The sequence below is a fragment of the Reella acinonychis genome, assembly GCF_052384575.1.
Lineage (GTDB): Bacteria > Pseudomonadota > Gammaproteobacteria > Enterobacterales > Pasteurellaceae > JBQSUQ01.
Map to the genome: position 1 here is coordinate 1 of NZ_JBQSUQ010000005.1, position 57,671 is coordinate 57,671.

At 38.1% G+C, this 57,671-nt stretch carries 58 protein-coding genes (1 of these 58 running past the window's edge); 29 read left to right on the forward strand and 29 right to left on the reverse strand.

What is annotated here, in order from left to right; genetic code table 11:
• Nucleotides 1-113: 113 nt before the first annotated feature.
• From ACT2CV_RS03150 to cspD, 5 genes are all read right to left on the reverse strand, one after another.
• A complete protein-coding gene (locus tag ACT2CV_RS03150; protein WP_464972476.1) occupies nt 114-3,185 on the reverse strand; it encodes a type I restriction endonuclease subunit R in 3,072 nt (1,023 codons plus the stop codon).
• A gap of 42 nt (nt 3,186-3,227) precedes the next feature.
• Nucleotides 3,228-3,674, reverse strand: coding sequence for a type II toxin-antitoxin system death-on-curing family toxin (locus tag ACT2CV_RS03155; RefSeq protein WP_464972475.1), 447 nt, complete (start codon nt 3,672-3,674; stop codon nt 3,228-3,230).
• Nucleotides 3,675-4,691: a DNA-binding protein gene (locus ACT2CV_RS03160; RefSeq protein WP_464972474.1), complete on the reverse strand. Its 1,017-nt coding sequence runs from the start codon at nt 4,689-4,691 to the stop codon at nt 3,675-3,677.
• On the reverse strand, nt 4,684-6,243 hold the full coding sequence (locus tag ACT2CV_RS03165) for a type I restriction-modification system subunit M (RefSeq protein WP_464972473.1): 1,560 nt from the start codon (nt 6,241-6,243) through the stop codon (nt 4,684-4,686). The genes ACT2CV_RS03160 and ACT2CV_RS03165 overlap by 8 nt, the downstream gene beginning before the upstream one ends.
• Nucleotides 6,244-6,399: 156 nt before the next feature.
• Entirely contained in the window at nt 6,400-6,609 is a 210-nt protein-coding gene (gene cspD, locus ACT2CV_RS03170) for a cold shock domain-containing protein CspD (protein ID WP_464972472.1), read from the reverse strand.
• A gap of 305 nt (nt 6,610-6,914) precedes the next feature.
• Between cspD and asnS the strand changes: the two genes are divergently transcribed.
• The gene (asnS, locus tag ACT2CV_RS03175) at nt 6,915-8,318 is read left to right on the forward strand and encodes an asparagine--tRNA ligase (RefSeq protein WP_464972471.1); all 1,404 of its coding nucleotides are present in this window, start codon (nt 6,915-6,917) and stop codon (nt 8,316-8,318) included.
• Between the two features lie 50 nt (nt 8,319-8,368).
• Here asnS and cysB read toward each other — a convergent pair whose 3' ends face one another.
• The 5 genes from cysB to rplM all read right to left on the reverse strand — a co-directional run bounded on the left by cysB (nt 8,369) and on the right by rplM (nt 12,049).
• On the reverse strand, nt 8,369-9,340 hold the full coding sequence (cysB, locus tag ACT2CV_RS03180; RefSeq protein ID WP_464972470.1) for an HTH-type transcriptional regulator CysB: 972 nt from the start codon (nt 9,338-9,340) through the stop codon (nt 8,369-8,371).
• Between the two features lie 14 nt (nt 9,341-9,354).
• Entirely contained in the window at nt 9,355-10,374 is a 1,020-nt protein-coding gene (gene rluB / locus ACT2CV_RS03185) for a 23S rRNA pseudouridine(2605) synthase RluB (RefSeq protein WP_464972469.1), read from the reverse strand.
• Nucleotides 10,375-10,413: 39 nt separating this feature from the next.
• On the reverse strand, nt 10,414-11,037 hold the full coding sequence (locus ACT2CV_RS03190; protein WP_464972468.1) for an L-threonylcarbamoyladenylate synthase: 624 nt from the start codon (nt 11,035-11,037) through the stop codon (nt 10,414-10,416).
• A 172-nt stretch (nt 11,038-11,209) separates the two neighbouring features.
• Nucleotides 11,210-11,605, reverse strand: a complete 396-nt coding sequence (gene rpsI, locus ACT2CV_RS03195; protein WP_464972467.1) for a 30S ribosomal protein S9 — start codon at nt 11,603-11,605, stop codon at nt 11,210-11,212.
• A 15-nt stretch (nt 11,606-11,620) separates the two neighbouring features.
• The gene (gene rplM / locus ACT2CV_RS03200; RefSeq protein WP_464972466.1) at nt 11,621-12,049 is read right to left on the reverse strand and encodes a 50S ribosomal protein L13; all 429 of its coding nucleotides are present in this window, start codon (nt 12,047-12,049) and stop codon (nt 11,621-11,623) included.
• A gap of 426 nt (nt 12,050-12,475) precedes the next feature.
• Between rplM and ACT2CV_RS03205 the strand changes: the two genes are divergently transcribed.
• Nucleotides 12,476-12,874, forward strand: coding sequence for a Z-ring associated ZapG family protein (locus ACT2CV_RS03205; RefSeq protein ID WP_464972465.1), 399 nt, complete (start codon nt 12,476-12,478; stop codon nt 12,872-12,874).
• A gap of 70 nt (nt 12,875-12,944) precedes the next feature.
• Here ACT2CV_RS03205 and tyrA read toward each other — a convergent pair whose 3' ends face one another.
• From tyrA to ACT2CV_RS03255, 10 genes are all read right to left on the reverse strand, one after another.
• On the reverse strand, nt 12,945-14,072 hold the full coding sequence (gene tyrA, locus ACT2CV_RS03210; protein ID WP_464972464.1) for a bifunctional chorismate mutase/prephenate dehydrogenase: 1,128 nt from the start codon (nt 14,070-14,072) through the stop codon (nt 12,945-12,947).
• Between the two features lie 57 nt (nt 14,073-14,129).
• The gene (locus ACT2CV_RS03215) at nt 14,130-15,182 is read right to left on the reverse strand and encodes a 3-deoxy-7-phosphoheptulonate synthase (protein ID WP_464972463.1); all 1,053 of its coding nucleotides are present in this window, start codon (nt 15,180-15,182) and stop codon (nt 14,130-14,132) included.
• A 140-nt stretch (nt 15,183-15,322) separates the two neighbouring features.
• Entirely contained in the window at nt 15,323-15,916 is a 594-nt protein-coding gene (locus ACT2CV_RS03220) for an NAD(P)H-dependent oxidoreductase (protein WP_464972462.1), read from the reverse strand.
• Nucleotides 15,913-16,374, reverse strand: a complete 462-nt coding sequence (locus tag ACT2CV_RS03225) for an NfeD family protein (protein ID WP_464972461.1) — start codon at nt 16,372-16,374, stop codon at nt 15,913-15,915. Before ACT2CV_RS03225 ends, ACT2CV_RS03220 begins: the two co-directional genes overlap by 4 nt.
• Nucleotides 16,375-16,383: 9 nt before the next feature.
• The gene (locus ACT2CV_RS03230; protein ID WP_464972460.1) at nt 16,384-17,304 is read right to left on the reverse strand and encodes an SPFH domain-containing protein; all 921 of its coding nucleotides are present in this window, start codon (nt 17,302-17,304) and stop codon (nt 16,384-16,386) included.
• 45 nt (nt 17,305-17,349) lie between these two features.
• Nucleotides 17,350-18,801, reverse strand: coding sequence for a molybdate ABC transporter ATP-binding protein ModF (modF, locus tag ACT2CV_RS03235; protein ID WP_464972459.1), 1,452 nt, complete (start codon nt 18,799-18,801; stop codon nt 17,350-17,352).
• Between the two features lie 122 nt (nt 18,802-18,923).
• Nucleotides 18,924-19,778: an OmpA family protein gene (locus ACT2CV_RS03240; protein ID WP_464972458.1), complete on the reverse strand. Its 855-nt coding sequence runs from the start codon at nt 19,776-19,778 to the stop codon at nt 18,924-18,926.
• Nucleotides 19,779-19,951: 173 nt separating this feature from the next.
• Nucleotides 19,952-21,010: a protease SohB gene (sohB, locus tag ACT2CV_RS03245; protein ID WP_464972457.1), complete on the reverse strand. Its 1,059-nt coding sequence runs from the start codon at nt 21,008-21,010 to the stop codon at nt 19,952-19,954.
• Nucleotides 21,011-21,059: 49 nt separating this feature from the next.
• Nucleotides 21,060-21,827 carry an ABC transporter permease gene (locus ACT2CV_RS03250; protein ID WP_464972456.1) on the reverse strand — a complete coding sequence of 256 codons (768 nt, stop codon included), beginning with the start codon at nt 21,825-21,827 and terminating at the stop codon, nt 21,060-21,062.
• On the reverse strand, nt 21,827-22,753 hold the full coding sequence (locus ACT2CV_RS03255) for an ABC transporter ATP-binding protein (protein ID WP_464972455.1): 927 nt from the start codon (nt 22,751-22,753) through the stop codon (nt 21,827-21,829). The genes ACT2CV_RS03250 and ACT2CV_RS03255 overlap by 1 nt, the downstream gene beginning before the upstream one ends.
• 182 nt (nt 22,754-22,935) lie before the next feature.
• Between ACT2CV_RS03255 and ACT2CV_RS03260 the strand changes: the two genes are divergently transcribed.
• The 4 genes from ACT2CV_RS03260 to trpCF are packed head-to-tail and all read left to right on the forward strand — an operon-like array spanning nt 22,936 to nt 27,549.
• The gene (locus tag ACT2CV_RS03260) at nt 22,936-24,477 is read left to right on the forward strand and encodes an anthranilate synthase component 1 (protein WP_464972454.1); all 1,542 of its coding nucleotides are present in this window, start codon (nt 22,936-22,938) and stop codon (nt 24,475-24,477) included.
• Nucleotides 24,478-24,487: 10 nt separating this feature from the next.
• On the forward strand, nt 24,488-25,078 hold the full coding sequence (locus ACT2CV_RS03265; protein ID WP_464972453.1) for an aminodeoxychorismate/anthranilate synthase component II: 591 nt from the start codon (nt 24,488-24,490) through the stop codon (nt 25,076-25,078).
• Nucleotides 25,079-25,114: 36 nt separating this feature from the next.
• The gene (gene trpD, locus ACT2CV_RS03270) at nt 25,115-26,116 is read left to right on the forward strand and encodes an anthranilate phosphoribosyltransferase (RefSeq protein WP_464972452.1); all 1,002 of its coding nucleotides are present in this window, start codon (nt 25,115-25,117) and stop codon (nt 26,114-26,116) included.
• Nucleotides 26,117-26,136: 20 nt separating this feature from the next.
• Nucleotides 26,137-27,549 carry a bifunctional indole-3-glycerol-phosphate synthase TrpC/phosphoribosylanthranilate isomerase TrpF gene (gene trpCF, locus ACT2CV_RS03275; RefSeq protein WP_464972451.1) on the forward strand — a complete coding sequence of 471 codons (1,413 nt, stop codon included), beginning with the start codon at nt 26,137-26,139 and terminating at the stop codon, nt 27,547-27,549.
• Between the two features lie 177 nt (nt 27,550-27,726).
• Here the strand turns inward: trpCF and modA are convergent, their stop codons facing one another.
• Nucleotides 27,727-28,488 carry a molybdate ABC transporter substrate-binding protein gene (gene modA / locus ACT2CV_RS03280; RefSeq protein ID WP_464974008.1) on the reverse strand — a complete coding sequence of 254 codons (762 nt, stop codon included), beginning with the start codon at nt 28,486-28,488 and terminating at the stop codon, nt 27,727-27,729.
• A 123-nt stretch (nt 28,489-28,611) separates the two neighbouring features.
• Between modA and ACT2CV_RS03285 the strand changes: the two genes are divergently transcribed.
• The 14 genes from ACT2CV_RS03285 (at nt 28,612) to ACT2CV_RS03350 (ending at nt 42,553) form a co-directional block, all read left to right on the forward strand.
• Complete coding sequence (locus ACT2CV_RS03285) at nt 28,612-29,385, forward strand: TOBE domain-containing protein (protein ID WP_464974007.1); 774 nt, start codon at nt 28,612-28,614, stop codon at nt 29,383-29,385.
• A gap of 95 nt (nt 29,386-29,480) precedes the next feature.
• Nucleotides 29,481-31,376, forward strand: a complete 1,896-nt coding sequence (locus tag ACT2CV_RS03290) for an FTR1 family iron permease (protein WP_464972450.1) — start codon at nt 29,481-29,483, stop codon at nt 31,374-31,376.
• A 54-nt stretch (nt 31,377-31,430) separates the two neighbouring features.
• A complete protein-coding gene (locus ACT2CV_RS03295) occupies nt 31,431-31,952 on the forward strand; it encodes an iron transporter (RefSeq protein ID WP_464972449.1) in 522 nt (173 codons plus the stop codon).
• A 50-nt stretch (nt 31,953-32,002) separates the two neighbouring features.
• Complete coding sequence (locus tag ACT2CV_RS03300; protein WP_464972448.1) at nt 32,003-33,391, forward strand: Fe-S-containing protein; 1,389 nt, start codon at nt 32,003-32,005, stop codon at nt 33,389-33,391.
• On the forward strand, nt 33,391-34,695 hold the full coding sequence (locus tag ACT2CV_RS03305; RefSeq protein ID WP_464972447.1) for an ABC transporter permease: 1,305 nt from the start codon (nt 33,391-33,393) through the stop codon (nt 34,693-34,695). The genes ACT2CV_RS03300 and ACT2CV_RS03305 overlap by 1 nt, the downstream gene beginning before the upstream one ends.
• 13 nt (nt 34,696-34,708) lie before the next feature.
• On the forward strand, nt 34,709-35,824 hold the full coding sequence (locus ACT2CV_RS03310; RefSeq protein WP_464972446.1) for an ABC transporter permease: 1,116 nt from the start codon (nt 34,709-34,711) through the stop codon (nt 35,822-35,824).
• Between the two features lies 1 nt (nt 35,825).
• On the forward strand, nt 35,826-36,497 hold the full coding sequence (locus ACT2CV_RS03315; RefSeq protein WP_464972445.1) for an ABC transporter ATP-binding protein: 672 nt from the start codon (nt 35,826-35,828) through the stop codon (nt 36,495-36,497).
• Complete coding sequence (locus ACT2CV_RS03320; RefSeq protein ID WP_464972444.1) at nt 36,487-36,975, forward strand: TlpA family protein disulfide reductase; 489 nt, start codon at nt 36,487-36,489, stop codon at nt 36,973-36,975. Before ACT2CV_RS03315 ends, ACT2CV_RS03320 begins: the two co-directional genes overlap by 11 nt.
• 4 nt (nt 36,976-36,979) lie before the next feature.
• The gene (locus ACT2CV_RS03325) at nt 36,980-37,291 is read left to right on the forward strand and encodes a c-type cytochrome (protein WP_464972443.1); all 312 of its coding nucleotides are present in this window, start codon (nt 36,980-36,982) and stop codon (nt 37,289-37,291) included.
• Nucleotides 37,292-37,462: 171 nt separating this feature from the next.
• Nucleotides 37,463-38,659 carry a tryptophan synthase subunit beta gene (gene trpB / locus ACT2CV_RS03330; RefSeq protein ID WP_464972442.1) on the forward strand — a complete coding sequence of 399 codons (1,197 nt, stop codon included), beginning with the start codon at nt 37,463-37,465 and terminating at the stop codon, nt 38,657-38,659.
• Nucleotides 38,659-39,474: a tryptophan synthase subunit alpha gene (gene trpA, locus ACT2CV_RS03335; protein WP_464972441.1), complete on the forward strand. Its 816-nt coding sequence runs from the start codon at nt 38,659-38,661 to the stop codon at nt 39,472-39,474. Before trpB ends, trpA begins: the two co-directional genes overlap by 1 nt.
• A gap of 132 nt (nt 39,475-39,606) precedes the next feature.
• Nucleotides 39,607-40,104 carry a 5-(carboxyamino)imidazole ribonucleotide mutase gene (gene purE / locus ACT2CV_RS03340; protein WP_464972440.1) on the forward strand — a complete coding sequence of 166 codons (498 nt, stop codon included), beginning with the start codon at nt 39,607-39,609 and terminating at the stop codon, nt 40,102-40,104.
• A 36-nt stretch (nt 40,105-40,140) separates the two neighbouring features.
• Complete coding sequence (purK, locus tag ACT2CV_RS03345) at nt 40,141-41,220, forward strand: 5-(carboxyamino)imidazole ribonucleotide synthase (RefSeq protein ID WP_464972439.1); 1,080 nt, start codon at nt 40,141-40,143, stop codon at nt 41,218-41,220.
• 142 nt (nt 41,221-41,362) lie between these two features.
• A complete protein-coding gene (locus ACT2CV_RS03350; protein ID WP_464972438.1) occupies nt 41,363-42,553 on the forward strand; it encodes an amino acid aminotransferase in 1,191 nt (396 codons plus the stop codon).
• A gap of 27 nt (nt 42,554-42,580) precedes the next feature.
• Here the strand turns inward: ACT2CV_RS03350 and ACT2CV_RS03355 are convergent, their stop codons facing one another.
• Nucleotides 42,581-43,045, reverse strand: a complete 465-nt coding sequence (locus tag ACT2CV_RS03355) for a hypothetical protein (RefSeq protein ID WP_464972437.1) — start codon at nt 43,043-43,045, stop codon at nt 42,581-42,583.
• Between the two features lie 201 nt (nt 43,046-43,246).
• On the opposite strand from ACT2CV_RS03355, the gene smpB reads away from it, so the two are divergent.
• The 4 genes from smpB (at nt 43,247) to ACT2CV_RS03375 (ending at nt 47,307) form a co-directional block, all read left to right on the forward strand.
• Complete coding sequence (smpB, locus tag ACT2CV_RS03360) at nt 43,247-43,729, forward strand: SsrA-binding protein SmpB (protein ID WP_464972436.1); 483 nt, start codon at nt 43,247-43,249, stop codon at nt 43,727-43,729.
• Nucleotides 43,730-43,766: 37 nt separating this feature from the next.
• A complete protein-coding gene (gene hflK / locus ACT2CV_RS03365; protein WP_464972435.1) occupies nt 43,767-45,011 on the forward strand; it encodes an FtsH protease activity modulator HflK in 1,245 nt (414 codons plus the stop codon).
• The gene (gene hflC, locus ACT2CV_RS03370; RefSeq protein WP_464972434.1) at nt 45,011-45,898 is read left to right on the forward strand and encodes a protease modulator HflC; all 888 of its coding nucleotides are present in this window, start codon (nt 45,011-45,013) and stop codon (nt 45,896-45,898) included. Before hflK ends, hflC begins: the two co-directional genes overlap by 1 nt.
• A 110-nt stretch (nt 45,899-46,008) precedes the next feature.
• Nucleotides 46,009-47,307 carry an adenylosuccinate synthase gene (locus tag ACT2CV_RS03375; RefSeq protein WP_464972433.1) on the forward strand — a complete coding sequence of 433 codons (1,299 nt, stop codon included), beginning with the start codon at nt 46,009-46,011 and terminating at the stop codon, nt 47,305-47,307.
• 104 nt (nt 47,308-47,411) lie between these two features.
• Here the strand turns inward: ACT2CV_RS03375 and argG are convergent, their stop codons facing one another.
• The 5 genes from argG to ACT2CV_RS03400 form a co-directional block, all read right to left on the reverse strand.
• Entirely contained in the window at nt 47,412-48,746 is a 1,335-nt protein-coding gene (gene argG, locus ACT2CV_RS03380; RefSeq protein WP_464972432.1) for an argininosuccinate synthase, read from the reverse strand.
• A gap of 78 nt (nt 48,747-48,824) precedes the next feature.
• Nucleotides 48,825-49,625 (reverse strand): Rossmann-fold NAD(P)-binding domain-containing protein, encoded by an 801-nt coding sequence (locus ACT2CV_RS03385; protein ID WP_464972431.1) that lies wholly within the window; start codon nt 49,623-49,625, stop codon nt 48,825-48,827.
• 71 nt (nt 49,626-49,696) lie between these two features.
• Nucleotides 49,697-50,557 carry a phosphoribosylaminoimidazolesuccinocarboxamide synthase gene (locus ACT2CV_RS03390; protein ID WP_464972430.1) on the reverse strand — a complete coding sequence of 287 codons (861 nt, stop codon included), beginning with the start codon at nt 50,555-50,557 and terminating at the stop codon, nt 49,697-49,699.
• 167 nt (nt 50,558-50,724) lie between these two features.
• Nucleotides 50,725-51,012: a 50S ribosomal protein L25 gene (gene rplY, locus ACT2CV_RS03395; RefSeq protein WP_464972429.1), complete on the reverse strand. Its 288-nt coding sequence runs from the start codon at nt 51,010-51,012 to the stop codon at nt 50,725-50,727.
• Nucleotides 51,013-51,201: 189 nt separating this feature from the next.
• Nucleotides 51,202-51,336 (reverse strand): hypothetical protein, encoded by a 135-nt coding sequence (locus tag ACT2CV_RS03400; protein ID WP_464974037.1) that lies wholly within the window; start codon nt 51,334-51,336, stop codon nt 51,202-51,204.
• Between the two features lie 105 nt (nt 51,337-51,441).
• On the opposite strand from ACT2CV_RS03400, the gene ACT2CV_RS03405 reads away from it, so the two are divergent.
• The 5 genes from ACT2CV_RS03405 (at nt 51,442) to can (ending at nt 55,211) form a co-directional block, all read left to right on the forward strand.
• Complete coding sequence (locus ACT2CV_RS03405) at nt 51,442-52,215, forward strand: FNR family transcription factor (protein ID WP_464972428.1); 774 nt, start codon at nt 51,442-51,444, stop codon at nt 52,213-52,215.
• Nucleotides 52,216-52,348: 133 nt separating this feature from the next.
• Nucleotides 52,349-53,275 (forward strand): universal stress protein UspE, encoded by a 927-nt coding sequence (uspE, locus tag ACT2CV_RS03410; protein ID WP_464974006.1) that lies wholly within the window; start codon nt 52,349-52,351, stop codon nt 53,273-53,275.
• 62 nt (nt 53,276-53,337) lie between these two features.
• The gene (locus ACT2CV_RS03415) at nt 53,338-53,661 is read left to right on the forward strand and encodes an HI1450 family dsDNA-mimic protein (protein ID WP_464972427.1); all 324 of its coding nucleotides are present in this window, start codon (nt 53,338-53,340) and stop codon (nt 53,659-53,661) included.
• Nucleotides 53,661-54,500, forward strand: a complete 840-nt coding sequence (gene queF / locus ACT2CV_RS03420) for an NADPH-dependent 7-cyano-7-deazaguanine reductase QueF (RefSeq protein ID WP_464972426.1) — start codon at nt 53,661-53,663, stop codon at nt 54,498-54,500. The genes ACT2CV_RS03415 and queF overlap by 1 nt, the downstream gene beginning before the upstream one ends.
• Nucleotides 54,501-54,521: 21 nt before the next feature.
• On the forward strand, nt 54,522-55,211 hold the full coding sequence (can, locus tag ACT2CV_RS03425) for a carbonate dehydratase (RefSeq protein WP_464972425.1): 690 nt from the start codon (nt 54,522-54,524) through the stop codon (nt 55,209-55,211).
• A 47-nt stretch (nt 55,212-55,258) separates the two neighbouring features.
• Here can and pntB read toward each other — a convergent pair whose 3' ends face one another.
• Entirely contained in the window at nt 55,259-56,710 is a 1,452-nt protein-coding gene (gene pntB / locus ACT2CV_RS03430) for a Re/Si-specific NAD(P)(+) transhydrogenase subunit beta (protein ID WP_464972424.1), read from the reverse strand.
• A gap of 11 nt (nt 56,711-56,721) precedes the next feature.
• Nucleotides 56,722-57,671, reverse strand: the 3' portion of a protein-coding gene (gene pntA, locus ACT2CV_RS03435; RefSeq protein WP_464972423.1) for a Re/Si-specific NAD(P)(+) transhydrogenase subunit alpha. Its footprint extends 583 nt past the window's final position; the window shows 950 of its 1,533 coding nt (coding positions 584-1,533); the start codon falls outside the window, past its right edge; the stop codon is at nt 56,722-56,724.

Genomic DNA, 57,671 nt, shown 5'->3' on the forward strand with positions numbered 1-57,671 from the left:
GGGCTAAAGCCCATCCTACATTCTATCGGTTAATCATTTTCTGATGGGCTGAAGCCCATCCTACTGATGTATTTGCAAAAAATTAGTATTTTTTGACCCGTTGTGTCTGACTGTTAATTTAATTTTCCGCCGATTTGTTTGAATTTTTCGACAAATGCCGACACTTTTTCAAACACCCGTTGTTTTAAGCCAAGGTATTTCGGGCTGAGCGGGCTGATTTTCGGCAGCATTTCGTTTAGCTCTGTGCCGTTTTCGCTGGCGTATTCACGTTTGAGCGAGGTGGTTAAATAGCGTTTGGCGGCGGCATCATTCAGATTTTCATCAAGAATTAAGGCTTCCGCTTCTTTTTGCAATTCGGCTTGGGCGAAGGCAAAAAACGCGTCAATCACATCGGCTTTATGCTCAAACTGGGTTAAATCGGTTTGTTCGATGAAGTCCACAATCAAACTTTCTTTGGCTCGGTTGCCAAGGCTGGCTCGAATGGTGGTGCGAATGTCATCAATCAAGGCTTGCTTGTTATCCGTTTTTTTATTTTTCTCGAAAATCAGTTCTAAGATGTAATCTAAGTTGATTTCTTGGGATTTAAGCAAATCCACTTCAAACACCACATCATTCCAATCAATGCTGCTTTGTGTTGGCTGATCACTTTGGGTTTGGCGGTATAACCAATCACGAATATCGTGATAGGTTGAACGATAATCCTGCTCTTGATGTGCTGAAAGCGGAGCATTTGGCGTTAAATAGCTGCCTTCGGGTTCTTTTAGCACATTTTCAGCGGTGTTTTGTTGTTTAAATTCCACATATTCATCATAATTTTGTAGCACATTATCTAAACGCAGGTATTCGCCAAATAATTTCACAAAGGCTTTTTTATCGTTTTCAGTTGTGATCGCTGCAGGATCAGGGAAACGGGTTTGCAGCTCTTTTACCACGTCTAAATAGCCACGACACTGCTGCCCTTTGGCATCTACATAACCATACATATAGTCTTTATAACTGCGTTCTAACACAATAGTAGGGGCTTTTTCTTCCCCTTGAGCATTGGTTTTACCAAAGAGTGAAATCGCGTCAATCGTCGCTTGCTCTAAATCTCGGAAAGTGACGATATTGCCGAAGGTTTTGGTGGCGTTATAAATGCGGTTGGTGCGTGAATAAGCTTGAATTAAGCCGTGATAACGCAGGTTTTTATCCACAAATAAGGTGTTGAGTGTCGGTGCGTCAAAGCCTGTTAAGAACATGCCCACTACAATCAATAAATCAATCTGCTGATCTTTGACTCGTTTGGCAAGATCGCGGTAATAATTTTGGAAACCTTGGCTATCTAAACGGTAATTGGTTTTAAAATAATCATTGTAGTCGTCCATTGCCGTCTGCAGAAACTCTTTTGACGAGCTATTCATCGCCGTCGGTTCAAAGGTTTCATCACTAATCTCGCCCACGGCATTTTGTTCTTCATTGGCGGCAAAAGAGAAAATGGTGGCGATTTTTAACGGATTTTCTACCGTACTTTGTAGCTCTTTAAAGGTTTGATAATACAGCTTCGCCGCTTCAATACTGCTAACGGCAAACATCGCATTAAACCCTTTGTTGCCCACATTCAAGCGGTGCGTTTTTTGTTTAAAATTGCAAAGGATATATTGAGCAATTTCCCGCAAACGCTCTGGATGCAAAAGGGCTTGGCGGGTTTCAAGTGCGGTTAATTTTTCGAGATTTTGCTCTGTTTCAGCATCTCGGAATTGTGGGCGGACATCGTTGTAATCCACTTTAAATTTAAGCACTTTTTCATCACGAATGGCATCGGTAATCACATAGGAATGTAGCAAATCGCCAAATACTTCGGCAGTGGTGCCGCCGTCCACCGAATTTTCTTCAAAAATTGGCGTGCCAGTGAAACCGAATTGACTGAATTTTTTGAATTTCTTTTTCAGATTTTTTTGTGCTTCACCAAACTGCGAGCGGTGACATTCATCAAAAATAAACACCACATTTTCTTGATAAATCGGCAATTTATCTTCGGATTTCATCAAGTTGTTTAATTTTTGAATGGTGGTGACGATGATTTTGTTGTCGTCTTTTTCGATATTGCGTTTCAGCCCTGCGGTGCTTTCCGAACCATTCACGCTGTCGGGCGAAAATCGCTGATATTCTTTCATCGTTTGGTAGTCCAAATCTTTTCTATCTACCACAAAAAAGACTTTTTCCACAAATGGCAAATCCGTCGCCAAACGGGCGGCTTTAAAACTACTTAAGGTTTTGCCCGATCCTGTGGTGTGCCAAATATAGCCACCGCTGGATAATTCGCTCCATTTTTTATTTTGATAGGCAATATTGATCCGCCATAAAATCCGCTCTGCTGCGGCGATTTGATACGGACGCATAATCAGCAGGGTATCGCTCACGTCAAACACCGAATATTTGAGCAAAACATCCAGCAGCGTGCGTTTTTGGAAGAAGGTGGCGGTGAAGTCTTTTAAGTCTTTAATCAGGCTGTTGTCCGATTTTGCCCAATTCATCGTGAAATCATAGCTGTTTTTATCGCGTTTGGTGGTGTTGGCAAAATAGCGGGTGTCTGTGCCGTTGGAAATCACGAAAATTTGCAGATATTTGAATAAAGAATTGTCGCTGTTAAAGCTTTCTTTGCTGTAACGATGCACTTGGTTAAACGCTTCACGAATGGCGACACCGCGTTTTTTCAGCTCGATTTGCACCATCGGCAAGCCGTTGATCAAAACGGTTACATCATAGCGGTTGGCATAGCTGCCTGTTTGCTCAAATTGGTTGATGACTTGCAATTTGTTTCGGTTGGGATTTTTCTTGTCGAACAAATAGATATTTTGAATCCGCCCGTTATCAAACACGAAATCATAAATATAATCATCGTGGACTTTTCGAGTTTTATCGATCAGATTTTCAGACGGCTTGTCCAAATACTCCGCCACAAACCGCCCCCATTCGGCATCACTGAACTGGGTATTATTCAACATCTGCAACTGCTCACGCACATTGGCAAGCAACGCCGTTTGGCTGCACAAATCCGTGCGATATTCATAACCTTGAGCTTGCAAATCGGCAATAAATTCCCGCTCCAAATCGGCTTCCGTTTGATAATTACGCACCTGCTCGATCGGCGTGTATTTGTCTAGGATGATAAAGTTGTTGGTTTCGGTGATGGGGGTGGTTGTCATAACTTTGGCCTTAATATTTCTCTATTATTAAGTTTTGTGTTCTTAGTTTTGGATTGAGCAAATCAGTTCATATTTTAATTCTTCAGAATAATCATCTTCATTATTAATAATGGAATTGATCAATTTATATAGAAGTTCTTTAGAAATTTTACCTTTAGCCAACCAAACCACAATATTTTCCATTTCTGAAACAAATCTTCTAACACAATAATCATATCCATTTAATTCCAAGAAATAAGCACCTAAAACCAAACTTGAACGCTTATTTCCATCACAAAATGCATGTAATTTGTTAATCGAATACACAATGTGAGTTAACTTATCTTCAAAATGTGGATAATAATCATCATTTCGAATATGCTCTAATACACTTTCTATTTTCCCATAGCCTTCAGGATACACACCAGATAAACCACCAGATTGTTCAATAATCCAATCATGTGTTTGTATGGCGTGTGTAGCATCAAAATATAAAACTTCAATATTCATTTATCTATCCTTCAAGCGTTTTAATACAGCTAAAGTTTCAGGATCAGACAATTGTTCTTGAAGAGAACGACTTTTTTCACCTAGAAACTTGTCAAAATCACCTTGTGGAACAGCTTGAATGTATTGTTCTAATTTATGATGCAGTGCATCTCTAAAACATAGATCTCGGCTGGACATTTTGATTCTTGCATCAAGGATAAAAGGTTGCATAAAAGGGTTTTCTTCGGCTTGGGAAATTAAGTCATCCAATTCTTTTGGAAATAGCTTTCTACCTAATTTTTCAGATAAGTTTTTCATTTGAGCTGCCAAACCGCTTTCAAAACTGGCGATGGCAGTAAGAACCTCTGCATACATGGTATCTCTGGCTTTATCTTTTTCGCTTAATTTGAGAATTTGTTTGTATTCTTTGGCTTTCTCTCGAAAAACAGCTTGGTAAATTTTATCGGTATAAATGCCGTATTTGTGATTACCCATTTCCAGATAATCCCTTAAAGCGTCAGTAAATAGCTTGCGATAGCTCTCTTCTGTATAGGCGGATAAGAGGTAGTTTTCATCTCGTTGATTGATGTATTTGGTTGAGCCACCAGCTTTTTGGTTAATTACATCCATCACCATATCCAGCATTTTGCTGCGGATGAATCGGGCTCGTTCGCTTTCGGTAACCAGCATGGCAAGATTTAAAACTGCACGAAAGCTAAAGATGCCTAAAGAGGGAGCTCTGATGTTGATGTCGACGAAATCTGTTTCGTCGACATAGACTGACTTCAATATTTTCAAGGCTTTGCCTTTGATAATACGATAGCCATTTCTAGCCAATTCTTCTCCGTTTGCTGCTAAATAATTATCAATAGTTCTTTCTGTAACCTCTAAAATTTCAGCAACTTGTGCTTTGGTAAAGACGGTTTCATTTTCAAATTGCAATCCACCTAATTGCAAATGCTCTTCTAGCTTACTGATAGCATAATGATTGTTTAGTACATTATTTCTAGCAACTAAAGATATTGTTAATTCACTCATTTTTATTCCCCTCAATCTCCATCACAATCTCATCAATCTCGCCACGCAAGCAGTCAATTTTGGCGACAGTCTCGCGGATGTCCTGATTTAATACGGCAATATCGATGACTTCGCGAGTGTCTTTGGCTTCCACATAGGAGCTGACCGCCAAATTGTAGTCATTATCGGCAATAGCTTGATAATCCACCGATTTAGCGATGTGTTCCACATCAGTTTTATCAGCAAACAGTTTGAGAATCTCGCCGATATGTTCATCGGTCAGCACATTATTATTGGTTTCTTTTTTGAAAAAGCTACTGGCATCGATAAACTGGGTTTTGCTGTCTGTTTTGGATTTTGAGAGCACCAAAATATTGGTAGCGATACTGGTGCCGAAAAACAGATTGGGAGCAAGGGCAATCACGGTTTCGACATAGTTGTTGTCCACTAGATATTGACGGATTTTATGCTCGGCACCACCACGGTAGAAAATGCCCGGGAAGGTAACAATCGCCGCCCGTCCTTTTGCCGATAAGTAATTTAACGCGTGCAAAATAAAGGCAAAATCGGCTTTGGATTTCGGTGCCAGCACGCCTGCGGGGGCAAAACGGTCGTCATTGATTAAGGTGGGGTCGTCTGAGCCAATCCATTTTATGGAATACGGCGGATTAGACACAATCGCATCAAAAGGTTTGTCGTTTTTGAGTTTCGGGTCGGTTAAGGTGTCGCCCAGCTCGATATCGAATTTATCGTAGTTGATGTTATGCAAAAACATATTCATCCGAGCGAGGTTATAGGTGGTGTGGTTGATTTCCTGTCCGAAAAAGCCTTCTTCGATAATATGGTCGTCAAATTGTTTTTTTGCTTGCAACAACAACGAACCGGAGCCGCAAGCAGGATCGTAGATTTTATTGACGGTGCTTTGTCCGTGTAGGGCAAGCTTGGCAATCAGTTTGGACACATTTTGCGGTGTGAAAAATTCGCCACCCGATTTGCCTGCATTGGCAGCGTAATTGGAAATCAAAAATTCATAAGCATCGCCGAACAAATCGATTTCATTATCCGAAAAATCACCGAAATCCAATTCTGACACGCCTTTTAAAACGGCAGCCAAACGGCGGTTTTTATCGGCAACGGTATTGCCCAAACGATTCGATGTGGTGTCGAAATCGGCAAACAAACCTTTGATATCGTGTTCGGAATCAAAACCTTGTGCAGAATTTTCAATTGATTGGAAGATGATGGCTAAATCGGTGTTTAAACTTTCATTGCTGTGGGCTGTTTTCACCACATTTTCAAATAGTTGGCTAGGATAAATAAAATAGCCTTTTTCTTTAATAATATCGTTTTTTAACTCTAAACTTAAACGAGGATCATTATCGGAAAAACTTGCATAGTTTAGACTGCTATCTCCCCTTTCCATATGAGCGATAAAATGCTCACTAATAAAACGGTAAAACAGTGTGCCTAACACATATTGTTTAAAATCCCAACCGTCTACCGATCCACGTACATCGTTCGCAATCTGCCAAATGCGACGGTGCAGTTCGGCTCGTTGTTGTTGGCTTGTCATATAAACTCCATAGCATTATTTATAATGCTTCAAATAATACAGGTTATTGAAATATCAATGCAACAATATACATGAAATAAAATAGAAACATACAACGGATACTTAGTACAAACAAAAAGTGCGGTGAAATTCACCGCACTTTTTTTAATTCTTTGACTAGCCTAGAATTGGCACAATTTTCGTTGCATGAGAGCCTTTTTCGCCATGAACAACTTCGAAATTCACTTTTTGCCCTGCTTTTAATGAGCGATAGCCTTCCATTTCAATTACGGAAAAATGAGCGAAAATATCAACATCACTTCCCTCCGCATTAATAAATCCGAAACCTTTCGCATTATTAAACCATTTAACAACTCCAACTTCCATAAGATACCTCTAATTATAATTACAATTATTCCATAAGGGAAAGGAATAGGCTTATGCCCAACTTCTCTCATAGTGCCAAGAAAATAATCAAATATTTTTTTCTTCTCTGCAACCATTAAAAACGTAAAATTCGACAGTGATCACAAAATTTCGTTACTTAATTTCTTCCCTAGGATATAACAGCTTGATTTTTTAATGATAAACATCATTTTTTTAACAAAAATACGTTGGATTTTTTGGTAATTCATTGAACTTAAGGTAAACTAAACGCGCCTTTGTAACCTAATTTTATTTTGGAGATAATAATGACAAAAATTGCCTCTATCACTGATGTACTTAACGGAAAAGTAGGCATTGGTGAAACTGTCACTGTGCGCGGTTGGATTCGTACTCGTCGCGATTCTAAAGCAGGACTTTCGTTTTTAGCTGTTTATGACGGTTCTTGTTTTGCCCCAATTCAAGTGATTGCAAATAATGATTTAGCTAACTATAACGAAGAAATTTTACGCTTAACTACGGGCTGTTCTGTTATTGCAACTGGTGTGGTTGTGGAATCGCCAGCCGAAGGTCAAGCTGTGGAACTACAAGCACAATCCGTTGAAGTGGTGGGTTGGGTTGAAGATCCAGATACTTACCCTATGGCAGCGAAACGCCATACTATTGAATATTTGCGTGAAGTAGCTCACTTACGTCCTCGTACCAATATTATTGGTGCGGTTGCGCGTGTACGCCATTGTTTAGCACAAGCTATTCATCGTTTCTTCCATGAGCAAGGATTCTTCTGGGTGGCAACACCTGTTATTACTGCGTCAGATACGGAAGGTGCTGGCGAAATGTTCCGCGTTTCCACATTAGATTTAGAAAACTTACCTCGTGATGACAAAGGTGCGGTGGATTTTTCTCAAGATTTCTTTGGTCGCGAAGCATTTTTAACCGTATCTGGTCAGTTAAATGCTGAAACTTTGGCTTGTGCTATCAGTAAAGTATATACCTTTGGACCAACATTCCGCGCAGAGAACTCCAATACTACTCGTCACTTAGCTGAGTTCTGGATGATGGAACCAGAAATGGCATTTGCTGATTTAAATGATAATGCGAAATTAGCTGAAGATATGTTGAAATACGTGTTCCGCGCAGTATTGGATGAACGTCGTGATGATTTAGAATTCTTTGCGAAACATGTTGATAATGAGGTGATTACGCGTTTAGAAAAATTTGTTGCTTCTGACTTCGCACAAATTGATTATACTGATGCTATCGACATTTTATTAAAATCAGGCAAATCTTTTGAGTTCCCAGTATCTTGGGGTATTGATTTATCTTCTGAACATGAACGTTATTTAGCGGAAGAATATTTTAAATCGCCAGTGGTGGTAAAAAACTATCCGAAAGATATTAAAGCATTCTATATGCGTTTAAATGATGATGGTAAAACTGTTGCCGCAATGGACGTTTTAGCACCTGGAATTGGTGAAATCATCGGTGGTTCACAACGTGAAGAGCGTTTAGATGTGTTAGATAAACGCATGGTTGAAATGGGATTAAATCCTGAAGATTACTGGTGGTATCGTGATTTACGTCGTTATGGTACAGTGCCTCATTCAGGTTTTGGTTTAGGTTTCGAGCGCTTAATTGTGTATGTAACAGGTGTTCAAAACATTCGTGATGTGATTCCATTCCCTCGTGCACCACGCAATGCAAACTTCTAATTAATACTAGAACAAAAAGGAGAACATTATGTTCTCCTTTCTTTTATCATTTATTTCATTTCTAATGTCATGCCATCAAATAGGCGTTTAATCGCATTATTATCTTTCGCTTGCTCCGCTTGTTCTACAACATTTCTAGTTAAGTGCGGTGAAAAATACTGAATAAAATCATACATGTAATTTCTCAGGAAAGTGCTATGCTTAAATGCAATTTGCACCATACTTGAATTAAATAAATCACTTGCATCAATCGCTACCAAATCACTGTCTTCGCTGGTGTATGCCATAGAAGCCACAATTCCTACGCCTAAACCAAGGCGTACATAGGTTTTGATCACATCCGCATCTGTTGCGGTAAAAACTATGTTAGGCAAAATGCCTGCGCTATTAAACGCATGATCTAAGTCCGAAACACCGGTAAAACCAAAGGTATAAGTAATTAGTGGATATTGCCCTAGCTCTTCTATTTTCAATTTTTTCACCTGAGCTAATGGATGATCCTTACGAACAATAACAGAACGATTCCATAAATAACAAGGTAATAAAATCACATCATCAAATAAATAAGGCGCTTCCGTCGTAATGGCTAAATCCACTTCGCCAGATAAAAGCGCATCACATAATTGATTAGGCGAGCCTTGATGAACATGCAAACTCACATGAGGGTATTGTTTAGAAAATCGCTCAATTACCGCTGGTAGCATATAGCGTGCTTGCGTATTTGTGGTAGCAATACGCAACACTCCATGATTAGGTTGGGTATATTCATCCGCAATGGCTTTAATCGCTTGGGTTTTGACTAATAGTTCACGCGCAATCGCAACTATTTTTTTGCCCGCTGGCGTCAACTCTTTAATATGTTTACCATTACGTTCAAAAATTTCTAAACCTAATTCATCTTCTAGCAAACGAACTTGTTTACTGATACCGGGTTGCGAGGTATAAAGTGCTGCAGCCGCTTCGGTAACATTTAAATTTTGATTAACAATTTCAACGATATAGCGTAATTGCTGAATCTTCATAAACTTTCTCTTTTTTAACCGCGGTTATTTTTATAACGTTTGCTTAATTCGCCATAACGTTTTACCGCTTTACGAATTTGGTTTGTTTTAGGACGACGTTTGACTTGCGTTACATCTAATTTTGTCTCTGTTTCAGGTGGTAAACCCACTAATTCACGTAAATAATTCACGCTTTGTAGATCCATTTCTTGCCAGCCTCCGCGTGGTAATGATTTCATTAATTGAATATTACCATAGCGGATACGAATCAAGCGGCTCACTTGGATACCTTGGCTTTCCCATAAACGACGCACTTCGCGGTTACGTCCTTCCATTAAAGTGACATCAAACCATTGGTTTAATCCCGTTCCACCCATCGCTTTAATTTCTTTAAAATTCGCTGGGCCATCTTCTAATTGCACGCCTTTACGTAAACGTGCAATCATCGCATCATCAACTTGACCAAATACACGAACCGAATATTCACGTTCCACTTCTTGACTTGGATGCATTAAACGGTTGGCTAATTCACCATCGGTGGTAAATAATAATAAACCTGATGTATTGATATCCAAACGACCAACAGCAATCCAACGCGCTCCTGTTAAGCGAGGTAAGCGATCAAAAACTGTTGCACGTCCTTCTGGATCATGGCGGGTACAAAGCTCGCCTTCAGGTTTATAATACATCAATACACGACATACTTCTTTTTGTACTGCATTCAAATTAATTAAATGTCCATCAATACGGATTTTAAGCCCTGAATGTACTGTGACGCGGTCACCTAATGTAGCAATTTTACCATCAACACTTACTCTACCTTCAGCAATAATCGTTTCAATTTCACGACGAGAGCCTCTTCCCGCACGAGCAAGGACTTTTTGTAATTTTTCTCCTGATACCGTTGCTTTCTTTTCTACCAGAGTTTCAGGTTTTGGTTTACGCATTGGGAGCGGTTTTCGCTCAAAAGACGCTGCTTTTTCTTTGTTTTTATCTGCAAAGCGCGGTTGTTTTTGGCTGAGTTTTGATGAGGATGATTTTGTTTGAAATTTCATAAAGATTCCTTATATTGTCGCTTTCACAAGCGTCATTTATTAAATAAAGGGTGTAGTTTCACCACTGCCTTCTCGTAAAATACGAGGTGTATCTTCGGTGAGATCCACAACAGTTGTCGGTTGTTGCCCTAAATAGCCACCATGAATAATTAAATCCACTTGGCGTTCTAAATAATCGCGAATTTCTTCAGGATCAGACTGTGTAATATTCTCTTCTTTTGGCAACATTAAAGAACAGGATAAAATCGGTTCACCCAACACTTTCAATAAATCGAGTGCGATTTGATTATCAGGCACGCGCAAGCCAATGGTTTTACGCTTTGACGTCATCAAACGACGAGGCACTTCTTTGGTGGCCGTTAAAATAAAGGTATAACGCCCTGGCGTATTATTCTTAATTAAACGATATGCCACATTATTGACCGTTGCATAATGGGATAATTCCGATAAATCGCTGCAGACTAAGGTGAAATTATGATCCTCAGGTAGCTGACGAATGGCAACAATTCGGTCCATAGCGTGCTTATCACCAATCATACAACCCAAGGCATAGCCTGAATCTGTGGGATACACAATCACACCACCATTGCGTAAGATTTCAACGGCTTGATTAATTAAACGAGCTTGCGGATTTTCGGGATGAATATAAAAAAACTGACTCATAGTCTGTTGCGATATATATAGTACGATTAAAAATTGGTGGAATTATACTCTATATAACAATAAGTTGAAAATAGAATTACCACAAAGTGCGGTGTAAATATTACAAGTTTTAGAGATAAAAAAATTGCAAGCCTTTCGACTTGCAATTGTAAACATAAACGAGAATATAAAATTAACGTTTGCTGTATTGTGGACGACGACGTGCTTTGTGTAAACCCACTTTTTTACGTTCAACACGACGTGCATCGCGAGTTACGAAGCCTGCTGCACGTAATACTGGACGTAAAGATTCGTCGTATTGCATTAATGCACGAGTGATACCATGACGGATTGCACCCGCTTGACCAGAAATACCACCACCAGTTACAGTGATGTAAAGGTCTAATTTATCAGTTAACTCAACTAATTCTAATGGTTGACGTACGATCATACGTGAAGTTTCACGACCGAAATATACGTCTAAAGAACGTTGGTTAATGGTGATGTTACCATTGCCCGGTTTGATAAATACACGAGCTGAAGAGCTTTTGCGGCGACCTGTGCCGTAATTTTGATTTGCTGCTGTCATTTTCTTGCTCCGTGATTAGATATCTAAAACTTGTGGTTGTTGTGCTGCGTGATCATGTTGAGAACCTGCATACACTTTTAACTTACGGAACATTGCACGTCCTAATGGACCTTTTGGCAACATACCTTTTACCGCGATTTCAATCACTGCTTCTGGACGGCGCGCAATCATTTCTTTGAAAGTCGCTTGTTTAATACCACCTACATAGCCAGTGTGCCAGTAGTAAATTTTGTCGTCTTCTTTACGACCAGTTACTGCTACTTTATCTGCATTGATAACGATGATGTAATCACCAGTATCTACGTGCGGAGTGTACTCAGCTTTATGTTTACCACGAAGGCGACGAGCTAATTCAGTCGCTAAACGACCTAAAGTTTTACCTGTCGCATCTACTACATACCAGTCACGTTTAACTGTTTCTGGTTTTGCTACAAAAGTTTTCATTAATTTAATTACCAATATTAAATATTAATACCCAGTGTTCTAGCGATAAATTGATTTGCTGAACACAACCATTGATCTTAATCAGCACCCCTTCGAGTGTGATCTCGACGAACAATGCGTGGCGGGAAAACCACTACATTCACAGGGTCGCGAAATTATACATAAACAGATAACAAAATGCGAGTTTTTTGTGCAACTTTTTCAATATTTTATGTAAATTTAATGAAAAAGAGATGGTTAAATCAGAAAAAAAGAAAAATGCCTTATTTTCACCGCACTTTTTCCATTGCAACTCCCCCATTTTGCATAAAAATTTTTTTATTAATCTTGTGATCCAGTTCAAATAAATCAGGATTGAAACAAGACAAATTCACATTTTCTCGGTATGATAAAACTGTTTTGTAACTTGATAAACAGGAGTGATTTATGCAACCTTGGACAACTGAAATGTGGCAAGCCGCAGGGATTGGGTTAGTCGTTGGTATCGTGATTGGTTATTTATTAATTCGTTTAACCAAAGGATCTGTGAAGAAACAAGCGGCGACGGAAAATGAATTGCAAAAAGCCAAACAAGCACTTGAAGAGCAAAAACAACAATTGGAAAAACATTTTTCTGAAAGTGCCGATTTATTCAAAACCTTAGCGCAAGACTACCAAAAACTCTATCGTCATTTGGCAGCTTCTTCTGAGCAACTGCTACCAGAAACCAATAAAGGCTTGTTTTTACAAAACTTTATGACCTCTACCAAAACAGAGACAGCAGTAAATGAAGAAGATCAACCAAAAGACTATACCGAAGGTTCTTCTGGTATTTTGAAAAATTAAGAAATAACTGTACTATCTAACAAAAATGAGAGCTTAATAAGCTCTCATTTTTTATTTCTATTTTTTAATATCAATCATGTTGCCGATTATCATTGGCCTGTTGCAATAATTGGCGGCTTTCTTTCATAAATTGTTCCGAGTAGTCGCCAAACCATTGTTTTACTTGGTTGAAGGTGTCAACGAAACCTGATTTATCATTTTGCTCAAAAAACGCAAGACTTTGTTCGTAGCTTTGTTTTAAGCTTTCGATGACCGTTAAATTTTCGGGTTTATCCATAATAATGTCGGCATAAAGCTCTGCATCCTGTGCAAATAATCGCCCAATCATTGCCAATTCTAAGCGGTAAATCGGCGAAGATAAGGCCAACAAATTGGCAAGTTTAACAGGTTGCTTGGATAAATGTAATCCGTTGGCAAAGGTAGCAAAATGGCGTAAGGCTTGGATATAAGTCATGCTGTGATCATGTTCTGCCGCCTCAACTTGATAAATTTTTGCCCCCCAAATAGCAATTTGTTGCAATAACCATTCGTAGCGTTCAGGATAGCGTCCATCACAACGCACCACCACTTGTTTTGCCATACTGGCAATATCAGGCCCAAACATTGGGTGTAATCCTAACACCGCGCCTTTATGCACTACTAACATTTTTTCTAATGGTTGACGTTTAACAGAAGTTAAATCTGTTAACAGCATATTTTCAGTTAAATAAGGCGCTAGTTTTTCAATCACTTCGATGGTTTTAGCAATAGGCACACAAACAATAACCACATCGGCATTTGCCAAAATTTTATCCGCACTTTGCCAATCCTGCGATTCCAAACTTTGTACTTCATAGCCTGATAAACGGAGAAAACGGGCAAATAAACTGCCTAACTTTCCTTTTCCACCCACAATCACGATTTTTTTGATCGCTGGATTAACCGTTTTAAAACCGAAATGATTTTCGCTGGTGTAGGATTCTCGCATTAAACGACGCAGTACATCTTCGATTAAATCGGCGGGTACGCCTAATTTTTCCGCCTCTTGACGACGTGCTGCCAGCATTTCCGCTTCACGTTCGGGCACATAAATAGGTAAACCATGTTGATGTTTTATTTCGCCTACTTTTTTGACCAATTCAAGTCGTTTGGCAATCAGTTGCAACAATGTGCGATCCACATGGTCAATTTCCGTCCGAATATCTTTTAATGCTTCCATAAAATTCCTCAATAAATCAGGGCAGATCTGCTCTGCCCTATAAACCGCGGTGTATTTTTAGCGAGTTTTTAATGTTGTCGCTAATCTGCGTAAGAGTTGATCCGTTGTTTGCCAATCAATACAAGCGTCCGTAATAGAAACACCGTATTGCATATTGGCAACTGGCTGATCAGCGCTTTGATTGCCTGCATTAATATGACTTTCAAGCATTAAGCCAATGATGGAACTATTGCCTTCAACAATTTGTTGTAATGCATTTTCTGCCACCAACGGTTGACGGCGATAATCTTTATTTGAATTACCATGGCTGCAATCAATCATAATGGCGCTTGGTAATCCTGCTTTTTCTAATGCCTCTTCGCATTGTTTCACAAATTCGGCTTCATAATTTGGGGTTTTACCACCACGCAAAATCACATGACCGTCAGGATTACCCTCTGTATGTAATAAGTTAACCTGACCTTGTTGGTTAATTCCAATAAAACTGTGCCCAGCTGAAGCTGACTTAAGCGCATTAATCGCAATATCTAAGCTGCCATCTGTACCATTTTTAAAACCAACCGCCATGGACAAACCTGAGGCTAATTCACGATGCGTTTGTGATTCTGTTGTTCTCGCACCAATTGCTGACCAACTAAATAAATCCGCTAAATATTGTGGCGTCATAGGATCAAGCGCTTCCGTTGCCAGTGGTAATCCCATTTCAACCAACTCTAACAATAATTGACGAGCAATATGTAATCCATGTTCAACATCAAAAGACCCATCAATTTTCGGGTCATTGATTAACCCTTTCCAACCCACAGTAGTTCTTGGTTTTTCAAAATAAACACGCATGACGATATACAGCTGATCTTTTAACTCGTCGGATAAGGCTTTTAATCGTTTAGCATAATCCAACGCAGCAATGGGATCATGTACAGAACAAGGGCCGATAACCACTAATAAGCGCGGATCTTTTTTATGAATAATATTTGAAATATCACGACGATGATTTTCAATTTGGCTGCGTAGATTTTGTGGTAATGGCAATTTTTGTTTGAGTTCTGCTGGTGTGATGAGGACTTTTTCACCTACGATATGGACGTTATGGATACTGTCTTTGTTCATATTGCTTCCTTGTAAAAAAATGGAAATTATTTATTACACAATGTAATAAATAAATTACAATACAATATAATAAATAGCAACCTATTTTTCTCATAAAAAACGCAATAACACTAATTTAGTATTATTGCGTCATATATTGATTAAAGTGCGGTAAGATTTTGTAACGTTTTATCACGAACAACTGTTATGATTTCTTTACGTTCTTGTTGGCTAATAATATGCAAATCACCAAATAACTGGTGTTCAATTTCTGTGATACCACAAAAATTAAACAACCCATTAACCAAGCAAACATCCAATGCCTGAGCAAAACCGTTATTTTGATATTCTTCTAAGCTACTGCCCATATTAATAAATTGCTGCATTTTTTTGCCTTGCAATAAACCAACAGAACCTGTTTCATCGGTTTGATAAGCAAATCCATGGGTGAGAACACGATCAAGATAGCCTTTTAAAATAGCCGGAAATCCCATCCACCAAAGAGGATAAACTAAGGTGATAAAATCCGACTCAAGAATAAGTTGTTGTTCGTAACGAATTTCTTCCGGTACGATACCCCGCGCTGCCCCTTGCATTTCCTCATAAGATAAAACAGGATTGAAATTTAATCGGTATAAATTTCTTACAATGGTTTCAACCCCTTGTTTTTCACTCACTTCAACGATATTGTCGACTAAGGCTTGCGTAAAACTTTCTTTGTTAGGCTGAGCTGAAATAATTAAATGCTTTTTCATAAATTCACCTTTTTAACAACTAAGGTAATGCCTTGAACAGATAAGACTTCAATAGTATTCCCTACTTGTAAATGTTCATCTCCAGCTTGCTGAATTCGCCAAGTAGTATCGCCAAAATGCCCTCGACCAATACCATTGCTAGCCATTTCTTGTACTGTTCCTTTCATTCCAATCATGGCATGATCTCGTTGATTCAGAACAGAATGTTTTTCATCTGCTTTATCTCGGTTATGTTGATATTTCCACCAAGCGATACTTAATACTGTTGCCAAAATCGCATAAAGTATTCCCAATGAGGTCAGAGATAAATCAGGAAAAAACTTCATTATACCTGCAACAATAATCGCTGCTAATCCCCACCAAAGTAAGAAAATACCCGGCATAACAATTTCAGCAATTAATAATAGAAAGCCTAAAATAAGCCAATGCCAAACTGTCCAAGTCACTAACCATGCCATAGTCATTCCTTATTTTTTATCGCCTTTTAATAATTCAGCAATACCCGCAACAGAACCGATTAGATTGCCTGCTTCTAATGGCATTAACACCACTTTGCTGTTTTCTGCACCACCAATTTCTTTTAATGCTTCAGTATATTTTTGCGCAATAAAATAGTTGATTGCTTTGGTATCCCCATTTGAAATCGCGTCTGAAACCATTTGTGTTGCTTTTGCTTCAGCTTCCGCCGCACGTTCACGCGCTTCTGCTTGTAAAATCGCTTCTTGTTTTTCCCCTTCCGCTTTCAAAATACGGGATTGTTTTTCCCCTTCTGCACGTAAAATCTGCGCTTGACGAATACCCTCAGCTTCTAAAATTTCCGCACGTTTATTACGCTCCGCTTTCATTTGCGCATTCATAGCTTCACTTAATTCACGAGGTGGACGCACATCACGAATTTCAATACGCGTAACTTTTACACCCCAAGGATTTGTAGCTTCATCCACGATTGCCAATAAACGACCATTAATGCTGTCCCGTTGCGATAACATTTCATCCAGTTCCATACTACCAAGTACTGTACGAATATTGGTCATTACCAAATTCACAATCGCCTGCTCTAAATGATTGACTTCATAAGCCGCACTGCGTGCATCAATCACTTGAACAAAACAAACAGCATCAATAGACACATTGGCATTGTCTTTAGAAATGACTTCTTGTGATGGAATATCTAATACTTGTTCCATCATATTAATTTTGCGTCCAACGCGATCAACAAAAGGCACCACAAAGTTTAAACCTGGTGTTAAGGTTCTTGTATAACGACCAAAACGTTCAATTGTCCAATGATAACCTTGTGGTACGGTTTTTAAGGTTGAGTATAAAATAACAGCAACTAAGATAATAAAAATCAAGGTTGCTGAAGGTAGTCCATCAAAAAATTCCATATTTTTTCCTTTTGAAGTAATAAATTTGTCTAAAACTATAGCATTTTACACCGCACTTTGCACATACTTATAACCCTGATTATCAGGGATAAATTCAAATAGGTGCGTAATGCAATTGGGTGCATCTTGCTCTTGATGGGAAACAAACAGCAATTGGGTCTCGCTATTATTAACCAATTGTTCAATAAAACATTTGACCAGTTGGCGATTTAATCCATCCAATCCTTGTAAAGGTTCATCTAAAATTAAAATTGGCGGATGCTTCACCATGGCTCTGGCGATTAGCAATAATCGTTGTTGACCCCAAGATAAAGAACGGAATGGCTTTTTCACTAAACTTGCCATATTTAAGCGCTGTAACCATTGCATTGCCCTTAGTCGCAACGCATCTGGCACTTGTTGATAAACACCAATGCTATCTAAAAATCCTGAAATAATCACATCTAAAGCCGAACAATTCACTCGATAATCCATGTGTAATTGGCTACTGATATAACCGATTTTCGATTTAATCTCCCAAATGGTTTCGCCACTACCTCGTTGTCGACCAAATAAACGTACATGATTACTATAAGCTTGCGGATGATCGCCTATTAAAATAGATAGCAGAGTTGATTTTCCTGCGCCATTAGGACCTTTGATCCACCAATGTTGTTTTGGTTGTACCGTCCAATTTAAATGATGCAAAATGATTTTATCGCCATATTGAATAACCACATCTTGTAGTTCAAAGTGCGGTGTATTTTGAGGAAGTTTTATTGGGGCGCCATGAGGTTCAGGCAAAGGCACATTTATAGCATCTTCCGCATATTGTAATTGTTGGAAAATACTCTGCTGCTCAACAAAGGCTTTTTCGCCTTGCAATACCAATTCACAATCATGTAAAACGGCAATAAACTCCACCGCAGTTGGAATATGGTTAAATCGATGAGTGATTAACACAATCGCCATGTGTTCGGCAAGTTCTGTTAATAGCTGTTGCCAATCGCGCACAGATTGTTGGTCCAATCCCTCAAAAGGTTCATCTAAAATTAATAAATCGGGATTAGACACGAGTGCTTGTGCCAATAGCACTTTGCGACTTTCTCCCGTTGATAATTTAATAAAAGCGCGATCTAATAAATGGGTAATATTTAATAATTCTGCATATTTCATGCATAAGGTAAGATCGTTTTCACCATTTAAGATGATTTGTTGCGCAGTTTTGCCCAGATAGTCGGGATCTAAAGTGTCATTGTTCAGTTCACGAAAAGTTTGCTCAACAATTTGTTGCTGATTTTCAAAGGAAATTGAACGAATACGATGGAATTGATTTTGATATTCACCACTATATAAAGGTAATTTTCCTTCAAGAGCTAACATCAATGCGGTTTTACCACTGCCATTTCCACCAATGACAAGCCAAATATTGCCTTCTTTGATTTTAAGTTCTGGGATCGTTAAATAGCGATGATGAGAAAGTAAAAATTGTCCCTGCCTAATGTTTAAAGCACACATGAAATATTCCTTTATTTATTAAAAATAAAAGAAATAATAACCTGAATTTGAAAAGAAAAACAACAGATAGCAAAAAGGCTAAACCGAAGTTTAGCCTTTTGAATATCAGAAAAAAATCAAAATTATTTTTGATAAAGTGGTGCTGGACCAGTTGAACCTGCCGCAGGACCTTGACCTTCGATACGTTGTTTTAATACAGTACCTGAAGCTTTGATCTCAACACGACGGTTTGGACGTAAGCAGTCTTTTAATTCTTTTCCATGTGGATATTCAGAACAAGCTTTAACTTGGTGAGCTTTACCTAAACCAACAGCTGTGAAGCTTGCTTGAACGCCTTGTTCAATTAAACGTGCTTTAACACGATTTGCACGACGTTGTGATAAATCTAAGTTATATGCAACTGAACCTAAACGGTCTGTGTGACCTTCGATTAATACATCTTTCGCACCAGAAGATTTTAATTGTGCTGCTACGTTGTCAACAACTTCTTTACCTTTTGGTGTTAATGTATCTTTGTCAAAGTCAAATAAGAAGTCACCGCTTAAGCTGAATGATGAGTTGCCATTACAACCATTTGGATACCAGAAGAAGCTTTGTGCGTTCATGTTTTTGTCAAATAATACTTTGTATTGACAGATTTTGTGAACACCGTTTTCACGATAGTTGAATGCGAAGTCCCATTCACGAACACCGTAAAGACCTTCTGCAAAATGTGGACGACCTAACAAGTTATAAAGTTGGTCTTTGTTCATGCCACGTTCAACCATACGAACGTTGTCCCAGTTTGGCCATGAACCAAATTGTGAACCATCGTGGTTAAATCTTGCTTCGTCGATTTTTGGCCATACTAAATTAGCAACTGCTTGTTCTGGAGTGTCACCTGCTGGTTGACCTTCATCAGTTATTTTACTTAAGTTGCCACAAGCTGCTAATGTAGATGCAGCCACTGCTGATAAGATAAGATGTGATAATTTCATTCCTATTACCTTGTTATTGATTAATAAAAGTAAGTACCCTAAAACCTTTATAGCATAGATTATGAAATAACCATTTGCTATAAAAATACATGGCGTATAGTAAGATCAAATCGCCCCAATGTAAACTAAAATTCTCCTCAAAACCCTATTTTTTACCAATATTTACCAATAATTTACAAAAGGGTACGATTATTTTGATGTAGCCAATTTAATAACAGATTATTTGTACTTGATTCTGCTTGTTTACCTAATTTTTGGATCAATGATTTCTTCTGTTTATATTGTAAACCAATCACTGATTTATCTTGCATTGCTTGTAAAATCACATCATCACTGGTCAGGATTTCATCGACTAATTGTAGTTCAAGTGCTTGTTTGCCAAACCAATGTTCGCCAGTAGCAATTTTCGTTATATCCAACTGCGGTCGATTTTCAGTCACAAATTGTTTGAATAATTCATGGGTTTGTTCTAATTCTTGTTGAAATTTTTGTTTACCTTTTTCCGTATTTTCACCTAATAAAGTGACGGTTCTTTTATATTCACCCGCAGTCATTACATCTACATCCACTTCATGTTTTTTCAATAAACGATGAATATTAGGTACCTGAGCCACCACGCCAACAGAACCCACAATAGCGAAAGGCGCTGATACAATTTTATCAGCCACACATGCCATCATATAACCACCACTTGCCGCAACTTTATCTACTGCAACAGTCAATTTAATCCCTTTTTGTTTTAAACGCGCAAGCTGAGATGCAGCTAAGCCATAACCATGGACAACACCGCCCGGACTTTCTAAACGCAGTAATACTTCATCTTGATTTGGATTTGCGACATTTAAAATCACATTAATTTCTTCTCGTAATGCTGTTGTTTCAGAGGCATGAATATCGCCTTTAAAGTCAATAACATACAAGATCGGCTTTTGCGTTTTTTCAATTTGTTCGCCTTTCTTTTTCGCTAATTTATCTGCTTTAGCCTTCGCTTTATCCGCTTTTTTCTGTGCTTTTTCTGCCTCTTTCAATTCATCTTCTGTTAAATGAAAATCACGCAGATGCTTTGTATTTTCTTCATATTCTTTACTTAAATCAGTAATTTGCAGTTCGCCTTGATGTTGATCTTTTTTCTTTAAGGCAATAATCATAAATGCAATACCGGCAATGACTAATAAAATAGTTAAAATTTCTAAAATAAAAATGCCATAACCAACAATAATGTCAGACCACATAGTTTCTCTTTCTCCTAAAAAATCATAAAAAATGCACCGCACTTTTTCATTAATGGCGTAATCCTACACCACGACTAATCAAATAATAAGCAAAACAATATAAGCATAGAATGAATAAGCCCAATACAACAAAGGTATAAACCAAAGGCACATCAGAAATGCCTAAAAAACCATAACGAAATCCATTAATCATATAAACAATGGGATTTAATTTGGACACTGCCTGCCAGAATTCCGGTAATAATTTAATGGAATAGAATACACCGCCCAAGTAAGTTAAGGGCGTTAACACAAAAGTCGGAATGATACTAATGTCGTCAAAAGAACGGGCATAAACCGCATTGATTAATCCACCTAAAGCAAAGGCTGCGGTTGTCAGCAATAATGTCAATCCGATGGCGAACCAAGAATAAATATCAAAGGAAACGAAGAATAAAGAAACTATGGTGACTAAAATACCTACACATAATCCCCTCGCCATGCCGCCAGCCATATATCCCAAAATAATAATATGTGGTGAAGTTGGTGAAATTAAAAGTTCTTCCACATTTTTGGCAAATTTTGTGCTGTAAAAAGATGAAGCAACATTGGCAAAGGAATTGGTCAATGAAGACATCATAATCAAACCTGGCACAATAAATTGCATATAACTAAATCCGCCCATTTCGCCAATACGGCTGCCAATAAGCTGACCAAAAATCACAAAATATAATGTCATCGTAATTACTGGTGGAACTAAGGTTTGTACCCAAATTCGCGTAAAGCGACGAATTTCTTTGTGTAAAATTGTATTGAAAGCAACCCAAGCAAGTGGCATTATTTCTCTCCTCCATTCGCTTGATTAAAAGACATATTGACGAATAATTCCTCTAAACGGTTGGCTTTATTACGCATACTTAACACCTGAATTCCCTGTCCACTCAATTGAGTAAATAAAGCATTTAAACCTTGCTGGCGTTTCACTTCCACTTCAATCGAATTATCATCTAATGGCGTGACATTGTAACCTTCGACTTTAGGTAATGAAGAAGATTTATCTAAATCCAACACAAAGGTTTCCGTTTCCAATTGCGCCAATAAATCTTTCATTGACATCGTCAATAACAATTTACCTTGTTGAATAATGCCGATATGGCGACATAACATTTCAGCTTCTTCTAAATAATGGGTAGTGAGAATAATAGTTGTGCCTTGTTGATTTAATTCACGCAAAAATAACCATAAACTGCGGCGGAGTTCAATATCCAGTCCAGCTGTTGGCTCATCTAAAATTAATAATTTTGGCTCATGCATTAAGGCTCTTGCGATCATTAAACGTCGCTTCATCCCACCAGATAATCGCATAGCTTGCTGATCGCGCTTTTGCCATAAATCTAACTTTTTCAACCAAATTTCCGCACGTTGTAATGCTTCTTTTCTAGCAATACCGTAATAACCTGCTTGATTGACTAAAATATCAATCACTTTTTCAAATTGGTTAAAATTAAATTCCTGTGGCACCAAACCAATTTGTTGTTTAACTTGGTTTAATTCCGTATCCAAATCATAATCAAAAACTTTCACTTGTCCGCTTGTTTTATTTACTAACGAACTGATAATACCAATGGTCGTTGATTTTCCCGCGCCATTATGTCCAAGCAACGCATAAAAATCGCCTTGATTAACCACAAGATCAATGCCTTGCAATGCTTGAACGCCATTTTTATAGCATTTAGTCAAACCAATTATTTCTAATGCAAACATAAAATTCTGATATTCCTCTATTTTGGCTCGCCATGATACAGATTTTTATGCCTGCAAGCAAAAAACAATCTTAAATTCCACAAAATAAATTGTTGCTTAATTCATCACTTAAACATTCCCACACTTGACAATATTTTATTGTACTAGTTTAATAGTTCTAAATTACAAATTTAGGACGTATTATGTTTCAACCTTATATCCAAGTTTCGCAACAAAAGATTTCATATCATGCAGATTTAGTTTCTGTTTTTCACACATTATGTGCTAACCAACCTCATAGTCTATTATTAGAAAGTGCTGAAATAACCAGCAAGAACAGTTTACAAAGTTTATTGTTAATTAATGCTGCGGTAAAAGTACGCTGTGTTGGTCAGCAAGTCACTTTCACTGCGTTAAGCGCAAATGGGCGCACCGTATTAAATCATTTAAGATTAGGCTTGCAAGGCATTGCGACGCATAAACAACTTAACGAAAATTGTTTACAAGCCACTTTTGCGGCATTAAATCCTCAGTTAGATGAAGATTCTCAATTACAAGCCACGTCTATTTTTGATGGTTTACGCCAACTAAATCAACTGTACTCTCACAGCCAAACGCCTATTTTTCTCGGTGGATTGTTTGCCTATGATTTAGTTGCCAACTTTATTCCAATGGAACAGATCACCTTAAAAGAAGACAATCTGGATTGCCCTGATTATGTTTTTTATTTGGCAGAGCAATTGTTACGTTTTGATCACCAAACACAACAAGCTACATTACAAACCTTCTGTTTTAATGCTAATGAAGCAGAAACATTGCAACAAAGTGCGGTGAAAATTCAGCAAGATTTACAACAATTAAATCCTTTACCTCAAGCACAACAATCCAGCTTAACTGATATTAATGTGAACTTTGATGATGATAAATTTAAGCAAATTATCACCGCACTTAAACAACATATTTATCGTGGTGATGTGTTTCAAATTGTGCCTTCAAGACGTTTTTCATTGGCTTGTCCAAATCCGTTAGCAGCCTATCAACAATTAAAACAAAGCAATCCAAGTCCTTATATGTTCTTTATGCAAGATCAAGATTTCACCCTATTTGGTGCATCGCCTGAAAGCGCGTTGAAGTATTCACAACATAATCGACAATTGGAAATTTATCCAATTGCAGGTTCTCGACCTAGGGGTTTTAACGCAGAAGGACAAATAGATCCTGAATTAGATGCTCGTCTTGAATTAGAACTGCGTTTAGATAAAAAAGAAGTCGCAGAACACATTATGTTGGTGGATTTAGCAAGAAATGATATTGCACGAGTCTGCGAAAGTGGTACACGCTATGTTAAGGACTTAATGCAAGTGGATCGCTACTCTCACATTATGCACTTAGTGTCCCGAGTAGTCGGAAAACTTCGTCCTGAATTAGACGCATTACACGCTTATCAAGCCTGTATGAATATGGGCACCTTAACTGGTGCACCAAAAATTAAAGCCATGCAACTGATTTATCAATTTGAACAACAAAAACGCCACAGCTACGGGGGTGCTGTGGGTTACTTATCTTCTGACGGTAATTTTGACACCTGTATCGTCATACGTTCTGCCTTTGTACAAGATGGTATTGCTTATGTACAAGCGGGTTGTGGTGAAGTCCTTGATTCCGATCCGCAAATGGAGGCGGATGAAACCCGACATAAAGCACAAGCTGTGCTGAACGCAATTGTTAAATCAAACCAAATGTAAGGAGAAGAATATGGCTAACATCGTTTTTTTAGATAACTTCGACTCCTTTACCTATAACTTAGTCGATCAATTTCGCACATTAGGTCATCAAGTGAAAATCTATCGTAATAATGTAGATTTAGATTTACTCGAACAAAAATGTTTAGAGAAAGAAACTATTTTGGCATTATCGCCAGGGCCAGGGACACCTGCAGAAGCGGGCAATATGTTGCCATTGATTGAACGCGTGAAAAGTGCGGTGCCAATTATTGGTATTTGTTTAGGACATCAAGCCATCATTGAAGCTTTTGGTGGAAAAGTGGTTTCAGCAGGCGAAATTTTGCATGGCAAAGTGTCACAAATTCAACATAACGAGCAAGCCATGTTTGCTGGTTTACCTAATCCAATGCCTGTTGCGCGTTACCATTCTTTAATGGGCAGTGAATTGCCTGAGGAATTGGTGGTAAATGCCCAATATCAAAACATCATTATGGCGGTACATCATCGTAGTTTACCCATTTGTAGTTTTCAATTTCACCCCGAAAGCACTTTAACTGTGCAAGGATCAACGTTATTAGCACAGTCTGTGAGTTGGCTTTTGCAACACAATAAAAGCAAATAAGAAAAAATAGCCACTCAACAAATAAGGAATGAAAAAATGGAACTTGAACAAATTCTTAATACATTATTTGAAAATAAAGCGCTCACAGAACAACAATCTTCAATTTTTTTCACCGCGGTTGTGAAAGGCGAAGTGGCGTCGGAACAACTTGCAGCTGCTTTAATCGCATTAAAAGTACGAGGCGAAACCATTGATGAAATTACGGGAGCGGTTACCGCACTTTTAACCATGGCTCAGCCCTTCCCCACGCCTGATTACCCAATTGCCGATATTGTAGGCACAGGTGGAGACGGTGCCAATACTATTAATATTTCCACTGCATCAGCTATTGTCGCTGCGAGTATGGGACTGAAAATAGCAAAGCATGGCAACCGTAGTGTTTCCAGTTTAACTGGTGCCAGCGATGTATTAACTCATTTAGGCGTGAATGTTGCAATGAGTACAGAAAATGCACGTCGTAGTTTAGATGAAAACGGTTTGGCCTTTATTTTTGCCCCTCAGTATCATACAGGCTTTAAACATGCAGCACCTGTACGCCAAGCCTTAAAAACCCGCACTATTTTTAATATTCTAGGGCCACTGATTAATCCTGCTTCACCTAAAAGACAATTATTGGGCGTATATAGTCCGCAATTATTAAAGCCCTATGTAGAAACTAGCGCCCGTTTAAAGCATGAGCACAGTATTATTGTGCATGGCAATGGCTTAGATGAAGTCGCCGTTCATGGCAACACACAGGTGGCAGAATTGCAACATGGTCAAATTAAATTCTATGATCTGTCACCAAAAGATTTTGGTTTCAAAACCCAAGCGTTATCTGAACTGCAAGGTGGTGAGCCACAAAAAAATGCAGAAATTATCACCGCACTTTTACAAGGCAATGGTAAAGAGACGCAAAATCAAGCTATAGCAATGAATACAGCGCTATTAATGAAACTCTTTGGTTATCAAAATATTAAACAAAATGCAGAGCAAGTATTAGCACATTTATCAACTGGCAAAGCCTTTGACACCTTACAACGCTTAACTATGTATTAATGGGTATGAATGGAATAAATATGAATACACAACCGACTATCTTACAAAAAATCATTAAGGATAAACTTGTTTGGTTAGAACATAAAAAGCAACAGGTTCCGTTACAACAATTTCAACAAAACATTACAAAATCTGACCGCAGTTTTTATCAAGCTTTACAGCAAGGTCGCCACAGTAAATCCGCATTTATTTTGGAATGTAAAAAAGCCTCGCCGTCCAAAGGATTGATACGTGCAGATTTTAATCTAACCGAGATTGCACAAGTTTATAAAAATTATGCCAATGTCATTTCTGTATTAACAGATGAGCAATATTTTCAAGGTGATTTTGCTTATATAAAACAAGTTCGTGACATTGTCACTCAACCGGTATTATGTAAAGATTTCATTATTGATGAATATCAGGTTTATTTAGCACGTTATCATCAAGCCGATGCGATTTTATTAATGCTTTCTGTGATTGATGATAAAACTTATCAAAATTTATCCGCACTTGCGCATCAATTAGGTATGGGCGTATTAACCGAAACCAGCAATGAAGCTGAATTTGAACGCGCATTAGCATTAGGGGCCAAAATGATTGGTGTAAATAATCGAGATTTACATGATTTAACTGTTGATCTTAATCGTGTTGTTCATTTAACAGAAAAATTTGCCCAACATATCCCCGATGATGTGAGAATTATTAGTGAATCTGGCATTTATACCAATCAGCAAGTTAAACAATTAAGCCAAGTAGCTCATGGCTTTTTAATTGGCAGCAGCCTGATGGGAAGTATCGATTTAAATAACGCAGTCAGAGCTATTATATTTGGCGAAAATAAAGTTTGTGGCTTAACCAGAACACAAGATGTGAAACTAGCCTATGATTGTGGCGCTTTATATGGCGGGCTCATTTTTGCCGATAAATCACCAAGGCAGCTTTCCTTACGTCAAGCACAAGAATTGGTGACCGCTGCCCCATTACGCTTTGTAGGCGTGTTCCAAAATCAACCCATTGATTTTATCGTTACAATTGCCAAGCAGCTCAATTTATTTGCGGTGCAATTACATGGTGAAGAAAATACGCAATTTATCACCGCACTTCGCCAACAATTACCAGAGCATATTCAAATTTGGAAAGCGATTTCAATTGATGTAAATCAGCAAAGTGCGGTGCAAATTTCCTCAATTTTAGCGATTGATCGCTACGTGTTAGACAGCAAAACGACTACTCAACAAGGAGGTACTGGGCTAAGTTTTGATTGGTCCTTAATTCCTAATGAACAAAAAGAAAAGATTTTGTTAGCAGGTGGAATTGGTCCACAAAATATTGAACTTGCTTTAGCACAAGGCTGTGTTGGGGTTGATCTCAATTCAGGCGTGGAAAGTCGTAAAGGAATTAAAGATAGTGAAAAACTCCGCCAAGTTTTCGAAAAGATAGGAGCCTATTAAAATAATAAAAAAAGTGCCTCATACTGAGGCACTACTCGGAAAGCAAAATATATCTGGCTATTTGTTATAGCACTTATTCTAAGTGCGGTAAGAATACATAATCACTTAGGCTATATCAAACACCAATATTTAATTTTGTGACATAGCTCACGCAAATTATTTTATTTTGCTTAAATTTTATTTAGCTAAGAAACCATATTGTACAAAAATGTCTTTTGCTTCTTTAGATTTTAAATAATCTAAGAAACCTTGTACTTCTGCATTTTTGTGATCTTTTACAATCGCCACAGGGTATTGCACTGGTGGATGAGAACCTTCAGGGAACATCGCAACCACTTTCACTTTTTGGCTCGCTTTCGCATCTGTACTATATACGATACCTAATGGACTTTCGCCTTGTTCAACTAAAGCTAAAGCAGCACGTACGTTATTCGCGCGAGCTAATTTATTCTCTACATTAGCCCATTGTCCTAAATTGGTTAACGCAGTTTTTGCATAAATACCCGCAGGTACATGATCAGGATCGCCCACTGCTAAATACGTATTATCTAAATGTTTTTGCCATTTATCTTTTGTTAAATCTACTTCTGACACTTTGCTGTCTTTTGGTGCAATCATCACCAAACGGTTATTAACTAATACTGCTTTACTGCCTTCATCAATAGCTTGTTTTTCAGAAAGGTAGTTCATCCATTTTAAATCAGCAGATAAGAAAATATCCGCAGGTGCACCTTGCTCAATTTGTTTTGCTAATACTGAAGATGAAGCAAATGAAAATTCAATTTCTTCTTTTGGTTTTTGTTTTTTATATTCATCAGCGACTTGCTGTAACGCATTTGTCATTGAAGCTGCAGCAAAAACAACCACTTTTGCCATTGCGCCTTGTGCCATAAATAAACTTGCCATTAAAATTAAGGCTGCCTTTTTGTGTTTACGAATCATACATTTCTCCTTGTTTGTATTTGTTTATTCGCTGTATGAATAATTATATAACAATCAATAAAATAAAAGCTACTGCAAAGTCAAGATTTCTTATAGAATATAAAAGGAAATAAGGAGCAAATAATGAGTACTGAAATTCTGCTAAGCATAAAATTGCAACAACAACTCTTTGTTGATCCAAAACGTATTCGATTATTAAAAGAAATTCAAAAATGTGGCTCAATTAACCAAGCGGCTAAACGAGCTAACGTCAGCTATAAAAGTGCATGGGATCATTTGGCTGCAATGAATGAAATTAGCCCTCGCCCTTTGTTAGAACGTAATATTGGCGGAAAAAATGGTGGCGGAACAGAACTCACCACATATGCCGAACGTTTATTACAACTCTACGAATTACTTGCACAAACGCAGCAAAAAGCCTTCCAAATTTTGCAAGACGAAGACATTCCGCTAAATAGTTTATTAACGGCTACAGCACGCTTTTCGTTGCAAAGTAGCGCAAGAAATCAATTTTTCGGCAAAGTGAAACAATGCATCATTCAACAACTTAATGCCCTTGTTGAAATTGAGCTGCCTGAATTAGACAAGCCAATTTATGCTGCAATTACCCAAAAAAGTGCGGAGCGTTTACAGTTAGTTTGGGGTAAAGAAGTGATGCTCATGGTTAAAGCCCCTTGGGTAAATATTTTGCTTCATCCAAGCGAAGAGCAAAATGTATTTAGTGCCCAAGTTCAATCTATTGTGGATAAAGGGAATAATCAGGAAATTTTGCTTTCCATTAATTCTCATCTTGAAGTCTGTGCCAATGCACATCAAGAACAACAATTAACAATTGGGCAACAAGTTTGGTTAAAAATTGACCCAGAACAAATTATCTTAGCGACGCTTTATTGATATTCATCACAAAAATCAAATTTTCAACTTGATTTCAATAAAAAATAACGCATAATTTATCTAGATGATAATTGATATTATTTAGATTACTAATTATGCGTTTTATTTTTCATATTTTGTGGATCAGTTTTCTTTTTATTAGCAACCTCGTCCATGCCTCTGACTTCCAAGCCTTATCCGAAGATATAAAAACACGTTTAGATAAAACCGCCCAACTCTACCAACAAAATCAAATTGATGATGCGCGCACTGAAGTGCAGATGGCGTATTTTGAAGTATTCGAAAACCTAGAAGGTCCAATTCGTATTAATTTTTCTGCCCAAAAGAGCTACCAAATGGAAGCTACTTTTGGTGAAATCCGCAAAATGATCGGTGAAGGAAAATCACAACAAGAAATTCAAGATAAAATTCAATGGCTGAAAAATGAACTCGATGCTGTGGTACCCTCTTTATCTGATGGTCATCAACTCAATGCAGAAGGTCAGCATAACACCTACGAAAATCAACAAATTTCTGCTTATTGGCAGCAAAGTTTTAAAATGTTAGATGATCTTTTAGCTGATGCCATTGCCGCTTATCAAGACAACCAACTCACAGATGCTAAAAAGCTCATTCAACAAGCGCAATATGACGGCTTTAAAAATTCTGAAATGGAAATGTCGATTCGCAATAATCGCGGTGCAGATATTGCGGCCAATATTAATCAACAATTCTATGATTTAATCAAGCTCAGCGATCAACCTGAGCAAATTACCGTTTTAGGCTATCAAATCACCCAATTGCTACAAACTATTGAAGAACAATTGCCAAATCTGCCAACCACACGAGATGAGCAAAATGCGCAAGCCAACGAAAGTGCGGTGCAAAATGAACAAGATTTGGATTGGCATAATATCAGCCAACAGGTAAATCAAGGTATTCAACAAGCTATTCAAGCTTACCAAACGGGCAATGGGAAAAAAGCTATGTTGATGGTGCAAGATACCTATTTTGATATTTTTGAAGCCAGTGGCATGGAAAATAAAGTGGGTTCGCGTGACGCGAATTTTAAAACCCAAATTGAAGGTTATTTCACGCGAATTGTAAGTCAAATCAAAGCCAATGCACCTGTGGATACGTTACAACAGCAAGCGCAAGGCTTAAGTGAGGATTTAGCCAAAGCGGTTACGATGTTACAAGGTGAAACTCAATCTGATTGGTCAATGTTCTTATACAGCTTGCTGATTATTCTGCGTGAAGGCTTAGAAGCACTATTAATTGTCGCAGCAATTGTCGCCTACTTAGTGAAAAATAATCATCAAGATAAATTACCAACTATTCGCAATTCGATTTACGTTGCCCTCGTTGCTAGCTTAATCACTGCGGTGATTTTCCAATTAATTTTTGAGAATTCAGGACAAAATCGTGAATTATTAGAAGGTATTACCATGGCAATTGCGGTGGTAATGCTGTTTATGATGAGTTATTGGCTACTGTCTAAAGTGGAAGCACAAAACTGGAAACGCTACCTTGAAGGCAAACTAGATATGGCATTAAGCACTGGTTCCCTAATTAGCTTATGGATCACCAGTTTCCTTGCTGTTTATCGCGAAGGGGCAGAAACCGTTCTGTTCTACTATGCGTTAGCAAGTGATGTACATACTTTCGCCGGTTATATTTATTTATTGGCGGGCTTTGTAGTCGGCGTGATTATCCTCGCTATTTGTTACGTTATTATGCGTTATAGCGTGGTCAGATTACCACTTAAACCTTTCTTTATGTTCACTGGCAGTTTCTTGTACTTAATGGCATTTATTTTTGCTGGCAAAAGTGTCCTTGAACTTATTGAAGGAAAATTATTTGAGCCAACCCTACTGAGCAATTTCCCTGAAATTAGCTTGTTAGGCATTTATCCTTATGTGGAAACCTTAATTCCACAAGGCATACTGATTATTGCTGCTATCTTTGCTTTCTTTTATATGCGTAGAGAAAGAAAGTTAGCAGAAATATAAAATACCCAAACGAAACTTACTACATTAATTAACCTAACCCAAAAGGAAATTAAGATGAAAAAAACCTTACTTTTAACCGCACTTACTGGTATTTTTGCAGTGTCCTCTGCTCAAGCGTTTAAAGAGTACCCAATTGGCGAAGCGCAAACAATGAACGAAATGGAAATTGCTGCGGTTTATTTACAACCGATTGATATGGAACCTCGTGGTATGGGTTTATCAGCTGCAAAATCTGACATTCACTTAGAAGCAGATATTCATGCAACTAAAGGTAACAAAAATGGTTTCGGTGAAGGTGAATGGATGCCGTATTTAACCATCAGCTACACGCTTGTGAACACCGATACTAACCAAAAACAAGAAGGTACATTTATGCCAATGGTGGCTGGCGATGGTCCTCACTATGGCGCAAACGTGAAAATGATGGGCGTAGGTAACTACAAATTAACCTATCATATCGAACCACCTTCAAAAGCAGGGTTACACCGTCACACAGATAACGAAACAGGTGTAGGTCGTTGGTGGAAACCATTTGATGTGAATTATGAATTCAAATTCACAGGTTTAGAAAAATAATCCTAACATAAATTATTGGTGGGGCATTGTCCCCACCCTTCTGCTTTATTATGTCATACTTTTTTACTACGCTACTCCAATCCTTACTTCCCACAGCACTTTTACTCGCCTGTGCGTGGTCTGCTTTTAACAAAATAAATATCAAAGCGCTTATTTGGACAAGCCTTATCGCAATTGCAGTGGGTATTTCCATTGCCTCAATGCTTTCCTTTAATCAAATTACCTTATTAAGTCTAAATAGCACTGCAAGCATTGTTCTTGTTTTATTTTTATTTAGTCAATGTCGCCCTATAAAATGGCTAAACAACATTTGGCATTTTTTACTCTGCACACTTGCAGCAATGCAATGGGCCAAAAATCCCAATATTAATGCCATAACGGCGACTGATGTCATCAATACTGATTTTATTTTACATCTAAGTGCGGTCATTTTTGGCTTACTTTTCTGCCTATTTTTAGCCGCATGGCTCTACATTTTGCTCAAACAAGTGAAAACAGAACAAAAACTCACCGCACTTCGTTGGAGCTTATTATTGATATTAAGCGCAATACTCCTCTCTCCGTTATTTGGTGATATATTGCTCGGTTTAATGAAATTACAGGTGATTGAACTCACTAAAACTCGCCTCAGCCTTGTTGCCAAAACTGGCAATATTATTAATTATATCAACTATATTTCAGCTGGATTAGGATTACTCATTATCAGTTTATACGCTATCAAATTCCTATTTCCGCGTAAAAAAGCCATTCAGCTTAGCGAAAATCCTATTGAGAAACGCCAAAAAACAGCAAAATATATCCAATCTCGTCGCATTGTTATGTGGGGATTATTCAGTTTTCTCTTTATTTTAATGAGCCAACTTTATTGGGATAAATTCGCTTCTCAGCCATTACAATTATCAGAAGCAACACCAGTAAAATTAGATCAAAATCAGCAAGTGAGAATTCCTATTGAGCAAGTGAAAGATGGTAACTTGCACCGTTTTGTTTGGGTGGCAGATGATGGCAAAGCAGTGCGATTTTTCATTATTAATCGTCTTGAAGATCGCTTAAGTTTAGGCGTGGTTTTTGACGCTTGTCTATTATGTGGCGATCAAGGTTATGTCATGCAAGATGGCCAAGTTGTTTGCGTCGGCTGTGAAGTGCGAATGTTTAAACCATCCATTGGCAAACCGGGTGGTTGCAACCCTGTTCCTATTGAAAATTGGCAGCAAACAGAAAACGAAGTCATTATTGACCGCACTTCTTTGGAAATGGGGCTGAATTTATTTTCTACAGTGCTAGAAATTGAAGTGATTGACCCTGTAGATCAAACAAAACTCATCAATACGAAAACGGAATTTAAATATAATTTCAACAATAAAACCTATTTCTTTGCCAATGAAAAGAACTTGGAATTATTCAGAGATAAACCGGAAAACTATGTGAAGGAGGAATAATGTTAGGGAGAATGTTATTTCAATCTTGGAAACATGGTTTAAAACGTAAATTATTAGCGATTATTACGATTTTCTTAGCATCGGGTTTAGTGTCTGCGCTACTTGCCGTTTCCATTGATATTGGCGATAAAATGGCAAAGGAACTTAAATCCTATGGTGCCAATATTTTAATTGAGCCTGCCAGTAGCGCTATTCTGCCTGAAATGGCTGAAAATAAAACCTCTTTGGCAACGCAAGATTTTATTGATGAAAAAGAATTACCTAATATTAAAGATATTTTCTGGCGCAACAATATTGTCGGCTTTGCTCCCTTGCTGACAGCAGAAGTCACCGCAAATGGCAAAGATAAAATTCCTATTTTAGGCACCTTTTTTGATCATAATATTGCTGTTCCTGATGAAGAAGATTATCACACAGGGCAAAAAATTATCAGCCCTTATTGGCAAGTAACAGGCGAATGGGTTGATGATCACAATGGTGACTTTACTGATAACGTGCCTACCTTAATTGGTACACAGCTCGCAAAAAGTAAACAATGGCAAATTGGCGATAAAATTTCCTTAAGTTATCAAGATCAAGAAGTGCAAACGCAGCTAAATGTTGTAATTAAAGGTATCGTGGCGACTGGCGGAACAGAAGAAAATCAATTGATTATGCCATTAAGTGCGGTGCAAAATTTATTAGTTTTGCCAGGCAAAGTGCAAGCAGTTAAGGTATCCGCTTTAACAGTGCCTGAAAATGAGCTTTCTCGCAAAGCACGTTCTAATGTAGATGCGTTGGCTCAAGAAGAATATGATCTTTGGTATTGCACCGCCTATGTTTCCTCAATTGCACATCAACTGGAAGAAGCCATTTCTGGTGCGGTTGTACGCCCAATTTGGCAAGTCGCTGCTTCAGAAGGCGTGGTAATTGAAAAAATCCAATTATTGCTTGGCGTAGTCACAGTTGCAGCCTTAATTGCAGCCGCTATGGGCATTGCTTCATTAATGACAACATCCATTATTGAACGCAGTAAAGAAATTGGCTTAATGAAAGCCTTAGGCGCTTACCAATGGCAAATTACACTCTTATTTTATTGTGAAGCCGCAATCAGCGCCATTATTGGCGGATTAGTTGGTTGTATTGCAGGTTGGGCATTAGCAAAATTTATAGGAGCGACCTTATTTGGTGCACCATTAGATTTTGCTTGGATCGTAGTACCTTGCGTACTCGTGCTAGCCATCCTAATTGCACTTATTGGCACTTGGTTCCCTGCTCACCGTATTGCAAAACTCTATCCTGTGGAAGTACTTTATGGGCGTTAAGAAAAACTCTTCAATGTTTTGGCGATTAGTTTTCCAAGCGCTTCGCCTACGCTTACAACGTGTATTTATTATTTTTGCTGCGTTAACAGTAGGAGCTAGTATCGTTACAGCTATGTCCGCGGTTTATTTTGATATTAATACCAAAATGTCCCAAGAATTGCGTACTTTTGGTGCTAATTTCTACATTGGCGCCAATGATGCCGGCTTAATTCAAACGGATATTGTTGAAGAAATTATCAATCAAGCACCGCCAAATCTCATTACTGCTAGCAGTGCCTATTTATATGGGGTTACGCGCAGTGAATTGGAAAAGATTGTATTAATGGGTGTACAATTTGAAACCTTAAAGCCACTTTCACCCTATTGGCAAGTTGAAGGCTCAATGATTGGAGTGAGCTTTGATGATCGCAATGCGATGATTGGTAAAACCTTGGCTGAACGGCTTAATCTTAAAGTGGGTGATAAAATCACCTTAAGCAAAACCGCGGTGGAAAAACAGAGTTTTAAAATTAAAGGCATTGTAGAAGCTGGCGACGCAACAGACAGTATGCTCATTGTTAATTTGTCTTTTGCACAAGATTGGTTAGAAAAAGATGGCTTAGCCAGTAATGCCCTTTTCATCGTCAAAAATGATCAGGGTCAAGTAGAACAATTTGCCCAACAATTGCAAAAAGATTATCCCCAATTAGATATTCGCCCAATACGTAAAGTGTCTTCTTCTGAAGGGCAAATTTTGGATAAAATTAAAGGATTAATGGGGCTAATTTCTGTGGTTATCCTTATTCTTGCCACTTTATGTGTTAATACGACCCTCATTGCTATCGTCGGTGAACGGGCGAAAGAATTTGCCCTACAAAAAGCATTAGGGGCAAAACGAAAAGATATTATTACGCAAATTGGTACAGAAACCCTTATTATTGCCATTGCAGCCATTATTACAGGTCTCATTTTAGGCTATATCTTGGCACAAGTGCTGGGATTAACCGTTTTTAAAGCGAATATTGATATGCGTTTGCCTGTCATCCCGATAACCTTTATTTTGTTACTTATAGTGGCATTTATTGCAGTTATCGTACCGACAAAGCGCGCCTTAAATGTGGAAATGGCAAGCGTATTAAAAGGAGAATAGAATGGCAAATATTGTCATTGAAACACAGCATTTATATAAACGATTTGGGCAAGTTACCGCGCTTGATGACATTAATATTCAAATTCATCAAGGCGAATTTGTGGCAATTATGGGCGCCTCAGGCTCTGGAAAAACCACATTAATGAATATTCTCACAGGGCTTGATACCGCTTCTGAAGGTAAAGTAATACTGGATGGCGTTGACGCAGCGCAACTTGATGAAGTGGGTCGTCAACGCTTTCGTGCAGAAAAAATTGGTCTCGTTTTCCAACAATTCCATTTAATTCCCTATTTAACTGCCTTGGAAAACGTTATGCTTGCTCAGCACTACCATAGCGTCATTGATGAGGAAGCGGCTAAAGCTGTATTGGAACAAGTAGGATTAGAACATCGGATACATCATCGACCAAATCAACTTTCTGGTGGCGAACAACAACGAGTTTGTATCGCAAGGGCATTAGTCAATCAGCCGCCCGTTATTTTTGCCGATGAACCAACCGGTAATCTTGATGAAAAAAACGAACAGCTTGCCTTACAACTGTTACAAGATCTCAATAAACAAGGGCGTACAATCGTGATGGTAACCCATAATCCAGAATTAGGTAAACTAACCCATCGCACCATTTATTTACAACATGGTAAATTTTTACGAGAAGAACATAATGAAATTTAACTTTTTACTCAAGTCTATCTTATTAAGTGCGGTGCTTTTGGGCGTAGTTTCTTGCAAGGAACAGGTCGCGGAAATTGGACAAACCGCACCTGATATTGCCGCTTTTGATTTGCAAGGGAATAAAGTTGAACTAAAACAATGGCAAGGAAAACCTATTTTACTCAGTTTTTGGTCTGAAAGCTGCGGAGTTTGCTTAGCGGAATTAAAAGAATTTGAAAAATTATCAGCCCAGTATCCGGATCAACTACAAGTTGTAGCAATTAATACGGATGGCAATAAAGGCAATACGCAAGCCACTGTACAAAAACGCCAAATTCAGCTCACTGTCATTAAAGATCAAATGCAAATTACAGGTGAACGCTATCAAATTGTTGGCACACCAACCACATTTTTTATTGATTCAGAAGGAAAAATTCGCTATAAATTCGAGGGGCTTATCCCGAAAAATAAATTAGAACAACTTTTTACTCAAAGCTAACATTATGAAAAAATTGATTTTATTAACCGCACTTTGTGCTGTTATTTCTACTACTCAAGCACATACTCCCGACATGAAACAAGGCGAACGTACCTTCCGCCAAATGTGCTCAACTTGCCATGGAAGACAAGGTGAACGCTCTGCATTAGGCCAATCTGCTATTATTAATAAATTGCCAGCAGATGAAATTGTTACTGCTTTACAAGCACGCAAAAAAGGCGAAATTATGGGGGCAGGCAATAGCGCCAAAGCTCGCCTCAGCGATCAAGATATGCAAAATATTGCAACTTATTTAGAAAGTTTAGCGCAAAAATAATTATGCTTTTATTCAAAAATCCTTGTTATTTCATATACAAGGATTTTTTATTTCCTTTTTCTCAGAATTCACTTCTTTTCTTCTCTAAAAATTTTTTAAAACGCCACTTTACTTTTATATACTAGTTTAATAGTATATTAATCAAATTCAAACTTATCCATAGGTAATAATATGTCTGAAACGATTTTAGATCCTTATTTTGGCGAATTTGGTGGTATGTATGTACCAGAAATTCTCGTCCCTGTATTAAAACAACTAGAAAAAGCCTTTGTCGAGGCGCAACAAGATCCTGAATTTCAACAAGAATTACAAGATTTATTAAAGAATTACGCGGGTCGTCCCACAGCTTTAACTCTCTGCAAAAATTTAACGAAAGCAACCAAAACAAAACTCTATTTAAAACGCGAAGATTTGTTACATGGTGGCGCACATAAAACCAACCAAGTATTAGGGCAAGCTTTATTAGCTAAACGCATGGGAAAAACTCGAATTATTGCCGAAACAGGTGCGGGACAACATGGCGTTGCCACTGCCCTTGCCTGTGCGATGTTAGATTTGCCTTGCCGAATTTATATGGGCGCAAAAGATGTGGAACGCCAATCACCCAATGTATTCCGTATGCGTTTAATGGGGGCAGAAGTCATTGCTGTACAAAAAGGTTCTTGTTCACTTAAAGACGCTTGTTGCGAGGCTATGCGTGATTGGGCTGCAAATTATGAAGATACCCATTATTTAATTGGTACAGCAGCAGGTCCTCATCCATTTCCAACAATGGTAAGAGAATTTCAAAAAATGATTGGCGAAGAAACCAAACAACAAATCTTGGCAAGGGAAAATCGTTTACCTGATGCGGTGATTGCTTGCGTAGGTGGCGGCTCGAATGCAATTGGCATGTTTGCTGATTTTATCGATGAGCCATCAGTGAAATTAATCGGCGTGGAACCCGCTGGCAAAGGCATTGAAACAGGACGGCATGGTGCCCCATTAGGCCATGGAAAAACTGGCATTTATTTTGGAATGAAGTCACCAATTATGCAAACAGAAGACGGACAAATTGAAGAATCTTACAGTATCTCTGCAGGTTTAGACTTCCCTTCTATTGGCCCTCAACACGCCCATCTGCAATCCATTGGACGAGCGGAATATCCAAGCATTACAGATGATGAAGCCTTATTTGCTTTTAAAGAATTAGCACAACATGAAGGCATTATTCCTGCTTTAGAAAGTTCTCACGCCCTTGCCTATGCGTTAAAAATGGCAAAAGAAAACCCAGAAAAAGAGCAACTTTTAGTAGTTAATTTATCTGGACGAGGCGATAAAGATATTTTTACTGTTGATAAAATTTTTACTGAAAGAGGAATTCTCTAATGGACCGTTTTGCACAATTATTTTCAAAATTAAATGCTAAACAACAAGGTGCTTTTGTTCCTTTTGTTACCCTTTGCGATCCTGATTTAGAACGTTCATTTGACATTATTTGTACATTAGTTGACAACGGTGCCGATGCATTAGAATTAGGTTTCCCATTTTCTGATCCTCTGCTCGATGGTCCTGTAATTCAAGCTGCCAATAATCGCGCATTACATTCAGGATGTAGCACAAAAGAAAGCTTTGAATTATTAGCAAAAGTGCGGTCAAAATATCCTGAGATTCCAATTAGCCTATTACTCTGTGCAAATTTGGTCTATGCTCAAACTTTAGACGGATTCTATCAACGCTGTGCTGATGTTGGCATTGATGCCGTATTGGTTGCCGATATTCCTTTACTTGCCGCTCAGCCTTATATTGAAGCCGCACAGAAATATGGTATTCAGCCCGTATTTATTTGCCCTCCGAATGCGGATGAAAATACCATAAAAAACATCGCGCAATATTCTCGGGGTTACACTTATCTGGTATCTAGATCTGGCGTAACCAGTGCCGAAAATCAGCAGCAAGCCAACAATTTAGATAACCTTGTTGAGCAATTAAAAAAATACAATGCACCACCGATTCTGCAAGGTTTCGGCATATCAGAACCTCAGCAAGTCAAAAATGCCTTATCCATGGGCGTTGCAGGCGCGATTTCTGGCTCCGCAACAGTGAAGATTATTGAAGATAATTTAACTAATCATCGCCAATGTTTAATTGAACTTGCTCAATTTGTGCAACAAATGAAAGCGGCAACCTCATTGTTAACATAAAAATAAAACGTCCCATTGAGGACGTTTTTTATTTGTATAAATTCCCTTCTTTCTTATCGCAATCGTTTGCCTAAAATGCGCCTATTATGCTATTCTACGCAAGTTTTTTATCCCTATTCATGGATTCCAAATATGTCTAATACTCAACCAAAAATTGCCATTGTGATGGGCTCAAAAAGTGATTGGGCAACCATGCAAGAAGCCACTCAAATTTTAGATCAATTACAAGTTCCTTATCATGTTGAAGTTGTATCTGCACATCGTACGCCTGATAAACTCTTCACCTTTGCTGAACAAGCAGAACAAAATGGATATAAAGTCATTATTGCTGGCGCTGGCGGTGCCGCTCACCTCCCAGGTATGATTGCAGCGAAAACCTTAGTCCCTGTATTAGGCGTGCCAGTCAAAAGTTCTATGTTAAGCGGTGTTGACAGCCTTTATTCTATTGTTCAAATGCCAAAAGGTATTCCCGTTGGTACGTTAGCTATTGGTCCAGCAGGCGCAGCAAATGCAGGTCTTTTAGCTGCACAAATTTTGGCCGCGTGGGACAATAATCTCTTATCTCGTTTAAAAACGTTTAGAGAAACTCAAACAAATTCTGTGCTAGATAATCCCGATCCGCGTGATTAATTTCCTATCTTTCATACAGCAGGAATAATAAATTTTATGCAAAAAAGTGCTTTATATCCAACCGTTTACGTTCTTGGTAATGGTCAATTAGGTCGTATGTTACGCTATGCGGGGGCGCCACTTGATATTGACGTAGTACCATTAGCATTTGATGACCCAATGTTTGATTTAGCGCCCAATAGCATTATTACGGCAGAAATTGAACGTTGGGCAGTGACACCATTAACAGAAATGCTCGGCAATCATGATAAATTTGTTAATAAGAATGTGTTTGCAACCACAGCAGATCGTTTTAGCCAAAAATCATTATTAGATGAACTAAATTTACCGACTTCACCTTGGTGTTTACTTGAAAGTGCGGTGCATTTTGAACAAGTTTTCAATGAAATTGGCGATAAAGTTGTAGTTAAACGTCGTACTGGTGGCTATGACGGGCGCGGTCAATGGATTGTAACGAACGAAAATAAAGACGTGATTACAGATGATCTCTTTGGCGAAGTTATTGCTGAGAAATTTATTCCCTTTGATGGCGAAGTATCCATTGTTGGTGCTCGTTTTAAAAATGGCGAAACACGTTTCTATCCTGTAACACATAACTTACAGCAAAATGGTATTTTACGTTACAGCGTAGCAGACAGTTCAAACCAGCATTTACAAGCTCAAGCGGAAGAAATGCTGGGTAAAGTAATGCACAAACTCAATTATATTGGTGTAATGGCAATGGAATGTTTTGTTGTCGGCAACAAATTATTAATTAATGAGCTTGCCCCTCGTGTGCATAATAGTGGACATTGGACGCAATTAGGTTGTTCCATTAGCCAATTTGAATTACATCTGCGTGCGTTATTAGATTTGCCTACTCCTGAATTACAGGTTTTTGCCCCAAGCGTGATGGTCAATTTAATTGGTACGGAGCATAATCCTCAATGGTTAAATACGCCATTTAGTCAGCTACATTGGTATGGCAAAGAGGTTCGTCCTGGGCGTAAAGTAGGTCATATTAACCTGACACATATTGATAAAAATGTATTAATTGCGCAGCTGAATAAACTAAGCAAAGAATTACCTGAGGATTATCAATCGGGGATTAATTGGGCAATCGCAAAATTAAAATAATATTAATAAATTCATACATTCTTTGTTTTATGTATAACAATAAAGAGAAATTGTAATATTTTTTCAAAAAATAGTTGCAATTTCCCTTTCTTTTACAGTATAACCATAATCACAAATACAACATTCTATAAGGACTATTACTATGTTTGAAAATATTACGCCTGCGCCAGCAGATCCTATTCTAGGTTTAGGTGAAGCTTTTAAAGCAGATTCTCGTCAAGAGAAAGTCAATTTAGGTATTGGTGTTTACAAAGATGCCAAAGGCAACACACCAATTATGAAAGCGGTTAAAGATGCCGAAGCACGTTTGTTTGAACAAGAAACAACCAAAAACTACTTATCAATTGACGGTGTAGCAGAGTTCAATGCTCACACTCAAGAATTGTTATTTGGCAAAGATTCTAACATTGTGAAAAGCAAACGCGCTAAAACTGTTCAAAGCTTAGGTGGTACAGGCGCATTACGAATTGCGGCTGAATTTGTTAAACGCCAGACAAAAGCACAGAATGTATGGATCAGTTCACCGACTTGGCCAAATCACAATGCTATTTTCAATGCGGTAGGTATCACCATTCGTGAATATCGTTGGTATGATGCGGAACGTAAAGTCTTAGACTGGGATAACCTGATTGCAGACTTAAGCAATGCAGGAGAAGGTGATGTGGTGTTATTACATGGTTGCTGCCATAACCCAACAGGTATCGACCCAACTCCAGAGCAATGGAAAGTGCTAGCTGATATGTCAGCGAAAAATGGTTGGTTACCACTATTTGACTTTGCTTATCAAGGTCTTGCAAACGGCTTAGAAGAAGATGCGGTTGGTTTACGTACTTTCGCAGCAAACCATAAAGAATTATTAGTAGCAAGTTCATACTCTAAAAACTTCGGTTTATATAATGAACGCGTTGGTGCATTCACGCTCGTAGCAGAAAATGAAACTGTGGCAGCAACAGCATTAACACAGGTTAAAACCATTATTCGTACACTTTACTCAAACCCTGCTGCACATGGTGCTTCAGCAGTTTCTGTGGTATTAAAAGATCCTGCACTACGTGCTGAATGGGAAGCGGAATTAGCAGAAATGCGTACGCGTATCAAAGCAATGCGTTTCAAATTCGTTGAATTACTTAAAGAATTTGGTGCAGAACAAGATTTCAGCTTTATTACTGAACAAAATGGTATGTTCTCTTTCAGTGGCTTAACTGCTGAACAAGTTGATCGCTTAAAAGAAGAATTCGCAATTTATGCAGTTCGCTCAGGTCGTATAAATGTCGCAGGAATTACTGAAGATAATATTCGTTATCTGTGTGAAAGCATTGTAAAAGTGCTTTAATACTCATCATAAAAATACCGCATTTCATCAAAGTGCGGTATTTTTTATCTTAATTTCACCCTCAATAATATTCTCATTTAATGCATTAAACATACTTTGTATAGTTTCAGCATTAACCTTATGCTGATTTTCAAAGAAATTCATCATTCGATACACTTCTCTTTCTAATCCTAAATGCGCTGCTTTTGTTAAAGTGCGGTGGATTTCTTGCACATTTACGCCAACATTACTAATCACGATCAAAACATGCTTTTCAGGAAAACGATCACAATAGCGAAAAGCATATTGTAAATATTGATAAGCTTTTTTCTTCGCTTGCTGGAAACGTTGCTCTGTCCAAATATATTGCCCTTTTTCACTTAAATAACGATCATTTTCAACATGAAAAATCTTAGCCTCTGGATAATCTCTTTTAAACTCGACCATTTTTTGTTTTGCGAAAGTCGTTTTACCAGACCCTGAATGACCGCGGATAATAATCAGTTTTTTCATAAATAAACCTATGACATATTGTTTTAGCAAGTTTACATAGAGTATTTCTACAATATTCAATTTTTAGCTTATTAAATTTTATATTATCATTAACCTTTGCAACATATTAAATTGTTCTCCCCCATTTAAATTCCCCTTGTTCATTTGTACTCTGCCCTTATATTAGGTACAATCCCTCATTATTTTTGCATTGGAAAAATTATGACAAAGAAAAAAATAAAACCAGGCTCGAATACAATTGCATTGAATAAACGTGCTAGACATGATTATTTTATAGAAGAAGAAATTGAAGCAGGATTGTCTTTACAAGGTTGGGAAGTAAAATCCATGCGTGCAGGCAAAGCCAATATCAGCGATAGCTATGTGATTTTCAATAACGGTGAAGCCTATTTATTCGGCGCGACTATTCAACCGCTTAGTGTAGCTTCTACTCATATCGTTTGCGATCCGACAAGAACGCGTAAATTGTTGTTAAATCAAAAAGAATTAGCCTCGTTATTTGGTAAAGCCAATCGTGATGGCTATACTATTGTTGCCCTTTCGCTTTATTGGAAACAGGCTTGGGCAAAACTTAAAATTGGTTTAGCAAAAGGAAAAAAATTACATGATAAGCGGGAAGATATTAAAGATCGGGAATGGAAACTACAGAAAGATCGCATTATGAAGAATGCAAATCGTGGATAATCTGTTACAATCCTTATGTAAAATTTTTGTAAACTAAATGGAGAATATAATGGCACAGGATCAAGATCCTTGGGCAGCACCCGGAACGAATAATTCGTCTGGACAAAAGCCTGATAATCAACGTGATGAATCACAACAAGGTTCATCAGGTTCTCATCGACATGAGCAATCCCCGCCTGATTTAGAAGAAGCCTTCACTAATTTATTAAAGAAATTAGGTGGCAATAAAAACAAAGGCTCAAATTCAAATCAAAGCAATAATTTGCCTGAAATGAAAATAGGTAAATTACTGCCACTTGCTGTTGGTATTGGTGCAGTAATTTGGGGATTAAGCGGGTTTTATACCGTAAAAGAAGCGGAACGTGGTGTGGTAACACGTTTTGGACAATTACATTCGATTGTACAGCCTGGTTTAAACTGGAAACCGACTTTTATCGATCAAGTGTTGCCAGTTAATGTTGAGCAAGTAAAAGAGCTGAAAACCCAAGGTTCTATGTTGACGCAAGATGAGAATATGGTGAAAGTGGAAATGACGGTGCAATACCGCGTACAAGATCCTGCAAAATTCTTATTTAGTGTAACCAATGCCGAAGACAGCTTAGGGCAAGCCACAGACAGTGCTCTACGTTATGTGATTGGTCACATGACAATGGATAACATTCTGACAACAGGTCGTGCTGTTGTGCGTGAAAATACGTGGAAAGCACTAAATGATATTATCAAACCTTATGATATGGGTTTAGAAGTCATTGATGTGAACTTCCAATCTGCTCGTCCACCTGAAGAAGTGAAAGATGCATTTGACGATGCGATTAAAGCACAAGAAGACGAACAACGTTATATTCGTGAAGCTGAAGCTTACGCGCGTGAACGTGAGCCAATTGCTCGTGGTAATGCACAACGAATTTTAGAAGAAGCAACTGCTTATAAAGATCAAATTGTGCTTGATGCTAAAGGGGAAATTGAACGTTTCCAACGTTTATTGCCTGAATTTAAACTTTCTCCTGAAGTATTAAAACAGCGCCTATACATTCAATCCATGGAAAAAGTGATGGCTAAAACGCCGAAAGTGATGATGGATTCAGGTAATAATATTACTGTATTACCATTAGACCAAATGTTGCGTGGTAAATCAGAAAATGTACAAGAAAACACACCAAAAGCCATTGAAAGAAGCGCTCCAGTACGTTCTGAGCCACAAAGTGCGGTGAATTCTCAGCCAGTTTCTGAATCTTACAAAGGGGCAAATACAGAACAAGAACGTAGAGGGAGATTTAACTAATGCGTAAATTTTTAACGCCAATTATCATTGTTTTAGGTTTAGTCATCTACTCTAGTGTTGTTATCGTACAAGAAGGTTCACGCGGTATTATGTTGCGTTTTAGCAAAGTACATCGTGATGCAGATAATAAAGTGGTCGTGTATAACCCAGGTTTACATTTTAAAGTGCCATTTATTGATAACATCAAAATTTTAGATGCACGCATTAAAACTCTTGATGGTCAGCCAGACCGTTTCGTTACTGTAGAGAAAAAAGACTTATTAGTAGATTCCTATGTAAAATGGCGAATCAGCGATTTTGGTCGTTTTTATACAGCAACAAGTGGCGGTGACTATAACCGCGCTTCTAGCCTATTACGCCGTAAAGTCAACGACAGATTACGTTCAGAAATTGGTTCTCGTACCATTAAAGATATTGTCTCTGGCACCCGAGGCGAATTAATGGAAGGAGCGAAAAAAGCATTGAATTCAGGGCAAGATAGCACCGCTGAATTAGGTATTGAAGTAGTTGATGTTCGTATTAAACAAATCAACTTACCTGATGAAGTGTCTTCATCAATTTACCAACGTATGCGTGCTGAACGTGACGCGGTAGCGCGTGAACATCGTTCACAAGGTAAAGAAAAAGCCGCTTTTATTCAGGCTGATGTAGATCGTAAAGTCACCTTAATTTTAGCCAATGCCAATAAAACAGCACAGCAATTACGCGGTGAAGGCGATGCCTTAGCAGCTAAACTCTACTCTGATGCTTTTAGTCAGGAAGCTGAATTCTATGGTTTCTTGCGTAGTTTAAAAGCATATGAAAACAGCTTTACCGGTTCTGAAAACATGATGATCTTAAAACCGGGTAGTGAGTTTTTCCGCTTTATGCAATCACCAACAAAATAAATAAAAATACCAGCCTAATCGTCCAATGATTAGGCTTTTTTCATTGAGATTTTAGCTAAAAAATAGTAAAGTAACGGCTGTCATTTTTTGAAATACAACAGGAAAAGATTATGGGAAAAAGTGTTGTTATCCTTGGCGCTCAATGGGGCGATGAAGGAAAAGGTAAAATCGTTGATTTATTAACAGATCGCGTTAAATATGTTGTTCGTTATCAAGGCGGACATAATGCTGGTCATACATTAATTATAAACGGTGAAAAAACCGTATTACGTTTAATCCCAAGCGGTATTTTACGTGATAACGTGACCTGCTTAATTGGTAACGGTGTTGTACTCTCCCCTGCTGCATTAATGCAAGAAATGGGCGAATTAGAAAGCCGCGGTATTAAAGTGCGCGAACGTCTGTTAATTTCTGAAGCTTGCCCATTAATCTTACCTTACCATATCGCAATGGATCACGCGCGTGAAGCGGCATTAGGTAATAATAAAATCGGTACAACGGGACGTGGTATCGGTCCAGCTTATGAAGATAAAGTGGCACGTCGTGGTTTACGCGTTAGCGACTTATTCAATCGTGAAAAATTCGCAGAAAAATTAAAAAATATCTTAGAATACTACAACTTCCAATTAGTGAATTACTACAAAGTAGAACCTGTTGACTACCAAAAAACCTTAGATGAAGTCATGGCAGTAGCAGATACATTAATTGGCATGGTAGCTGATATCAGCACTATCTTAGATAAAGCACGCAAAAATGGCGACAATATTTTATTTGAAGGTGCTCAAGGCACTATGTTAGATATCGACCATGGTACTTATCCATTCGTAACGAGCTCTAATACTACTGCTGGCGGTGTGGCAACTGGTGCAGGTTTCGGTCCTCGTAATATCGACTATGTATTAGGTATTATCAAAGCTTACTGTACTCGTGTTGGTGGCGGTCCATTCACCACTGAATTATTTGATGATGTAGGCGCAGAAATTGCACGCAAAGGCAATGAATTTGGTGCGGTAACAGGTCGTCCTCGTCGTTGTGGTTGGTTTGATGCAGTAGCAATGCGTCGTGCAATTCAAGTCAACAGCATTTCTGGTTTCTGTATGACTAAATTAGACGTATTAGACGGTTTTGATGAAGTGAAAATCTGTGTAGGCTACAAACTACCAAACGGTGAAGTGGTTGACTTTGCCCCACTTTCAGCAAAAGACTGGGAAGGTGTGGAACCAATTTACGAAACTATGCCAGGTTGGAAAGAAAATACCTTCGGTGTCACTGATGTAAACCAATTACCAGAAAATACCCGTAAATATGTCAAACGTATTGAAGAAGTAACCGGTGTTCCTGTAGCTATTCTTTCAACAGGTCCAGATCGTGTTGAAACAATGATTCTACAAGATCCATTTGCCGCTTAATCTTTCTATAAAAATCTCCTTTCAATTGAAAGGAGATTTTTTATGCTCAGAAAATAACATAAAAAAATACCGCACTTTTGTGCGGTATTTTTAGTTGGATAATCTTATTTTTTACCTAGCTGTGGTAAAACTGATTCTTTACCAGAAATTAATAACCCAGCATTTGCATAAATACCTAATTTATCGCGTGTATCCACGATATCTAAATTACGCATTGTTAATTGACCGATACGATCGATTGGATCAAATGGTGCATTTTCCACTTTTTCCATACTCAAGCGTTCTGCTGCATAGGTTAAGTTTGGTGAAACCGTATCTAAAATTGAGTAGTCATTACCACGACGTAGTTCTAAGGTCACTTCACCTGTAATTGCACGCGCGACCCAACGTTGTGCAGTTTCACGTAACATTAATGCTTGCGGATCGAACCAACGACCTTGATACAATAAACGACCTAAACGTAAACCATTGATACGATATTGTTCGATGGTATCTTCATTGTGAATACCGGTGACTAAACGCTCATAAGCAATATGTAATAATGCCATTCCCGGCGCTTCATAAATACCACGAGATTTTGCTTCAATGATACGGTTTTCAATTTGGTCTGACATACCTAAACCATGGCGACCACCAATACGGTTTGCTTCTAAGAACAGTTCTACTGCATCACTAAATGTTTTGCCATTTAATGCGACAGGCACACCTTCTTCGAAACGAACGGTAACAGTTTCCGCTTTCACTTCAACGTTTTCATCCCAGAATGCGACACCCATAATTGGTTTCACGATTTTAATGCCTGTGCTTAAGAATTCTAAGTCTTTTGCTTCGTGAGTCGCACCAAGCATATTTGAGTCAGTTGAATATGCTTTTTCTACTGACATTTTATAGTCAAATCCATTCGCAATTAAGAATTCAGACATTTCAAAGCGTCCGCCTAATTCGTGGATAAATTGATCATCTAACCAAGGTTTGTAAATTTTTAAATTAGGATTGGTTAATAAACCGTAACGATAGAAACGTTCAATATCATTACCTTTGAAAGTGGAACCATCACCCCAAATATTTACATCATCTTCTTTCATCGCAGAAACAAGCATTGTACCCGTAACTGCACGACCTAAAGGCGTGGTGTTAAAATAAGTAATACCACCAGTAGAAACATGAAAAGCACCTGATTGAATTGCCGCAATACCTTCATGAGCAAGTTGTGCTCGGCAATCAATTAAACGTGCTTTTTCCGCACCATATTCCATTGCTTTTCTTGGAATCGCTTCATAGTCTTCTTCATCTGGTTGACCTAAATTCGCGGTATAAGCATAAGGTACCGCACCTTTTTGGCGCATCCACAATAAAGCGGCACTCGTATCTAAACCACCAGAAAAAGCGATACCGACTTTCTGACCAACGGGAAGATTTTGTAAAATAGTGTTTGACATACATTATCCTATTGTTGCTGATTACTTGTTAAAAAATCATTTTATTATCGGTTAAAAATTTCGAATTTTCAACCGCACTTACATGGAAAATGGATCTGGATATTGATAAACAAAATCCAGTTCCTGACAAATTTTATTCGCTAAAATAATACGTTTTGGATCTTGCTCAGAGCACTTAAAGCGCGCTGGTTTTATGCCAAATTTCTGCGCCATTGCTTCGTAATATTCCGCTCTCGTTGGATGTTTCGGTGCAACCAAATGATATAATCGATGACCACTACGAGTTTCAAGCAAACTTTGTATTGCTCTTGAGCAATCCTCTAAATGAACAAGATTCACCGGCATATTGCCTAAGCTCACGTCCTTATCTGCCATTGAATATACGGGATGACGATCTTCACCTATTAAGCCACCAAAGCGCACAATATCCACATCAATATCTTGTAATTGAAACAACATTTGTTCCACTTTATATAAAGCTGAGTCTGTGTTTGGCTGCGATTTTTCATCAAACTCCCCTGCTTCCATATTAAATACGGACGTGGAGCTAATGAAAATAATATGATGTACACCGCACAACAAGGCTTCATGAACTAAATTTTCAATGCCTTTGATGTAACTGTCTGCATCAAAAAAATACTCACTAGGTGGAATATTTATCACTAAACTATCCACCGAAAGCAATGCTGCCAGATCATCGGGATCGGCATTAATTTCAGGATCTAACTGCAGTTGATAGGTTTCCAAACGCCACAAACGCATTTCATCAACGCCGTCATGGGTGCGTTTACTGCCTTTCACATCCCAACCAAGATTGCGTAAATCGCGCGCTAAAGGCAATCCAAACCAACCTAAACCAACAATAGCGACAGATCGCATACTACTCCTTAATTCAATGAAAAAGTGCGGTGATTTTTCAAAAAGTTTTGAAAAACACACCGCACTTTTGTTTATTTAGTTAATAAATCTAGCGCTTCTCGATATTTTGCAACCGTTTTTTCGATCACATCTGCTGGCACTTTTGGTGCTGGAGGCTGTTTATTCCATCCGCTATTGTTTAACCAATCACGCACGAATTGTTTATCAAAAGATGGTGGATTTGTGCCTTCTTTATAAGTCTCAATCGACCAAAAACGGCTTGAATCTGGTGTTAATACTTCATCCATTAACGTTAATACACCGTTTTCATCTAAACCAAATTCAAACTTAGTATCACAAATAATAATACCTTTTGTTAATGCATAAGCCGCAGCTTCTTTATATAACTTAATCGCAGATTCTTTCACTTGCGCTGCTAATTCAGCACCAATTTGGCGCTCACATTCCGCATAACTGATATTAATATCATGATCGCCCACTTCTTCTTTGCTTGAAGGGGTAAAAATAGGTTCCGGCAATTTACTTGCTTCCACTAAGCCTTTTGGTAATTCTAAGCCACAAATTGTGCCTGTTTGCTGATAATCTTTTAAACCTGATCCCGTTAAATAACCACGCACAATACTTTCAATTTTAATTGGCGTTAATCGTTTACATACAACTGCGCGATCTTTTACTAAATCTGCTTCTTCTTTTGGTAAGACATCATAAACTGTGTCACCAGTAAAGTGATTAGGCATAATATGTGCTAATTTGTTAAACCAAAAATTAGAAATTTGCGTGAGAATTTCCCCTTTACGTGGAATAGGATCATCCAAAATCACATCAAACGCAGATAAACGGTCTGTTGCCACCATTAACATGCGTTTATCATCAATTTCATAAAGATCACGCACTTTACCTGAATAAATTTTTTTAAGACTTAATTCCTTCATTATGTTGCCCTTATCATATTGTTATGAAAATTTCCGCAAATTATACCGCACTTTTCATTAAAGATAAGCAAACGATTGCATTTTTCTTAAGAAAATTTTTTAAGGAAAAAACGGAACAACAAAAAAGCCCTTTGTATTAACAAAGGGCTTTTATCTTTCAAAACAAATTACGCACGTTTGAAATCAATGTGAACTAATTTTGGTTTGAATGGGTGACGTTGCATTGCTTGTACTTTTACAGCAACTTCTTTACCATTGATAACCAATGTGATCACTTCTGAATAGAAGCTATCATGAGCTTGCGCGTTGTTTAATTCATCGTGGTTTAATACGATTGAAACTGGCTCTTCACTACCACCGTAAACGATAGCAGGGATTTGACCATTGTGACGCAGGCGGCGGCTCGCACCCTTACCTTGCGCTGTACGAACTTCAGCGTTAAATTTAAATGCCATTTTATGTTCTCTTTAAATAAAAAGTTAAATTCAGAAATTGCAGGCGACCCAGCAATTCCCCAGTGTTTAGCTCAAAGATAAACTTTGAGAGGGCGTAATTATAATCAAATTTCATGAAAAAGCAAATTTTATGTGCTTCTTTTAGCTGTTAAATTCAAAAATTACGCCATTTTACACCGCACTTTTAAGCTATTGTTTTTCTACAATCGTTTCTTTTTCTGCTTCATAATGCTGATAAGTTTTATAAAAAAATGCAGATAATAAGATACCAAGCATAACAATGAGTTGAATAAGGCGTTTTTTTGTTAATTTTTCAGCTGGCATAGGCTTTCTTTCACTATTTATTACTTCTTTATTTACTATTTTAATGCTATCATTTATTGAGTTAGATCAATTTTATCACATTTTATTATAAATATTGGGAACATAATGAGTATTTTATCTTCAGAACATCGCATCGGACGCCGAATTCAGTCAGGTGGTTGTGCTATTCACTGCCAAGACTGCTGTATTAGTCAATTATGCATTCCATTTACTTTAAACAAACACGAACTCGACCAACTTGATAATATTATTGAACGTAAAAAGCCGATTCAAAAATCACAAGTTATGTTTAAAGCTGGAGATGAATTAACCTCTCTTTATGCTATTCGTTCTGGCACCATAAAAACCTACACCATTAGCGAAACAGGCGAAGAACAAATTACCGCTTTCCACTTACCAGGTGATTTGGTGGGTTTTGATGCTATCACAAATATGCGCCACCCAAGCTTTGCGCAGGCATTAGAAACTGCCATGGTGTGTGAAATTCCTTTTGACATTTTAGATGATCTTTCAGGAAAAATGCCGAAATTACGCCAACAAATTATGCGTTTAATGAGTAGTGAGATTAAGAGCGATCAAGAAATGATTTTGTTACTATCAAAAATGAATGCAGAAGAACGTTTGGCAGCTTTCATTTACAATCTATCTAATCGTTATTCTAACCGCGGTTTTTCTGCTCGTGAATTCCGTTTAACCATGACACGTGGTGATATTGGTAATTACCTCGGTTTAACCGTAGAAACCATCAGCCGCTTATTAGGACGTTTTCAAAAAATGGGAATTCTATCGGTGCAAGGGAAATACATTACGATCAACGATTTGCCACAATTAACTGAAATCGCTGGTATTAACCGCACTAAAATTCAATTTGTTGATTAATAGATTCAGGCTGATATTTCAGCCTGTTTTTTTTATTGAGGCATATCACATTTTGACATACTCTAACTTGTTATTTATTTCAATCTACTCTATGATGAACTAGAGTCGTGACTATAACGTAATGGAGGTTATGATGAAATTCAATAATATTTTAGTGGTACTCAACCCTGAAAATGAAAAACAATATGGACTTGCACGTGCAGTACGCTTAGTTAAAGAACAAAAAAGCGAAAATCCTGTTAACATTACCGTATTTTTACCCATCTATGATCTTTCTTACGAAATGTCAGCGTTACTTTCTTCTGAAGAAAGACAGGAAATGCATCAAACGGTTATTACACAACGCCAAAAAGAGTTACAGCCCTATTTGGATAAATATGCCGATCCGATGATCAATTTCCGACCTGTTGTTGTATGGAACAGCAACGAAGCCGAAGCGATTGCGGCAGAAATTGAAAATCAAAATTACGATCTTGTCGTTAAATACACCAAAGAAGAAGAAAGCCTCACTTCCCTTTTCATTACTCCAATGGATTGGCAATTATTACGCAAATGCCCGACTCCATTATTAATGGTTCGTGATGGAGATTGGAAGCACCAGCGTCGCATTTTAGTTGCGGTCAACGTATCTGGTGATGAAGAATATCACGAGCAATTTAATAAAGAATTAGTTTCCTTAAGTATGGACTTAGCGGATCAATTAGAACGTGGTAATATTCACTTAGTCAGCGCGTATCCGCCGACACCAATGAATATTGCCATTGACTTACCAGAATTCCACACTGCTGAGTACATTAATAGTTTACGTGGTCAACATTTATTAAATATGAAAGCACTACGTCAACATTTCGGTATTTCTGAAGATCATACACATGTACGAGAAGGTTTCCCTGAAGAAATCATTCCTGAAGTAGCGAAAGAATTGGAAGCCGAATTGGTTGTATTAGGCACCGTTGGGCGCACAGGACTCTCCGCCGCCCTGCTCGGCAATACAGCAGAACATGTGATTAGTAAATTAAAATGCAATTTACTTGCCATTAAACCGTCGAAAAAATCCTAATGAATTGAACAAAAAAGTGCGGTTAATTTCACCGCACTTTTTGTTTTTATAGAGAAAAGCAAATGAATGAAACAACAAACAAACTAACTCCTGATGAAGCAATTGATATCGCCTATGATATTTTCTTAGAAATGGCAGCAGAAAATCTCGATCCTGCTGATGTTTTGTTATTTAACCTACAATTTGAAGAACGTGGCGCAGTCGAATTTGTTGATACTGCTGATGATTGGGACCAAGAAATTGGCGTATTAATTGATCCTGAAGCCTATGCTGAAGTTTGGATTGGCCTGGTCAACGAACAAGATGAAATGGACGATATTTTTGCTAAATTCTTAATTTCTCATCGTGAAGAAGATCGCGAATATCATGTAATTTGGAAGCAATAATGTACGAAAATAATCAAAGTTTAAAAGAATTAAAACTCGGTCAAAAAACGGAATATCAATCAATTTATGACCGCACTTTATTACAACCTGTTCCTCGTGCACTTAACCGCGATAGCTTAGCTATCACAGAGGTCCAACCTTTTCATATTGGTGCAGATATTTGGACAGCTTATGAAATTTCATGGTTAAATAACAAAGGTGTACCACAGGTTGCCATTGCTGATGTTGAAATTGATTTTCGCTCAGAAAATCTTATCGAATCAAAGAGTTTTAAACTTTATCTCAATAGCTTTAACCAAACAAAATTTGATTCTTGGCAGCAAGTGGAACAAACCATGCAACAAGATTTGAGCGATTGTGCCAAAGGTGATGTCAAAGTGCGGTTAAATTCTTTAGCTTTTTATCAAAACCAAGCCATTGCAACCTTAGCTGGCGATTGCATTGATGATCAAGATATTGAAATAACAAGCTATGATTTTAACGCTGATTTACTACAAGGTTGCACACAGGATCAACAAGTTGAAGAATATTTAGTTAGCCACTTATTAAAATCTAATTGTTTGATTACTAGTCAACCCGATTGGGGAACAGTGCAAATTCATTATGTTGGTAAACAAATTGATCGTGAGAAATTATTACGTTATTTCATTTCTTTCCGTCAACACAATGAATTCCATGAACAATGTGTAGAGCGCATTTTCTGTGATTTAATGCGTTTTGCACAACCAGAAAAATTAACTGTCTATGCGCGTTATACAAGACGAGGTGGGTTAGATATTAATCCATTCCGCTCTAATTTTGAGTCAGTTCCTGAAAATCAGCGCTTGGCAAGACAATAAAAACACATAAAAGGATGTACTATGAAACGAATTGAACAGCTTTTTGCCAACAATCACAGTTGGGCATTGCGCATGAAAGAAGAAAACTCGCTTTATTTCAAAGAGTTAGCAGAACATCAAACGCCACATTATTTGTGGATTGGTTGTTCTGATAGTCGTGTACCTGCTGAAAAGCTGACAAATTTAGAACCGGGCGAATTATTTGTTCATCGTAACGTGGCAAACCAAGTTATTCATACCGACCTAAATTGTCTTTCTGTTGTGCAATATGCTGTCGATGTGCTGAATATTGAACATATTATCATTTGTGGTCACACTAACTGTGGTGGTATTAAAGCAGCAATGAGCAGACAAGATCTTGGGTTAATCAATAACTGGCTATTACATATTCGTGATATTTGGTTTAAACACAGCCATTTGTTAGGTAATTTAAGTCCTGAAAAACGCGCAGATATGTTAACCAGAATTAATGTTGCAGAACAAGTTTATAACCTTGGGCGCTCCTCTATTGTACAATCAGCTTGGGCGCGTGGTGCAAAACTCTCTTTACATGGCTGGGTATATGATGTCAACGATGGTTTTTTAGTGGATCAAGGGGTATTAGCAACCAGCAGAGAAACACTTGAAATTTCATATCGCAATGCTATTGCACATTTGCTTACCCTAAGTGAAGAAGATGATATTATAAAGAAACCATTAGAAGAAAAGTAAACGAAAAAATACCGCACTTTAAAGTGCGGTATTTTTTTACTTCGTTTTTATAATGCTTTAAGAATGTCATCAACGCGTTCTTTGGCATCACCAAACAACATTTGAGTATTTTCTTTAAAGAATAATGGGTTTTGTACGCCCGCATAGCCAACAGCCATTGAACGTTTAAATACCACAACATTCGCTGCTTTCCATACTTCTAATACAGGCATACCTGCGATTGGGCTATTTGGATCTTCCATTGCCGCAGGGTTAACCGTATCGTTCGCACCAATAACCAATACCACATCGGTATCAGCGAAATCGTCATTGATTTCATCCATTTCTAATACCACATCATAAGGTACTTTTGCTTCCGCTAATAATACGTTCATATGACCAGGTAATCGGCCTGCAACTGGGTGAATACCAAAACGCACATTAATACCACGATCACGTAGTTTTTGCGTAATTTCAGCCACTGGATACTGTGCCTGTGCAACAGCCATACCATATCCCGGAGTGATGATAACAGAGCTTGCATTTTTCAACATCTCTGCCACTTCTTCAGCTGTGGTTTCACGATGTTCACCTTGTTCTTCATCGCTTGATACTTGAACGTCGTTACCGAAGCCACCAGCAATTACGCTGATAAATGAGCGGTTCATCGCTTTACACATGATGTAAGAAAGAATCGCACCTGAAGAACCCACTAATGCACCTGTTACGATTAATAAATCGTTGCTTAACATGAAACCGGCTGCCGCTGCTGCCCAACCTGAGTAAGAGTTAAGCATTGACACGACTACTGGCATATCCGCACCACCGATAGATGCCACTAAATGCCAACCGAATGCAAGCGCAATTGCGGTCATTAATAATACAGGGAAGATATTATGTGGATTGTTTAAAAATGCCACCATTAATAATGCAGAGAACACTAACGCAGCTAAATTTAATTTATGGCGATGAGGTAGCATTAAAGCTTTAGAATTGATAATGCCACGTAATTTACCAAATGCAACCACAGAACCTGTGAAGGTTACCGCACCGATAAAGATACCTAAGAACACTTCAACATTGTGGATATTCGCTAATACTTCTTGTTTCGCTTCGAAAGCTGCTTTTGCTTTTTCTAATGCTTCTTCGCTAATAAATGCGGTGCCTTCTGGCGCAACAAAATCAGGCGTGATATGTAAACCAAAGCTATTGAAACCTACTAAAACAGCCGCTAAACCAACGAAGCTATGTAAAATAGCCACTAATTCAGGCATTTCAGTCATTTCAACTTTAAGTGCACGTTGAATACCTAGCACACCACCTACAGCCATTGCGATCAGGATCCAAAATTCACCATTTGTTGCAGGACCGAAAATAGTCGCAACTAACGCAATCGCCATACCGATAATGCCATACCAACAACCAGCTTTAGCGGTTTCATGTTTAGAAAGACCGGCTAAGCTCATAATAAACAGTAATGCCGACACAATATAAGCGGCTTGTACAAGACCTACTGACATTTACTTTCTCCTTAACCTTTTCTAAACATAGCAAGCATACGTTGGGTAACTTTGAAACCACCAAAAATATTGATACTTGCCACTAAAATTGCAATAAATGCTAATATGCTGACAAAGAAGCTGCCTTGCGCAATTTGCAATACCGCACCAACGATAATAATACCTGAAATAGCATTGGTTACCGCCATTAATGGTGTATGCAGTGCATGGCTTACGTTCCATACAACATAGTATCCGACTACGCAAGATAAAACGAATACGGTGAAATGAGAAAGGAACTCAGGTGGTGTGACTGAAGATAAACCAAGGAACAATAACGCAATTACTGCCATCACACCAAATTTAATGCGAGGATCTGCTGGTTTTTCTTCTTTTTTCGCCACAGGTGCAGCTGCCGCTTTTTGTTGCGGTTGAGCAGAAACCTGAATTGGCGGTGCTGGCCATGTGACTTCACCATCACGAACCACTGTTACACCACGTAATACCACATCGTCAAAATTAATATCAATTTGACCATCTTTATTTGGCGCTAATAGTTTCAATAAATTCACTAAGTTTGTGCCGTAAAGTTGGGAAGATTGAGTAGGTAAACGTGCAGGGAAATCAGTATAACCAATCACTTTCACTTGGTTATCTGTAACGAAAATTTCATTTGGTTTGGTGTATTCACAGTTACCACCTGTTAATGCAGCTAAATCCACAATCACAGAACCTGGTTTCATTGAATCAACCATTTCTTTAGTAATAAGGCGAGGCGCTGGTTTACCCGGAATCGCAGCGGTGGTAATGATAATATCCACTTCTTTCGCTTGTTCCGCATAAAGTGCCATTGCACGACGGTTAAATTCTTCAGACATCACTTTTGCATAGCCATCGCCTGAACCGCCTTCTTCTTCGAAATCAATTTCTAAGAAGTCTGCACCCATTGATTTTACTTGTTCTTTTACTTCTGGACGTGAGT

Bases quoted from the DNA above. Each gene is read 5' to 3' on its own strand.
- ACT2CV_RS03240 (WP_464972458.1), bottom strand. From the start codon at position 19,778: ATGAAATTATCACATCTTATCTTATCAGCAGTGGCTGCATCTACATTA.
- cspD (WP_464972472.1), bottom strand. From the start codon at position 6,609: ATGGAAGTTGGAGTTGTTAAATGGTTTAATAATGCGAAAGGTTTCGGA.
- ACT2CV_RS03150 (WP_464972476.1), bottom strand. From the start codon at position 3,185: ATGACAACCACCCCCATCACCGAAACCAACAACTTTATCATCCTAGAC.
- ACT2CV_RS03415 (WP_464972427.1), top strand. From the start codon at position 53,338: ATGAATGAAACAACAAACAAACTAACTCCTGATGAAGCAATTGATATC.
- ACT2CV_RS03230 (WP_464972460.1), bottom strand. From the start codon at position 17,304: ATGGAATTTTTTGATGGACTACCTTCAGCAACCTTGATTTTTATTATC.
- ACT2CV_RS03325 (WP_464972443.1), top strand. From the start codon at position 36,980: ATGAAAAAATTGATTTTATTAACCGCACTTTGTGCTGTTATTTCTACT.
- trpD (WP_464972452.1), top strand. From the start codon at position 25,115: ATGGAACTTGAACAAATTCTTAATACATTATTTGAAAATAAAGCGCTC.
- trpB (WP_464972442.1), top strand. From the start codon at position 37,463: ATGTCTGAAACGATTTTAGATCCTTATTTTGGCGAATTTGGTGGTATG.
- rplM (WP_464972466.1), bottom strand. From the start codon at position 12,049: ATGAAAACTTTTGTAGCAAAACCAGAAACAGTTAAACGTGACTGGTAT.
- ACT2CV_RS03305 (WP_464972447.1), top strand. From the start codon at position 33,391: ATGTTAGGGAGAATGTTATTTCAATCTTGGAAACATGGTTTAAAACGT.
- ACT2CV_RS03255 (WP_464972455.1), bottom strand. From the start codon at position 22,753: ATGTTTGCATTAGAAATAATTGGTTTGACTAAATGCTATAAAAATGGC.
- ACT2CV_RS03385 (WP_464972431.1), bottom strand. From the start codon at position 49,625: ATGCGATCTGTCGCTATTGTTGGTTTAGGTTGGTTTGGATTGCCTTTA.
- ACT2CV_RS03165 (WP_464972473.1), bottom strand. From the start codon at position 6,243: ATGACAAGCCAACAACAACGAGCCGAACTGCACCGTCGCATTTGGCAG.
- ACT2CV_RS03315 (WP_464972445.1), top strand. From the start codon at position 35,826: ATGGCAAATATTGTCATTGAAACACAGCATTTATATAAACGATTTGGG.
- ACT2CV_RS03155 (WP_464972475.1), bottom strand. From the start codon at position 3,674: ATGAATATTGAAGTTTTATATTTTGATGCTACACACGCCATACAAACA.
- ACT2CV_RS03205 (WP_464972465.1), top strand. From the start codon at position 12,476: ATGCAACCTTGGACAACTGAAATGTGGCAAGCCGCAGGGATTGGGTTA.
- uspE (WP_464974006.1), top strand. From the start codon at position 52,349: ATGAAATTCAATAATATTTTAGTGGTACTCAACCCTGAAAATGAAAAA.
- ACT2CV_RS03190 (WP_464972468.1), bottom strand. From the start codon at position 11,037: ATGAGTCAGTTTTTTTATATTCATCCCGAAAATCCGCAAGCTCGTTTA.
- ACT2CV_RS03355 (WP_464972437.1), bottom strand. From the start codon at position 43,045: ATGAAAAAACTGATTATTATCCGCGGTCATTCAGGGTCTGGTAAAACG.
- ACT2CV_RS03390 (WP_464972430.1), bottom strand. From the start codon at position 50,557: ATGAAGGAATTAAGTCTTAAAAAAATTTATTCAGGTAAAGTGCGTGAT.
- ACT2CV_RS03300 (WP_464972448.1), top strand. From the start codon at position 32,003: ATGTCATACTTTTTTACTACGCTACTCCAATCCTTACTTCCCACAGCA.
- ACT2CV_RS03160 (WP_464972474.1), bottom strand. From the start codon at position 4,691: ATGAGTGAATTAACAATATCTTTAGTTGCTAGAAATAATGTACTAAAC.
- ACT2CV_RS03320 (WP_464972444.1), top strand. From the start codon at position 36,487: ATGAAATTTAACTTTTTACTCAAGTCTATCTTATTAAGTGCGGTGCTT.
- ACT2CV_RS03290 (WP_464972450.1), top strand. From the start codon at position 29,481: ATGCGTTTTATTTTTCATATTTTGTGGATCAGTTTTCTTTTTATTAGC.
- asnS (WP_464972471.1), top strand. From the start codon at position 6,915: ATGACAAAAATTGCCTCTATCACTGATGTACTTAACGGAAAAGTAGGC.
- ACT2CV_RS03250 (WP_464972456.1), bottom strand. From the start codon at position 21,827: ATGCCACTTGCTTGGGTTGCTTTCAATACAATTTTACACAAAGAAATT.
- trpCF (WP_464972451.1), top strand. From the start codon at position 26,137: ATGAATACACAACCGACTATCTTACAAAAAATCATTAAGGATAAACTT.
- ACT2CV_RS03295 (WP_464972449.1), top strand. From the start codon at position 31,431: ATGAAAAAAACCTTACTTTTAACCGCACTTACTGGTATTTTTGCAGTG.
- queF (WP_464972426.1), top strand. From the start codon at position 53,661: ATGTACGAAAATAATCAAAGTTTAAAAGAATTAAAACTCGGTCAAAAA.
- ACT2CV_RS03405 (WP_464972428.1), top strand. From the start codon at position 51,442: ATGAGTATTTTATCTTCAGAACATCGCATCGGACGCCGAATTCAGTCA.
- pntB (WP_464972424.1), bottom strand. From the start codon at position 56,710: ATGTCAGTAGGTCTTGTACAAGCCGCTTATATTGTGTCGGCATTACTG.
- ACT2CV_RS03400 (WP_464974037.1), bottom strand. From the start codon at position 51,336: ATGCCAGCTGAAAAATTAACAAAAAAACGCCTTATTCAACTCATTGTT.
- purK (WP_464972439.1), top strand. From the start codon at position 40,141: ATGCAAAAAAGTGCTTTATATCCAACCGTTTACGTTCTTGGTAATGGT.
- purE (WP_464972440.1), top strand. From the start codon at position 39,607: ATGTCTAATACTCAACCAAAAATTGCCATTGTGATGGGCTCAAAAAGT.
- rpsI (WP_464972467.1), bottom strand. From the start codon at position 11,605: ATGACAGCAGCAAATCAAAATTACGGCACAGGTCGCCGCAAAAGCTCT.
- can (WP_464972425.1), top strand. From the start codon at position 54,522: ATGAAACGAATTGAACAGCTTTTTGCCAACAATCACAGTTGGGCATTG.
- ACT2CV_RS03260 (WP_464972454.1), top strand. From the start codon at position 22,936: ATGTTTCAACCTTATATCCAAGTTTCGCAACAAAAGATTTCATATCAT.
- ACT2CV_RS03220 (WP_464972462.1), bottom strand. From the start codon at position 15,916: ATGAAAAAGCATTTAATTATTTCAGCTCAGCCTAACAAAGAAAGTTTT.
- trpA (WP_464972441.1), top strand. From the start codon at position 38,659: ATGGACCGTTTTGCACAATTATTTTCAAAATTAAATGCTAAACAACAA.
- hflC (WP_464972434.1), top strand. From the start codon at position 45,011: ATGCGTAAATTTTTAACGCCAATTATCATTGTTTTAGGTTTAGTCATC.
- modF (WP_464972459.1), bottom strand. From the start codon at position 18,801: ATGTGTGCTTTAAACATTAGGCAGGGACAATTTTTACTTTCTCATCAT.
- rplY (WP_464972429.1), bottom strand. From the start codon at position 51,012: ATGGCATTTAAATTTAACGCTGAAGTTCGTACAGCGCAAGGTAAGGGT.
- smpB (WP_464972436.1), top strand. From the start codon at position 43,247: ATGACAAAGAAAAAAATAAAACCAGGCTCGAATACAATTGCATTGAAT.
- cysB (WP_464972470.1), bottom strand. From the start codon at position 9,340: ATGAAGATTCAGCAATTACGCTATATCGTTGAAATTGTTAATCAAAAT.
- ACT2CV_RS03375 (WP_464972433.1), top strand. From the start codon at position 46,009: ATGGGAAAAAGTGTTGTTATCCTTGGCGCTCAATGGGGCGATGAAGGA.
- argG (WP_464972432.1), bottom strand. From the start codon at position 48,746: ATGTCAAACACTATTTTACAAAATCTTCCCGTTGGTCAGAAAGTCGGT.
- ACT2CV_RS03215 (WP_464972463.1), bottom strand. From the start codon at position 15,182: ATGAACAAAGACAGTATCCATAACGTCCATATCGTAGGTGAAAAAGTC.
- ACT2CV_RS03310 (WP_464972446.1), top strand. From the start codon at position 34,709: ATGTTTTGGCGATTAGTTTTCCAAGCGCTTCGCCTACGCTTACAACGT.
- ACT2CV_RS03225 (WP_464972461.1), bottom strand. From the start codon at position 16,374: ATGGCATGGTTAGTGACTTGGACAGTTTGGCATTGGCTTATTTTAGGC.
- hflK (WP_464972435.1), top strand. From the start codon at position 43,767: ATGGAGAATATAATGGCACAGGATCAAGATCCTTGGGCAGCACCCGGA.
- tyrA (WP_464972464.1), bottom strand. From the start codon at position 14,072: ATGGAAGCATTAAAAGATATTCGGACGGAAATTGACCATGTGGATCGC.
- rluB (WP_464972469.1), bottom strand. From the start codon at position 10,374: ATGAAATTTCAAACAAAATCATCCTCATCAAAACTCAGCCAAAAACAA.
- sohB (WP_464972457.1), bottom strand. From the start codon at position 21,010: ATGTGGTCTGACATTATTGTTGGTTATGGCATTTTTATTTTAGAAATT.
- ACT2CV_RS03265 (WP_464972453.1), top strand. From the start codon at position 24,488: ATGGCTAACATCGTTTTTTTAGATAACTTCGACTCCTTTACCTATAAC.
- ACT2CV_RS03350 (WP_464972438.1), top strand. From the start codon at position 41,363: ATGTTTGAAAATATTACGCCTGCGCCAGCAGATCCTATTCTAGGTTTA.